The following is a 56,331-nucleotide window of genomic DNA, read 5'->3' as shown; positions in this document are numbered from 1 at the left end:
CACCTGGGAGGGAGTCCGATGACCACCACCACCGACCGCACCACGACCGCCGCACGGGCGCACCAGATCCCGCTGCCGGCCGAGGGCCACTGGCCCGGCCTGGCCGCGGTGCCCAGCAACCCGGTGCGCCGCAAGGTGGCCGAGAAGATCTTCCTGCGCGCCGTGGACGGCCTCGAGCTGCTGGTCCGGTTCCCCGACGGCAGCACCCGCGGCTCGGGCCGCACCGGGGCGCCCGTCATGGAGCTGCTGCGCCCCGACGCCTTCTTCGAGCGGGTCGGCGCGCACGGGCTCATCGGCTTCGGCGAGGCGTACATGACCGGCGACTGGGACTCCGAGTCGCTGCCGGAGGTGCTCTCCCCGCTGGCCGAGCACATGGCCGACCTGGTGCCCGTGCCGCTGCAGCGGCTACGCCGCCTCGTCGACCGCGGCACGCCCGAGCAGGAGCGCAACGACCTCGACGGGGCGCGGGAGAACATCCACCGCCACTACGACCTCAGCAACGACCTGTTCCGCACGTTCCTCGACGACACCATGAGCTACTCCTCGGCGTGGTTCGCCGACCCGGCCGCGCCCGACGCCGCGGGCGAGCCGCTCGTCGACGCCCAGCGCCGCAAGAACGAGGGCATCCTCGACCTGGCCCGGGTGCGGTCGGGCTCCCGGGTGCTCGAGATCGGCAGCGGCTGGGGCGGCCTCGCCATCCAGGCGGCCGAGCGGGGTGCCACCGTGCTCACCGTGACGCTGTCGGAGGAGCAGAAGGTGCTCGCCGACCAGCGCATCGCCGACGCCGGGTTCGCCGACCGCGTCGAGGTGCGGCTCAGCGACTACCGCGAGGTGCGCGGGCAGTTCGACGCCGTTGTCAGCGTCGAGATGATCGAGGCCGTCGGCAAGCAGTACTGGGGCGAGTACTTCCGCACCGTCGACGGGCTGCTGGCCCCGGGCGGCCGCTTCGGCCTGCAGGCCATCACCATGGCCCACCACCGCATGCTGGCCACCGCGGGCAGCTACAGCTGGATCCACAAGTACATCTTCCCAGGCGGGATCATCCCCAGCCTGCAGGCGATCGACGAGGTCAACGCGGCGGAGACGTCGCTGCGGGTGCTCGAGTCCCGCCGCCTCGGCCCGTCCTACGCCCGCACCCTGGCCCGGTGGCGCGCCGCCTTCGACGCCCGGCAGGACCGGGTGCGCGAGCTCGGCTTCGACGAGACGTTCCAGCGGATGTGGGACTTCTACCTCGGCTACTGCGAGGCGGGCTTCGCCACCCGGTACCTCGACGTGTGGCAGCTGGGCATGGGGCGCGACTGATGGCCCTCGACAGGCGCGCGTTCCTCGCCGCCGCCGGCGCCTCCGGGCTGGCGGCGGTGCTCGCCGCGTGCGGCGGGTCGTCGGGGTCCGGGGGGTCCGAGCCCACCGGCTCCAGCACCCCGAGCTCCCCGACGTCGGACGACCCCGCGCTGCGCCCCGGCCCGGCCGAGCCGGGCGCGGCCGGCGCCCCGTCCACCACCCCCGCGGGGCGCACGTTCCCCGTCGGGGACCAGCCCGAGGGCATCGTCGTCGGCACGTCGGGCACCGCCATGGTGGGGCTGCGCAACCCCGACCGGCTCGCGATCGTCGACCTCGCCTCCGGGCGCACCACGCAGACCGTGGAGACCAAGGGCTCGCCGCGGCACCTCGAGCTGGCGCAGCCCGACGGGCCGGTCATCGCCCCCCTCGAGCAGACCGACACGCTGCTGCTGGTCGGCTTCGACGGCACGGTCGAGACCACGGTCGTGGCCGTGGGGCGCAACCCGCACGACGCGGCCCGCTGCGCCGACGGGACGATCGTCGTCGCCGACGAGCTCGGCGGCGGGGTCATCTTCGTCCGCGACGGCCAGATCGTCGGCGAGCTGCCGCCCGGTCCCGTGCAGCCCGGGGGCGTGGCCGCGGTGGGGAACTACGCCGAGGTCTCCGACGTCCGCGGGCTCGGGGTGTTCGTCTACGACACGACGACGATGACCGAGGTGGCCTCGGCCAAGGTCGGCACCCAGCTCACCCACTCGATCGCCCTGGCCGCCCCCGGCACGCCCGCGGGCACCGGCGCGCAGGCCGGCTTCACCGCCGTGGCCGACACCGCGGGCGGCAAGGTCGAGATCCTGCGCATCACCCCGCAGGTCGAGCAGGCCGCGACCGTCGAGACCGGCGGCACCCCCTACGGCCTGGGTTACGACCCGGCGCGGATGCTGCTGCTGGTCACCGTCACCGGGGACAACCGGCTCGACGTGATCGACGTGGCCGACCCCACCGCGCCGCGGCTGCTGGGCAGCCTGCCCACGGTGCAGCAGCCGAACTCGGTGTGCGCCGACCCCACCACCGGCGACCTCGTCGTCGCCGGTGAGGCGGACGGCCTGCTGCAGGTGATCCCCTCGTCGATGGTGCCCAGCCGTGCGTGATGCCTGCAGCCAGGACGCGAGGTCCCGTCCACAGACGTAGGGCGCCTGGCACTCGGCACCACTTGTGTGCCAGCGCCCCGCAGGCCACTCTCGGCCCACGAGCACCGGCGCCCGGCACGCGGACCGCGTGCCGGGCGCCGGCCACCAGCAGGAGGTCACCGGTGAACGTCGAGGTCGCCCCCTTCCAGGCCCGCGGTGAGCTGCGCGGGTTCGTCGTCTCCGGCCGCTGGCCCGACACCACCCGCGAGTGGGCGCAGCTGCTGCTGCTCGCCGTCCGCGTGGCCACCGTGCCCGGCCTGCTCAGCACCACCACCGTCTTCCGGGTGCACGAGGAGCTGCCGCAGGACCCGCAGCCCGGCACCGTCGGCCTCGTCGTCGCCGAGGGGCCCGTCCTCGGGGAGCGCGCCGTGGCCCCCGGCTGCTTCGCCGCCCAGCAGCCGCCCGCGCTGCTCCTGCTGCACCCGCCCGCCGAGACCCGGCCCTCGCTGCCGGAGTGCGCGGGCGCCGCGTCGGGCTGCGTCCTGCTGCCCGGCCTGCCCCACCTGGGCCTCGACCACCGCGCGGCGTGGGTCGAGGCCGAGCCCGGCGGCACGGTCACGGGCATGACCAGCCGTCACGGCGTCGACCCCATCGCCGACCCGGACACCGCGGTTCTCGCCATGCTGCTCGCCGCCTGAGCCCGCTCCTGGCGGCGGTCGGGCAGCGCCCGTCGTCGTGGTGACCACCCGCGCTGCCCGACCGGCCCGAGCCGACCCTGGTGGCCGCCGTTCACCGCTGCTTATGATCTGCGCCGCAGGGGGAGTCGAGGAGGGTGCGTCCCGGTGGCCGGTCTGACGCGGCGCGCATTCCTCACCCGGGCCGGGGTGCTCGGCGCCGCGACCGGGCTCGGGCTCGACGTGCTGGGGCCCGCGCTCAGCGCGACCGCCGTGCCGTCGCAGGCCCCCAGCACCCTGGTCGGCACGGTCCTGCAGGGCCCGGTGGCCGACCGCAGCTACCGGACGCTGGTCAGCGGGCCCGGCGAGCCGCACCTGCCGCGGCTCGACGTGCTGCGCCGCGCCCCCGGCACCGGCCGGGCCACCGCCCGGCGCTCGCTGCTGCACCTGGGCCACCTGTCGGACCTGCACGTCATCGACGCGCAGTCCCCCGGCCGCATCGAGCCGATGATCGTCCAGGACCACGCCGCCTGGGGCTCGGCGTTCCACCCCCAGGACCCGCTCACCGTCCACGTCACCGCCGCGATGGTGGCGGCGGTGGCCGACCTGGCCACGAGCCCGGTCACCGGCGCCCCGCTCGGCGCGGTCGTCGTCACCGGGGACAGCGCGGACATGCACAGCCACCTCGAGCTGCGCTGGTACGTCGACGTGCTCGACGGCGTGCGGGTGCACCCCACCAGCGGCAGCGGGCCCGGCTTCCAGGGCGTGCAGGCGTGGCCCGAGGCGACCTGGGCGTACCGGCCCGCCGACCCCACCGGCGGCTCGTTCGGGGACCACGGCTTCCCCCGCCTGCCCGACCTGCTCGACCAGGCCATCGGCTCCCCCGTCGACTCGGTGGGCCTGCCCGCCCCCTGGTACGCCGTCTACGGCAACCACGACACCCTGCTGCTGGGCACGTTCGACCTCAGCCCGCAGCTGCGCGCGCTGGCCGTCGGGGGCCGCAAGTCGGTCACCCTGGGGGCCACCGCCACCGCGGCGCTCGACGGGTACGCCTCCGCCGCGAGCCCCCTGCAGCGCGCGGTGGGCGCCCTGGGCCAGGCGGTGGGGGTGCGGCCGGGCCTGCGCGACGTGCCCGCCGACCCGGCCCGGTACCTGTTCTCCCAGCGCGAGTTCATGGTCGAGCACTTCCGCACCACGTCCGCCCCCGGGCCGGTGGGCCACGGCTTCACCCAGCGCAACCTCGACACCGGGGAGACGTGGTGGGCCGCGGACCTCTCCCCGCGGGTGCGCGCGCTGGGCCTGGACACCTGCAACCAGGTCGCCGGGCCCGACGGCGCGGTGCCCGACGTGCAGCTGCGGTGGCTGCGCGCCCAGCTCGAGACGGCGCGGGCGGAGCAGCGCCTGGTGCTGCTGCTGAGCCACCACAACAGCCTCACCCTGGAGAACCGGGCCACCCGGCCGGGGTTCGACGACACCCTGCACGGGGCGGACGAGCTGGTCGACCTGCTGCTGGCGTACCCGGTGGTGGTCGGCTGGCTCAACGGCCACACCCACCTGAACCAGATCCTGGCCCACACCTCCGCCACGGGCGGCTTCTGGGAGGTCACCACCGCCTCCTGCATCGACTTCCCGCAGCAGCAGCAGCTCGTGGAGCTCGTCGACAACCGCGACGGCACCCTCTCGCTGTTCACCACCGTGGTCGACCACGCCTCCCCCCTCACCCCCGGCAGCAGCGGCAGCGTGGCCGACCTCGCCTCCCGCAGCAGGGAGCTGGCCGCCAACGACTGGGCGGAGACGCCGATGATGCGGCGGGGCTCGCCGCTGGACCGCAACACCGAGCTGCTGCTGCCCGCCCCGTTCGACCTCTCCGTCATCACCGACGCCGAGCTGGAGGCGCAGCACCTCGCCGAGCGCGCCCGGCTCGCGGCCCACGCCGCCCGGCGGCCGCGGTGACCCGGGTGGGCCCGGCGCTGGCCGTGCTGCCGGCGCTGCTCCTGGGTGCGCTCGCCGGCTGCAGCCAGGTGGCGGCGCTGGCCCCGGTCGGTGGGGACCGGCTCGCGGAGGTCCGCTTCGCGACGAACGACGTGCTGGTGGAGCGCGCCGTGGCCCTCCTCACCGCCCCGGTCTGCACCGCCGACGGCGAGGCCGTCACCTGCACGGGGTCCACGGTGGACCAGCAACCCGTCACCGCCACCTCGAGCGCGGCCGACCCGGGCACCCTGGTGGTGACGGTGGGCCCGACGACGGTGTTCTCGGGGTCGCTGCAGGACGTGCTCACCGCCGCCGCCCGGCCGTCGTCGTGAGTGCGCCCGCGGTGTCCCGGACGCGGCGCCCACGGGCGCGGCGGGTGAGCTGGTGGGCGGTGCCCGCGGTGGTGGTGGCGCACGCGGTGGTGCAGGCGCTGCTCGTGGTGGGGGACCCCGTGCCCGCCACCGCGCCGGCGTTCCTCGGTCGCCTCGCGGCGTCGGTGGTGGCGGTGGCGGTCGCGGGGTGGCTGCTGGCCCGGCGGGTGCGGCCCGGGGCACGGGCGGCGCGCCCGTCGCCGCACGCGCTCGTGGGGTGGCTGGTGGCGGTGGTGCTGGTCGCGGCCGCGGCGGTGGTGCACCCGCTGGTCGGGGCGCTGGCCGTCGTCGTCGCACTGCCGCTGCTCACCGGTGCGGGCCGGTCGCTGCGGCGCCACCCCGGGCGGACCGTCGTCGCGGTGGTGCTCACCGTGGCGGCGCTGGTGCTGACGTGGGTGGTCTCGCTGCTGCTGGGACTGTTCGTCACCGGGGTGCTCGGGGCGGGCGCGACGTGGCTGTGGACCGGGCTCGTGGCGGCCCTGCTGCTGCGGCGGTGGAGCGCGCTCGGGACGCGGTGACGCCGGCGCGGCGGGCGGCGGTCGGGCAGCGGCCGTCGTCGTGGTGACCACCCCCGCTGCCCGACCGGGGGCGCGGGGCCCCGGTCAGCAGGCCGTGCCCGGGGCGGTGCCGTCGGGCAGCACCGCCCCCGCCGCCCGGGTCAGCACCGACGCCATCTCCTGGCCGTACTGGTCCGCCGCCCCCTGGGTGAGCAGGACGACGACCCAGCGGTCGGAGTCGACGAACCCGGTGGAGTTGTAGGTCGCGCCGGGGCCGAGGCCGACCATCCAGCCCTGCTTGACCGACCAGCTGTGCGCGACCGCGGGCAGCCCGAAGTACTGGTCGGTGCCGTCGTCGGCGGTCCTGCTCGTCGCGGCCATGGCCGAGGACAGCCACGGCCACACCACCGGGTCGGCGTGCAGCGCCGCGTAGAGGTGCGCGAGGCCGTCCGCGGTCACCTGCGTCTCGCCCCACTGCCCCTCCTCGGCCGGGCCGGAGCCGAGGTCGGTGATGCCGTAGTGGGCCGCGACGTCGGGAAGCACGTCGTCGCCCCCCGCCAGGCCGTAGAGCGCGTCGGCGTCGTCGTCGTCCGAGGCGGTGATCATCTCGCGGGCCGTCGCCGCGGTGTCCCCGCTCATCTGTCCGGTGAGCAGAAGCTCGGTGGCGATGAGCACCTTGACGACGCTGGCCGTGCTGAACGTGGTGTTCGCCTCGCCCGCCGCGGTGTAGGTGCCGGTGGTGGTGTCGAGGACGGCGACCGCGGCCCGCTCCCCGTCCGCGGTGGCCACGCCCACGGCCGCCTGCGCGGCGCCGGCGACGTCGCAGCGGGCGTCGGCGTCGACCGGGGCCGCCGGCGTCGTCGTGGCGGTGGGAGCGGGGGCGGGCGGGGGTGACGACGGGGGCGTGGTGGGCGTCGGCTCGAGCAGCACCCGGGTGGCGGTGACGGACCCGTCCGCCAGGTCTCCCACGACGGCCACCGCGGAGCCGACCGTGACCGCCGCCCGGGTCACGGGTGCCCGGTGGGTGCCGTAGCGGGTGCCGGCGTCCAGCGCGACGGTGACGGTGGCACCCGACGTCGCGGCCACGGTCAGGCCGTCCTGCGCCTCGGCCGTCACCGTGCCGCGGACGCGGGGTGCGACGTGCGGTGCCGGGGTGCGGGTCCCGCCGGGCAGCGCAGTGGGGGGTGCGGCGGGGGACGCGGCGGCGGCCGTCCCCGCGGTCTGCTCGAGGCCCACCCGGGCGACCGCGAGCGCGGCGACGAGGACGACCGCGACACCCAGCCACCACCGCCGGCGGGCGTGGGTGTCGGGGCGGGGTGACGACGGGTGGTGGGGCACGGTCGGGACGCTAGGAATCGTTCGTGAGGCTCGGCACCGGCCTGGCTGGGAGCCCGCTGTGAACGTCTGCCCCTCACACCAGGCCCGTTGACGACGTGCGGAGAACGTCACCTCGCCGCCCCGGGGCGGTGACGTGCACCGGGTGAACTACCCCCCGACGGCCGACCCGGCCGCCCTCTGGACCGTCCGACCGGGAGGACCCGCCCGATGCCCGACCTCTTCAGCCCGTTCACGCTCAAGGACGTCACGCTGCGCAACCGCATCGCGATGTCGCCGATGACGATGTACCGCTCCACCGACGGGAAGATGGACGACTTCCACGTCATGTACCTCGGCGCCCGTGCCGCCGGCGGGTTCGGCCTCGTCTTCCCCGAGCAGGTGGCCATCAGCCCCGAGGGCCGCACCACCCCGCACTGCGCCGGCCTCTACGACGACGACCAGGTCGAGGGCCACGCCCGTGTCACCGCGATGATCAAGGACATGGGTGGGGTCGCGGGCATCCAGCTCGGCCACACCGGCCGCAACGGCAGCGAGCTCAAGCCGTGGGTGGGCGGCGACCTCGGCCAGCAGCTGTCCCCCGACCACCCCGAGGGCTGGCAGGTCGTCGGGCCGTCGGACGTCCCCTACGGCTTCGGCAAGCGGCCGTACCCGGTGCACGCGCTCACGGTGCCGGAGATCAGGACCATCCACCGCCAATACGCCGAGGCCGCCACCCGCGCGCTCGAGGCGGGGTACGAGTGGCTCGAGATGCACTTCGCCCACGGCTACCTCGCGGCCAGCTTCTACTCCCCGCTGGCCAACCACCGGACCGACTCCTACGGCGGCAGCAAGGCCAACCGGGCCCGGTTCCTGCTCGAGGCCATGGACTCCGTCCGCGAGGTGTGGCCGGAGCACCTGCCGCTGACCTTCCGGCTGGGGGCGGACGACTACCACCCCGACGGCGTGCAGTGGGAGGACTCCCTCGAGGTCGTCGGCTGGCTCAAGGAGCACGGCGCGGACATGGCCGACCTGTCCATGGGCGGCAACACCGACGACATGCGCGACCCGTTCTTCAACGACGTCGCCGCCTGGGTGCAGCGCGGCGGGCAGGTCCGGCGCGAGGTCGGGATCCCCGTCACCGTCAGCTGGAACCTCGGGGTGCCGCAGAACGCCGACCAGGCGATCCGCGACGAGCAGATCGACCTGGTGCTGCTCGGCCGGCCGGCGCTGGCCAACCCGCACTGGCCGGTGTGGGCCGCGCGCGAGCTGGGGCACGAGGACCCGTTCGAGCTGGTCCCCGAGGACTGGGGCTGGTGGCTGCAGAACTTCCGCGGCCACGCGCCGAGCATCGGCTGGCCCGAGGTGGAGCAGCCGGAGGAGGCCGTCGAGCTGCGCAGCGCCTGAGACGGGCGGCGCCCCGCACCGCTGGTCTCAGCCGGCGGTGCGGGCGCGCCCGGCCTTCTGCAGGTCGGCCAGGGCGCCCTCGAGGTAGCCGATGACGTTCCACAGGTCCGGCATCTGGTCGCGGTCGGCCAGGATGCCGAAGTCGAGGTGCCCGTCGTAGCTCTGCACCGTGATGTTGAGCCCCGTCCCGTCGAAGATGACCGACACGGGGTAGTTGGCCACGAGCTTCGCGCCCGCGCAGTACAGCGGGAACTGCGGGCCGGGCACGTTGGACACCACCAGGTTCCACGGGGGCGTCCCGGCGCGGGCCATGGAGAACGTGACCCGCGCGGCCCGGGTGAACAGCGCCGGCGGGATGAAGTTGTTCGCGTCCTGCAGCACGGTCGCCGGCACTGCCTTGTGCCGCTCCTTCATCACCTTCAGGCCCTCCGACGTCGCCGCGAGGCGCTCCGCCGGGTCGCTGATGTTGGTGTAGAGCTTCGACGAGCTGAGCAGGATGCGGTTGCCGTAGGTGCCTGCCTGGTCCTTGGTGCGCACCGAGACCGGGATCTGGGCCACCAGCGGCTCCGCGGGCAGCTCGTCGTGGTCGACCAGCCAGGTCCGCACCGCGCTCGCGCACAGCGTCACCACGACGTCGTTGAGGGTGCAGCCGAACGTCGCCTTGACCGCCTTGACCTCGTCGAGCGGCAGCTGGCCGAACACCCAGCGGCGGTGCGGGCTGATCTTGGCGTTGAACGACGTGCGCGGGGCGTTGCGGTCGGCGCGCTGCACCGCGTTGCCGTCCCCGCGCGCCACCTCCTCGACCTTGGCCGCGGCCCGCCCCAGCAGGCCCATCCCGGGCAGGGTGGCGAACGCGGTCTCGTCGAGGTTCGGCAGCACCGAGGGCAGGGCCCGGGCCGCCCGGAACGGGTAGCGCGGCAGGCCGAGCAGGCCGCGGCCGAGCATCTCCCACTGCCCCGGGGTGCGGCCGGCGCGGATCGGCTCCTCGCGCGGGGTCTCCCGCACCTCGGGGGTCAGGTCGAGCAGCAGACCCATGATCTCCGCGCCCGAGACACCGTCGATGATCGCGTGGTGGATCTTGGTGTAGAGCGCCGTGTGGCCCGAGGCGAGGCCGGACACGACGTACATCTCCCACAGCGGCCGACCGCGGTCGAGCGGGCGGGAGTGGATGCGCTGCACCTGCTCGGCGAGCATCGCGTCCGAGCCCGGGGCGGGCAGGGCGATCTCCCGGACGTGGAAGTCGAGGTCGAAGTCCGGGTCGTCCACCCAGTGCGGGTAGTCCAGGCCGAAGGGCGTCTCGACCAGGCGCCAGCGCAGCGGCGGCAGCAGGTGCAGCCGGGCGGCGAGCAGCTCGACCATGTCGGGACCGGTCAGCGTCCCGCCCGGGGCGGTAGAGGTGTCGAAGACGGTCACGCTGCCCACGTGCCCGGTCTGTCGGTTGTTCTCCAGCGCGAGGAACTGGGCGTCGAGGCTGGTGAGCTGTCGCATGGGTCACATCTTGCCCGCCTGCGGGCGGAACCTCGCGCCCCGGGTGCAGCGGAGGCGCACGAGGGGAATGTTGTCGGCCCGGTGGTGTTCACTAGTGGTGGCTGGCCCGTTCAAGCCCCCGGGCCCACACATCGCCGCCACGAGCGGCCACTCGCCGAGAGGCGGCTGACGGGCCAGCCACCCCCTTCCCCGCCCCGCGTGCTGCGGGCGCGGGTGCCGACGTAGCGTGCGACGCCGTGGACATCTCCGGAACCTCAGCCCTCGTCACCGGTGCCGCCTCGGGCCTGGGCGCGGCCACCGCCGCCGCCCTCGCCGACCGCGGCGCGACCGTCTTCGGCCTCGACCTGCAGCGCTCGATCGACGCCGCCGGCGGTGACGTCCCCGGCGGGGTCACCCTGCTGGCCGCCGACGTCACCAGCGAGGCCGACGTGCGCGGCGCGCTCGAGCAGGTCAGCGCCTCCGGCACCCCCCTGCGCACTGTGGTCAACTGCGCCGGCGTCGGCTGGGCGGGCCGCGTGCTGGGCAAGGACGGCCCGCACGACCTGGAGCTGTTCCGCACGGTCGTCACCGTCAACCTGCTGGGCACGTTCAACGTGATGCGCCTGGCCGCCGAGGTCATCGCGCAGACCTCCGCCGACGACGCCGGGCAGCGCGGGGTGGTCGTCAACACCGCCTCGATCGCCGCGTTCGAGGGCCAGATCGGCCAGATCGCCTACGCCGCGTCCAAGGGCGGGGTGGCGGCGATGACCCTGCCCGCGGCGCGCGACCTCGCCCGGCAGGGCATCCGCGTGTGCACCATCGCCCCCGGCCTCGTCGACACCCCCATGCTGGCCGGGGTCACCGACGAGTACCGCGCGTCGCTCGAGCAGGGCGTCCCGTTCCCGGCCCGGCTGGCGCAGCCCGCCGAGTACGCCCGGCTGGCCTGCATGATCGTGGAGCACGACTACCTCAACGGCGAGACCATCCGGATGGACGGCGCGCTGCGGATGGCGCCCCGCTAGGCCGGCGCCGGCGCGGGGGGAGGTACCGGCAGGTCGGCCGCCAGCGGCACCTCGGCCGCGGCCCGGGTGTCCATCCACACCCGCAGCACGCGGGTGGCCCAGACGTCGTCGGCGTTGTAGCGCAGCACCCGCTCGCGCTGGTCGAGCTCGACCTCGCCGTCCATGCCGACGGCCCGGCGGTACCAGCCCATCGACGCCTCGCCGCCCGCCTCGGCGTCGTCCCAGGCGAAGCCGGCCACCGGCGCCACCTTCTTCAGCCCCCGGCCCTGCGGGCAGACGAACGCCTCCCCGACCGCCTCGAACACGTCCACCCAGTCCGGCGAGGCGATGAACGCGGCCACCTCGTCCTCGTGGGGGACGCCCGGGAGCCCGGCGAAGCGGCGGGCCGAGCCGAGCAGCCAGCGGTTCTCCGCGGCCTCGGAGTAGCAGTAGGCGGCGAAGGTCAGGCCCGCGGCGGCCGCCCGCTCCCGCACCCCCGTCAACCAGGCCCACAGCTCGGCGAACGAGCGCGCCTCGTCGTCGGTGGGCAGCGGGTCCCACGTCGCGAACGGGCGGTACTGGGGCTCCTCGCCCGGCCAGGCCAGCAGCGTGCCCCACAGGTAGGCGCCGTGCTCGAGGTAGCTCTCCATGTCGACGTCGACCTCGACGTCCGCGCGGCGCACCTGCACCTCGGCCTGCCGGCGCACCAGCGGCGCACCGGCCAGCCACGCCCGGGCGGTGGTGACCGCGTCGGTGAAGGGGCCGCCGCGCCACGCCGCCGGGGGCGCCTCGGCGCGGGCCAGGTCGTCGACCGTGGTGATGCCCGCCTCCCGCAGCACGTCCGGGGCGGAGCCGCGCACCACGAGGCTGACGTCGTGAGCCGCCACCAGCTCCGCCTCGCACCGGGGCCACCACCGGCAGCTGCGGCACTCGCCCACGCGCGAGGCCGCGGTGACCACCTCGCCCCCGGCGGCCGCGGCGACCACGGCCGCGCGGTCGGCGGCGCGTGCGGCGTGCTCGGCCAGGGTGCTGCGCCCACCCGGCCAGTCCGGGGCGGCGAGGTCGTGCACCAGCAGGCAGTCCGCGTCGAGCCCGACCACGCCGGCCCGGGTGTCGGCGGACGCGAGACCGGCCGCCTCGAGCAGGCGGCGGGCGTGGGCCAGGCGCAGCCGGTCCTTGGTGTGCGAGCGCGCGGAGCGGGCCGGGTCGGGGGCGGGGTCGAAGTGCTCCAGCGGTGACGTCGTCGCGCCGGCCCCCGGGTCGGTGGTGCGGTGGTTGACGACGATGACGGGCAGGTAGCCGCCGTCGGACGCGCGCAGCAGCAGGTCGGGGGCCCCGCGCAGGCCGCCGGCGTCGGGCAGCGCGGGCGCCCAGATCCGCTCGGCGCCGGTGGCGGCCAGGTCCCGGGTCCGCTCCACCCGCAGCGACCGGGGCAGGGCCGCGGGCACGCTCGTCCAGCCGGGGGAGGACGCCGCCAGGGACGCGGCCACCGCCCGGCGGTGCTCGCGGGCCTCCTCGACCCGCTGCAGCGCACCCGGGTCGGTGACGGCCGGGGCGGCGTCGGGGCCCGCGGCCGCGGCGGCGTCGAGCGAGACCCGGTGCCGGCAGCCCGTCAGCACCCCCGACTCGAGCAGCACCGGCTCCACGGGAGGTCACTGTAGGGCCCTGCCCCGACACCTCGACCCGGGCCGGAAGGGCGCCGGAGCCCTGGGGCGAGGATCCGGCCGGGCTCCCCTAGGGTGGGCGGGACCGACGAGGGCGCCCACCTGGGCCGCAGCGGTCGGGACCAGCCGCCGCGGCGGGCACGTCGAGACGCACCGGAGGACCCCAGGATGGGGCTGTTCAGCAAGCGACAGAAGAAGCAGTCGCGCCGCGCCCTGCGCCGGGCCCACACCAAGCAGCTCAAGGCCCAGGCCCAGGCCGAGCTGAAGTTCGCGAACAAAGCGGCGCGCAAGGCCGAGAAGGCGGCCCGCAAGGCCAAGGGTGCGGGCCGCGCGGTGAAGGGTGCGTCGGTCGCCTCGACGTCCAGCGGCCTGGCCGCGGCGCGGGAGAGCACCTCGGCCGCAGCCGGTGCGGTCGCCGCGGCACCCGCGGTCGCGCTCGACAAGCGGGCGCAGAAGAAGGCGGCCAAGCAGCGCAAGAAGGAGGCGGCCGAGGCCCGCAAGGCCGCCGAGCGCAAGCAGTTCACCCCGGCCAAGGCACGCCGCTACCTGGCCATCAGCCGGGTCGTCCTCCCGGTGGCGTCGCCGCTGCTCTACCGCGGCGCCACCCAGCTCCGCGGCAAGCTCGACGAGCGCCGGGCGCGCTCCATCGGGGTCGACGTCGAGAACCTCGCCGACTTCACCGGGCACGGGGCGAGGCTCAGCGCCCGCATCAACGGCCTCGAGAAGTCGCTGCGCGAGCTCGACACCGCGAACCCCGGTGCGGCGGGCACCGAGGCGGCCGCCCGGGCCAGCCGGGACCGCGACTTCGAGCAGGCCACCACGGTGCGGCTGACCGAGCTGACCACGGCCGTCCACGCCGCCGAGCGGATGCCCACCGCCCGCCGCCGGGCCGCGCACAACGCCATCGGCACCGAGCTCGACAGCATCGACGCCGACCTGCTGCGCCGCCTCGGGGTGCGCTGACCGGAGCGCAGGCCCGCACCACCCAGACCGCACCACCCGACGGCCCGCCGACGAGCACCCGCTCGCGGCGGGCCGTCGTCGTCCCCGCCTGCCCCGCACACCGCGGGCAGTGTGCGGTCGCACCCGCCTGGCACCGGCCACAGTGCGGGCAGTGTGCGGTCGCACCCGCCTGGGGCCGGCCACACTGCGGGCAGTGTGCGGTCGAGGCGCGGGGGACCGGGCGGGGACGGCGCAGCGCCCGCGGTCACGAGGACCACGGGCGCTGCGGGCCGTGCGGGGTGGTGCGTCAGGGGATGGTGATGAAGCCCTTGTCCGCCATCCACTGCCGGGCGACGTCGGCGGGGTCGGACCCGTCCACGTCGACCTTGCGGTTGAGCTCGGTGATCTCCTCGTTGGTCAGCGCGTCGGAGACGGGCTTCATGACCTCGGCGATCGCCGGGTGCTCGTCGAGGGTCTTCTGCAGCAGGGTGATCGTGGCGTTGTAGTGCGGGAAGAACGCCTTGTCGTCCTGCAGCACGGTGAGGTCGAGGCCCTTGATGCGGCCGTCGGTGGTGAACACCTCGCCGAACTTGCAGTTGCCGTTGGCCGTCTCGTTGTAGATGACGCCGGTCTGCAGGATCTGCGTCGGCACCGCGGCCACGTCGAACCCGTAGGCGGCGGCGAGGCCGGGCAGGCCGTCGGGGCGGCTGTTGAACTCGGTCTCCACGCACAGCCCGGCGGCGTTGGGGTCGGACTTCACCAGCTCGGCGTACTCCGACAGCGTGGTGATGCCGGTCTGCTGCGCCACCTGCTGGCTCATGGCCAGCGCGTAGGTGTTGTCCATCGGGGCCGGGTCGACCCAGGCGACGCCGTTCTCCTTGAGGTCCAGCTCCTTGACGGCCTCGTACTGCGCCACCGGGTCGGCGATGGGCTTCTCCTGGCCGAGGTAGCTCAGCCAGCCGGTGCCGGTGTACTCGTAGGTCACGTCGACCTGGCCGCTGACCAGCGCCTGCCGCGTCGAGTTCGACCCGACGATCGACGTCAGGTCCGAGACGTTGGCGCCGGCCGCGGAGAGCGCGAACTCGATGATGTAGCCGAGGATGCGCTGCTCGGTGAACTCCTTGGAGCCCACGGTCAGGTCCACCCCCTTCAGGCTGTCCACGGGCTGGATGGAGCCCGGGTCGACCGCCAGGGGGACTGCGCTGCCGGACTGCAGGCCGCAGCCCGCGGCGAGCGAGGCCGACGCGGCCAGGGCCACGGCGGCGAGCGCGCGGCGGGTGCGGCGGGGCCGTGCGGTGGTCGGTGCTGTCACGGTCGTCTCCTTCGTGCGGGTCACCGTCATCAGCGCAGCCCCTTCGGGCCCAGGTACTGCTCGGCGAGCGCGCCGAGCCAGTCCACGAGCAGGGCGAGGGCGACGGCCATGACCGCGCCCACGATCAGGATGGCCGGACGGTTGAGCTTGTAGCCGGTCTCGATGAGCACGCCGAGCCCGCCGGCGCCGACGAGGAAGCTCAGCGTCGCGGTGCCGACGGCCAGCACCAGCGTGGTGCGCAGCCCGGCGAGGATGTACGGCACGGCGAGCGGGAACTCGACCCGCCGCAGGATGGTCCCGCCGGACATGCCCTGCCCCTTGCCCGCGTCGACGAGCGTGGGGTCGACCTCCTCGAACCCGAGGATGGTGTTCCGCAGCACCGGCAGCAGCGAGTAGAAGGCGATGGGGAGCACGCCGGTCCAGAACCCGGTCTGCTGGGTGATGAGGTACCAGAGCACCAGCAGGCCGATCGCGGGCGCGGACGCCCCGATGTTGGCGATGGCGATGAAGATCGGCGCCAGCTTCTTCGTCGCGGGCCGGGTGAGCAGGATGCCCAGCGGGATCGCGATGGCCAGCACGATGACGGTCACGACCAGCGTGATCTTGATGTGCTGCAGCGTCTCGCTGATGATCGTCGGCCCGTTGAGGGTGGCGCTCTCCGTCGCGGTGACGGTGTGGATCCCGAACGCCCAGATCAGCACGCCCGCGGCGACGAGGACGACCACGACCGGCTGCACCAGCAGCCGGATGCGCTCGGTGCGCCGGGTCTCCTTGGCGAGCGCGTCCTCCGCCTCGGTGTCGACCTCGCCCTCGACGAAGGACTTGGACTGGTCCTCGTCCTCGACGTCCTTGCGGGTCTCGACGGCGGCGGTCACGCCCGGGCCCCGGTCGAGTGGGCGCCGGCGGACTCGTCGTCGTGGTCGTCCTCGTGCTGGGCGCGCAGCGAGCGGATGGTGCCGATCAGCGTGTCGATGTTGACCATGCCGACGTACTCCCCGCGGCCGCCGGTGACGACGGTGGAGCCGCTGGACTCGGCCAGCAGCGCCTCCAGCGCGTCCTGCAGCGTCGACTGGGTGGAGACGGTCTCCCCGACCCGGTCACCCAGGCCGCGGAAGCTCGACGCCGTGCCCAGGTGGTGCGGGCCGACCCAGGCGTAGGGGCGGTCGCGCTCGTCGAGCACCAGGCCCCAGGAGCCCTTGCGGGTGCCGACCTTCTCGCGCAGCACGGTCGGGTCGTCGTCGATGCGGGCCGTGGAGACCTGCTCGAGCTCGACGTCGCGCACCCGCATCAGGGTCAGCTGCTTGAGCGAGGCCCCGGCGCCGACGAAGCCGGCCACGGTGTCGTCGGCCGGGTTGGCCAGGATCGCCTCGGGGGTGTCGTACTGCAGGATCGTCGACTGGTTGCCCAGCACCGCGATCCGGTCGCCGAGCTTCACGGCCTCGCCGAAGTCGTGGGTGACGAAGACGATCGTCTTCTTCAGCTCGGTCTGCAGCCGCAGCAGCTCGTCCTGCAGCAGGCCGCGGGTGATGGGGTCGACGGCGCCGAAGGGCTCGTCCATGAGCAGCACCGGCGGGTCCGCGGCCAGCGCCCGGGCCACCCCGACGCGCTGCTGCTGCCCGCCGGAGAGCTGGCGGGGGAAGCGCGACATGTACTGCTTGGGGTCGAGGCCGACGACGTCGAGCATCTCCTCGACGCGGTCGCGGGTCCGCTTCTTGTCCCAGCCGATGAGGCTGGGGACCATGCCGACGTTCTGCTCGATCGTCATGTGCGGGAAGAGCCCGGCCTGCTGGATCGAGTAGCCGATGCCGCGGCGCAGCTCGTCGGCGTTGAGCTTGAGCGCGTCGGTGCCGCCGATGGTGATCGTGCCCGAGGTGGGCTCGATGAGGCGGTTGATCATGCGCATGGTGGTCGTCTTGCCGCAGCCCGACGGGCCGACCAGCACCACGATCTCCCCGGCGGGGATCGTCATGGAGACGTTCTTGACCGCCGGCTCCTTCTGGCCCGGGTAGCTCTTGACGACGTTGTCGAGCACGATCTCCGCGCCCGCGACGCCCTTCGACGTCGAGGCGAGGTCCTGCACGGTGGTGTCAGTCACGGATTCCCCTTGAGGTGGTGAGTCGGCCGATCCCGACGAAGATGCCGTCGAGGACCAGGGCGAGGATGACGATGAGCAGGGTGGCGGTCAGCGCCTGGGGCACCGCGGTGGGCGTCCCGAGGCTGGCCAGACCGGTGAAGATGAGGTTCCCCAGGCCGGGGCCCTTGACGTAGGCGGCGATGGCGAGGATGCCCATCACCAGCTGGGTGCTGACGCGCATGCCGGCGAGGATGGCCGGCCAGGCGAGCCGGATCTCCACCTTGGTGAGCACGGCGAACCGGCTCATGCCGATGCCCTTGGCGGCGTCGGTGATGGCCGGGTCGACCGACGCGAGCCCGACGATGGTGTTCCGCATGATGGGCAGCAGCGCGTAGAGCACCAGCGCGATGATGGTGGGCACCACGCCGAGGCCGAAGCCGATGACGAGGAGGCCCAGCAGCGCGAACGACGGGATGGTCAGGATCGTGCTGGCCAGGGCGGTCGCGACGGCGGACCCGACCGGGCTGCGGTAGACCGCGATCCCGATCAGCACGGCGACGACGGTCGCGATGATCACCGACTGGACCGCGGCGCTCACGTGCAGGTAGGAGTCGATGGACAGCTGCTTGTACCGAGTGCTGATGAAGTCGATGAGGTTGTTCAACGGACCACCTGTCGTTCCTCTCGTGCGTCCAGGCCCTCCGTCACGGGCGTCCCAGGAGGGCGCGCGTGTCCCCCGGAGGGCCTGCGGCGTGGGTGAACTAGAGCACAACAGTGAGGAGCGGAGGCCGGTCCAGGCAACTGCAACGGAGGGTTGTGATCCCACCGTTACGTTGCGAGGCGGTCCCGGGAAGGGTCGGCGGAGATCACCCGTAACCTGGATCCGTGCAGGTCCGACCCCCTTCCCCCCGCCGCCCCACCCCGTCCGCGGCCCGGCTGGCCGCCGTGTTCTCCGTCACGGTGACGCTGCTGCTCCTGCTGGCGCCCTCGGCGTCCGCGCACGCCGCGCTGACCGGGTCCGACCCGGCCGACGGCGCCACGGTCGCGATCGCCCCGCAGCGGGTGACGCTGACCTTCGACGATGGGGTCTCGCCCAGCTTCGCGGCGATGACCGTCTCGGGGCCCGACGGCAGCCGGTGGGCGCGCTCCGAGCCCGTGGTCCGCGGGCGCGAGCTCGGCGTCGACGTCGGTGAGCTCGGCCCCGCCGGGACGTACACCGTCGCCTACCGGGTGACCTCGGCCGACGGGCACCCGGTCTCGGGCACGGTGTCGTTCACGACGACGCAGGACGGTGGCGGGCAGCCCGCCGCGGCGGCCGCCGCCGGGTCGGACGCGCCGTCGGGGGGGAGCAGCCTGCCGGTGTGGCCCTTCGTCGCCGTCGCCGTGGTCGTCCTGGCCGGCGGCGCGGTGCTGGTGCTGCGCGGCACCGCGCGCTCCGGGGCCTGACGGGTCCGGGGGCTCCGGGGCTCAGCAGGTCCGGGCTCAGGAGACGGACGCCGCCCGGCGCTCCACGGTGCGGGCGAGCGCGGCGAGGCTGCGGCGCATCCCCTCGCGCATGCTGTCCTCCCGGTTGCGGCCGAGCGCGCCGCTGGCCGAGATCAGCCGGGTGTACCAGGGGCTGGGCACCAGCTTGAGGCGGTACTCCGTGACGTCGGTCCCGCCGTCGGCCCCGGGGGCGAGCCGGTAGCCCCAGCGCATCGACGACTCGGTGACCCGGAAGGAGAAGTGCTCGCCGGGCTCGGCCGCGACGACCGTGCAATGGGTGCTCCACCGCACCGGGCCGTGCCGGTTGGTGCCCAGGAACGTCGCGCCCACCGCGGGTCCGCTCGCGCCGCGCGTCCAGCGGCCCCCGGTGCACTCCGGGCTGAGCTCGCCGTACCCGGTGACGTCGGAGACCACCTCCCAGACCTGCTGAGGGGTGGCCTCGACGTGCACGGTGACCTCGTCCATGCCCGGACGCTAGCCCACGGGCGGCCCGGGCCGGGGCCGGTCAGCCCAGCGCGGCGACGGCGTCGACCACGGGGGTGGCGCCCTCGGTCAGCATGACGACCGTCCCGGCGGTGCCGGGGGTGTCCAGCAGCGCCACGACGACGGCGGCGACGTCCTCGCGGGGCACGGTGCCGCGCTCCAGCGGCGGGGTCGACAGCGCGACCATGCCGGTGCCGTCGTCGTCGGTCAGCCCGCCGGGCCGCAGGATCGTCCAGTCGAGGCCGTCGCGGGCCTTGAGGTCGTCCTCGGCGGCCGTCTTGGCCTGCAGGTAGACGACGAAGGACTCGCTGGTGCCCTCGGGGATCTCCTCGCCCGCACCGAACGAGCTGATCTGCACGAAGCGGCGCACCCCGGCCTGCTCGGCGGCGTCGGCCAGCAGGACCGAGCCGGCGCGGTCGACGGAGTCCTTGCGCTCGGGGCCGCTGTCGGGCCCCGCCCCGGCCGCGAACACCACGGCGTCGGCACCTTCGAGGTGGGCGGCGAGGTCGTCGGTGCTCGCGCTCTCCAGGTCGATGACGACGGCCTGGCCGCCGAGGGCCTCGAGCTCGTGCACGTGGTCGGCGTTGCGCACCAGACCGACACCGACGTCCCCGCGCGGCACCAGCGCCTTGATGACCTGCTGGGCGATCTTGCCGTGTCCACCTGCGATGACGACGCGCACGTCGGGCCTCCTGTCGTTGCCGTCCTGCCCGGTCCCGGGCCGTTGCCGGGTGCAGCGTCGCGACGGGGGGCTGGTGTTCCCGCACCGGGCGGGCCCGGCTCAGCGGCCGGGCAGCGCCCGCATGGCCTTGATCGAGGCGAACATGACCTTCGCGAACGTGGCCTGGCCGACGCCGCGGGGCGGCGCGATGGGCATCAGGCGCTGGGTGGCCACGGTCTGCGCCTCGGTGTACTTCAGCAGGCCCTCGCTGCCGTGGCGGCGGCCCACCCCGGAGGTGCCCATGCCGCCCATGGGGGCGTCGGTCGAGCCCCAGGAGGCGATGTAGCCCTCGTTGACGTTGACCGTGCCGGCGCGCAGCCGGGCCGCGATGGCCTCGCCCGCGCCGGTGGTGGCCGCCCACACGCTGGCGTTGAGGCCGTACTCGGTGTCGTTGGCCTTGCGGATCGCCTCGTCGACGTCGTCGACCTCGTAGACGGCGACGACGGGGCCGAAGGTCTCGCCGCGGCCGCACGCCATGTCGTCGGTGACGCCGGTGAGCACGGTGGGCTCGTAGAAGAAGGGGCCCAGGTCGGGACGGTGCTTGCCGCCGGTCAGCACGGTCGCCCCCTGGGCCACCGCGCCGTCGACCTGGGCGGTGATGCTCTCGAGCTGGCCGGCGGAGGCCAGCGAGCCCATCTCGGCACCGAAGGAGTACCCGCCGGCGAGCGTGATCTTCTCGACCCGGTCCACGAGCAGCCGGGTGAACTTCTCGGCGACCGTGCGCTCGACGTAGATCCGCTCGATGGAGACGCAGAGCTGCCCGGCGTTGGCGAAGCACGCGCTGACCGCGCCCTCGGCCACCTTCTTGAGGTCCGCGCCGGCGGTGACGATCATCGCGTTCTTGCCGCCCAGCTCGGCGGAGAACCCGATGAGCCGCTCGCCGGTCTGCTTGGCCAGCACCTTCCCGGTCGCGGTCGAGCCGGTGAACATCAGGTAGTCGCAGGCGTCGACGATGGCCGTGCCGACGACCGACCCCGCGCCGGTGACGACCTGGAACAGGTCCTTCGGCAGACCTGCCTGCACGAGCAGCTCGATGGCGAGCAGCGCGGTGTGCGGGGTCTGGCGGTCGGGCTTGATGACGACGGCGTTCCCGGCGAGCAGCGCGGGCAGCGCGTCGGTCACGGCCAGCGTCAGCGGGTAGTTCCAGGGGGCGATGACGCCGACGACGCCCTTGGCCTGGCGGCGCTCCGTGGTGCGGGTGAGCCCGGGCACGATGCCCGCCCGGCGGCGGGGCTCGAGCAGCTTGGGCCCGTTCTTGGCGTAGTAGCGGGCGACGATGGCGACGTCGAGCGTCTCCTCCATGGCCGCGAGGCGGGACTTGCCCGTCTCGGCCTGGGCCATGTCGATGAGCGCATCCTTGTTCGCCAGGACCAGGTCCTGGTAGCGCTGCAGCACCGCGGCCCGCTGCGCCACCGGCACCCGCGTCCACTCGGCCTGGGCGGCGCGGGCGCTCTCCACCGCGCGCTTGACGTCCTCCTCGGTGCCCAGCGGCACCTCGGCCAGGACGTCACCGGTGAACGGCTCGACGACCTGCGACTGCTCCCGCACCTCGTCCCGCGGGATCGAGATCAGGGCGCCGAGGCGCTCGAACGTGGCCGGGCTGGGTACGGGCATGGGGGCTCCTGGGGCAGGCGTCGCCGAACGTGGCGCACCTTACTCGCGGGTAACAACCGGGGCCGCCCGGCGCGGGGCTGCGACCCCCGTCACCCCGGCGCGCGGCGGCGGGCGCGGCGGGAACAACCGTGGCACCCTCCATGTTGCGTGCTGGAAGCAACTAGTTGGGGAGGTCGACGTGGTCACACCGGAGTCCTGCGGGGCCGTGGTCGAGGAGCTGCGCCGCACCACGCGCCAGCACCGCCACTACCAGCAGCGGATGGGCCGGGAGCACGTCGCCGACGTCGCCCTGCTCGCCGCCGTCGACGCCGCCGGTGCGCTGCGCCTGTCCGACCTCGCCGGCACCCTGCTCGTCGACGCGTCCGTGGTCAGCAGGCAGGTCAGCGCCCTGGTCGACGAGGGGCTGCTGCGCCGCGAGGTCGACCCCGCCGACGGCCGCTCCCGGCTGCTCCACGTCACCGGGCCGGGCGCGGAGGCCCTGGCGCGGCTGCGCACCGCCGGCTGCGCGCTGCTCACCGAGCGGCTGGCGGACTGGGAGGACGAGGACGTCCGCACCCTGGCCCGCCTGCTGCGCCGCTTCAACGACTCGCTGTCCGAGTCCTTCTCCGAGGGCCTCGACCAGCTCGCCCGCTCCACCACCAGCTCCGGAGGACGTCCCTGATGACCAGCACCACCGCCCCCGCGGCCCGGCTCAGCCGCGCCGACCGGGCCGCCGAGTCCGCCGCCGCCCAGCGCGGCGGGGGCGCCATGACCCACCGGCAGATCCTCGAGGCGCTCTCCGGGATGCTGCTCGGCCTCTTCGTCGCGATCCTCAGCTCGACCGTCGTCTCCAACGCCCTGCCGACGATCCTGCGCGACCTCGACGGCGGCGAGACCGCCTACACCTGGGTCGTCACGGCGACGCTGCTGACGACCACCGTCACCACCCCGATCTGGGGCAAGCTCTCCGACCTGTTCAGCAAGAAGCTGCTGGTCCAGCTCGCGCTGGTGATCTTCGTGATCAGCTCCGCCGTGGCCGGGCTGTCCACCTCGACGGCCATGCTCATCACCTGCCGCGCCTTCCAGGGCGTCGGCGTCGGCGGGCTCACCGCGCTGACCCAGGTGATCCTCGCCGCGATGATCTCGCCGCGGGAGCGCGGCCGCTACGCCGGCTACCTCGGCGCGGTGTTCGCCCTGGCCACGGTCTCCGGACCGCTCATCGGCGGGGTGCTCGTCGACACCAGCTGGCTGGGCTGGCGCTGGTGCTTCTACGTCGGCGTCCCCTTCGCCGTCATCGGCCTGGTCGTGCTGCAGCGCACCCTGCACCTGCCGACGGTCAAGCGCGAGGTCCACATCGACTACGCCGGGGCCACCCTGCTCACCGGCTCGGTGTCGCTGCTGCTCATCTGGGTGTCGCTGGCGGGCAAGAACTTCGCCTGGGCCTCGACCACCACCGCGGTCATGGTCGGCGCGGCCGTCGTCCTGCTCGTCGCCACCCTCGTGGCCGAGTCCCGGGCCGCGGAGCCGATCATCCCGCTGCGGCTGTTCCGCAACCGGACCGTCTCCGCGTCGTCGGTCGCCTCGCTGCTCACCGGCATCGCGCTGTTCGGCGCCACCGTGTTCCTGGCCCAGTACTTCCAGATCAGCCGCGGGGTCTCGGCCACCATGTCCGGGATCATGACGCTGCCGCTCATCGGCGGGCTGTTCGTCTCCTCCACCGTCTCCGGCCGCGTCATCACCGCCACCGGGAGGTGGAAGCGCTACATGGTCGCCGGCGGGGTCTCGCTCACCGCCGGGGTCGCGCTGATGAGCCTGGCCCGCCAGGACACCGCCTACGTGCTGCTCGCCGTCTACATGGCCCTCATCGGGATCGGCGTCGGCATGCTGCTGCAGAACCTCGTGCTCGCGGTGCAGAACACCGTCGACGTCACCGACCTCGGCGCGGCCAGCTCGGTGGTCGTCTTCTTCCGGACCCTGGGTGGGGCGATCGGCGTCTCCGCGCTGGGGGCCGCGCTGAGCGACCGCGTCACCACCTACACCGAGCAGGGCCTGGCCCGGATCGGCGTCGCGGGTGGCGAGTCCGCGGGGGCCACCGGCATCCCCGACTTCTCCGCCATCCCCGCTCCTGTCGCCGACATCATCCGCGACGCCTACGGCCGCGGCACCGGGTTCGTGTTCCTGCTCGCCGCCCCCGTCGCCCTGCTGGTGCTGCTGGCCGTGCTGACCATCAAGGAGGTGCCGCTGCGCACCTCGAACTCGCTGCAGCAGGCGGACGAGGACACCGCTGCGGAGCGCAGCGCCGACGAGGGCAGCGCGCCCGCGGCGGTCCCCGCCGACGCCGACGACCCGGCGCACGACGCCGGCCCCGACACGGCCGACGGGGTGACCGCCGGGCCGGGGGTCGTCGCCGGTCGGGTCACCGGGCCGGACGGTGCCCCCGTCGCCGGGGCGGTGCTGACGCTGACCGACCTGGCCAGCCACCAGCTCGACCTCGCGCGCAGCGACGACGACGGCACCTTCCGGCTCGCGACGGCCGAGGGCGGCACCGTCCTGCTGGTGTGCGCCGCACCGGACCTGCCGCCGACGGCGTCGCTCGTCGTCGTCGAGGGCCCGGTGACCACCCGGGACGTGGTGCTCGTCGGCACCGGGGAGGTGTCGGGCACCGTGCGCTCGGCGGGCGACGGGCGCGCGCTGCCGGAGGCCACCGTGACCGTGCTCGACGCGGCCGGCGTGGTCGTGGCCAGCGTCGTCACCGGGGCCGACGGGCGCTACCGCGTCCCGGACCTGCGGCCCGCCGACTACACCGTGGTCACCACCGGTCTGGCGCCCAGCGCGGCGACCGTCACCGTGGGCAGCGGCGCGGACGCCGAGCTCGACGTGGCGCTGCACCCCGCGGCCGTCGGCCACGAGGACGTCCGCGCCGCCGCCGGGCACCACGCCCGCCACGCCGCGCGCTGACCGTCCCGGCCCGAGCCCGGTCCCCCGTCGGGGGCCGGGCTCGTGCGCTGCGCGGGCCCCGGCGGCGGGGTGCGTGTCATGCAGTTGACCGATGGTGACGGCCCGTCACACCAGACAGGCTGGACGGGTCGGGTGCTCGCGGTCCCGGGCCAGCACGAGGGGTGGCCCGGGACCCGTGCGCCCCGGCCCCCTCCCGCCCCACCCCCTACCGGGCCTGCGCCACCTAGGCCAGGGGCGGGACGACCGCCTCCACCAGGTGGGGCCCGGGCTCCGCGATCGCGCGGCGCAGCTCGGCCAGCAGCTCCGGGCCGGTCGTCACCCGCACCGCGGGCACCCCAAGGCCGCGGGCCACGTCGACGAAGGACACGTCCGGCCGGCGCAGGTCGAGCATCTCCAGCGCCCGCGGGCCCGGCTCGCCCCCGCCCACCCGGCCCAGCTCGAGCCGGAGGATGGCGTAGGCGGAGTTGTTGAGGATCAGGGTGGTCACGTCGAGCTGCTCGCGGGCCTGCGTCCACAGCGACTGCACGGTGTACAGCGCGCTGCCGTCGGCCTGCACGTTCACCACGGGCCGGTCGGGCGCCGCCACCGCGGCCCCGGTCGCCACCGGCATGCCCTGCCCGATGGCCCCGCCGGTGAGGGTGAGCACGTCGTGGCGCGGCGCGCCGGCCAGCGCGTGGGGCAGCAGCGCGGACATGGTGATGGCCTCGTCGACCAGGATCGCGCCCTCGGGCAGCGCCCCCGCCAGCGCGCACACCGTGGACCACGCCGTCAGCTCGCCCTCGGCCACCTCGGGCAGGGCCGCCGCGGCGAGCACGGGCTCGGTGCCCGGGGCGACGAGGTCGGCCAGCGCGACGACGGCGGCCTCCGCGTCCTGGCTGACGTCGACCAGCCGGTGCACCGCGCAGCCCTCGGGCACGAGGTCCGACGGGCGGCCGGGGTAGGCGAAGAAGGTGACGGGCCAGCGTGCCCCGGCCAGCACCATCGTCGTGCTGCCCTCGAGCTGCGGCACGGCCTGCTCGGCCAGGTAGCCCAGCCGGGGAAGGCTCGCGACGCCGGCGCCCTGGGCGACCCGCGTCGGGAACGTCTCCGCCACCAGCCGGGTGCCGGTGGCGGCCGCCACCCGCGACGCCGCGGCCAGCCCCGCCTCGGTCAGGGCCCCGCCGCCGAGCAGCAGCGTGGTCGTCGGGCCCAGGCGCTCGGCGACGGCGGCCACCACGTCCGGGGTGACGACGTCGCGCGGGTACGGGGTGCGCGGCGGGGCGGGCTCGGCCCCGTCGAGCCAGGACACGTCGGCGGGCAGCACCAGGGTGGCGACCTGGCCCGCCCCGGTGCTCGCGGCCTGCACCGCCTCGACGGTGTCCCGGCCGACGTCGCGGGGGTGCCCGGTGGTGCGCACCCAGCCCGAGACGGTGCGGGCCACGGCCTCGATGTCGGACTGCAGCGGCGCGTCGAGCAGCGTGTGGTCCCGGGCGTGCGCGCCGACGACGAGCACCAGCGGGGAGTGCGCGCGCCGGGCGTTGTGCAGGTTGGCCAGCCCGTTGCCCTGCCCGGGACCGAGGTGCAGCAGCACCGCGGCGGGCCGCCCGGCGACCCGGGCGTACCCGTCGGCGGCGCCGGTGGCCACGCCCTCGAACACGGTGAGCACGCTGCGCAGCTCGGGGACGTCGTCGAGCGCGGCCACCACGTGCATCTCGGAGGTGCCGGGGTTCATGAAGCAGACGTCCACCCCCGCGTCGACGAGGCTGGTGACGAGGGCGCGGGCTCCGAGCACGGAGGACCTCCTGCGGGGTGGCGGGGCGGGGCAGCGCTCACCCTGCCCCGTCAGGCGTCGACGTGGGGCTTCTCCCCGGTGCGCGCCTCGATGCGCCGGTTGCGGACCACGGAGTTGAGGAACGCCGCGCCGATGAAGCCGACCCCGATGAGGCCGGTGACGACCTCGGGCACCTCGTACTCGATGGTGACGAGCAGCAGGACGGCCAGCGCCCCGATGGCCCAGTGGGCGCCCGCCTCGAGGTAGACGTAGTCGTCGAGGGTGCCCTGGCGGACCAGGTAGACCGTCAGCGAGCGGATCCAGAAGGCGCCCACGCCGAGGCCGACGGCGATGATGAAGATGTCCTGGCTGATGGCGAACGCGCCCACGACGCCGTCGAAGGAGAACGACGCGTCGAGCACCTCGAGGTAGAGGAACAGGAAGAACGCGGCCTTGCCGGCGGCGGCGCCGACGCTCCCGCCCGAGCCCCCCGCGGCGGCCGGGGCCGCGTCGTCGTCCGCGTCACCCTCGCCGGCCGAGCTCTCCTCGAACAGCGAGCCCAGGCCGTTGACCAGCAGGTAGGTCACCATGCCGAGGATCCCGGAGACCATGACGGTGGAGACCTTGCCGTCCGGGGCGAGGGTGAGGGCGGCGACCACGAGGGCGACCCCGGCGACGACGACGGAGAGCTGGTCGAGCGAGCCGATGCGCTGCAGCGGCTTCTCCAGCCAGCTCAGCCAGGTGATCTCCTTCTCCTCGAACAGCCAGTCGAGGAACAGCATCCCCAGGAACAGCCCGCCGAAGCCGGCGATGGCGGGGTGGGCGTCGGTGAGCAGGTTGGCGTAGGTGCCGGGCTCCTCGACGGGGCCACCGTCGATGGCCAGGCGCACCACCTCGACGGGGTTGATCTTGGCGGTGATGGACACCAGCACGAGCGGGAACAGCAGCCGCATCCCGAACACGGCGATGAGCACGCCGACGGTGAGGAAGATCCGCTGCCAGAACTCGTTCATCCGCTTGAGGATCGTGGCGTTGACGACGGCGTTGTCGAAGCTCAGCGAGATCTCGAGCACGATGAGGATCGCGACGATCGCGAGCGCGGCGGGCCCGCCGAGCAGCAGCGCGCCGAGCAGCGCCACCACCGTCACGACGAGCGAGACGCCGAAGATCTTGAAGTGCACCACGGGACGGTCCTCCGAGCGGTCAGCGGCCGGGGGTCGCGCGGCGCCTCGGGGCGCCACCGGCGGGGCCCATCCTCTCCCACGCCCGCCCCGACCCGGCAGGAAGCACGCTTTTCGCCCCCCGAGGCCGCCTGCGGGGGCGGGAAGCCCGCTAGGTGCCCCCGGTCAGCGGGGGTCGAGGTCGAGGAAGTCCGCGAGCCAGGTGCGCACCGCCGCCAGGGTGGCGTCGTCGACCACCCCCGCCCGTCCCACCACCCGCCGCCGTGACAGCGTCCGCACCTGCTCGGTCATCGCCCAGCTCGGCCGGTCGAGCCCGGTCGGGCCGTCGAGCCGCACGTGGTTCGGCCACCCGCGGTCGACGGTGGTGACGGGGACGCACACCACGAGGGTGGTGACGACGTCGAGGTAGCCCGCCGCCGACACCACGACCGCCGGTCGCCGGCCGGACTGCTCCCGGCCCTGGACCGGGTCGAGGTCCACCCACACCACCGAGCCGGGCACCACGGTGGGCTCCCCGGCCACGGCTCAGCGGCCGCCGTCAGCCAGCTCGGCGGACTCCCACGCCTGCGCCTCGTCCGCCCAGCTCTCCCGGGCCGTCGCCGGGGTGGCCGCGACCGCGGCGCGCAGGGCCTCGAGCCGGTCGGCGCGGTCCGCGGCGTCGGCCAGCCGGGCGAGGTGCTGGCCGAGCGTCAGGTGCGCCGCGGCGGCCTGGACCTTGAGCCGGTCCCGGGTCGCGACGTCGACCTTGATGGTCGTGCTGGTCATACCTCGAGTATACCGAGGTGGGGACCGGTCAGCGGGGGTCGAGGTGGGCGCGGAACCAGCGGACGACGTCCACGCCGGCGGCCACCCCCGCCGAGGTGGTGACCGCGACGTGCGGGGCGGCGAAGCCGGCGTCGTGGAGCTCGCCGTGGGCCGGGCGGACGGCCGCGTCGGCGGCGAGCAGCAGGTCGGCGTCGAGCAGGGAGTCCCCCGCCGCCAGCAGCCGGGTGGTGCCGGCGCGGCGGGCGACCTCGGCGGCGGCGGCGGACTTGGTCAGCCCGTCGGGCACGGCGTAGACCTTGCGGCCCTGCACGCTGACCCCCCAGCCCCGATCCCGGCACCACCCGGTGAGCTCCTCGACCCAGGCGGGCGGCACCTCGTCGCGGTCGACGACGGCGTAGGCGAACAGGTCCGACGCGGTGCGGACGGTGCGCAGGAACGGCTGGGGGCGGGCGAGGTGCTCGTGGACCTCGGCCACGGCCGCCGTCCCGACGAGGGTCGCGGCCACGGCTCTCGACCAGTCCTCGTCGACCCGGCCGTCGACGAGCAGCCGGCCCCCGTTGGCCGCGATCGCGTACCGGGCCGGCGGGCCGGGCAGGTGCACGCGGGCGAGCTGCTCCGGGGTGCGCGTGGTGGTGGGGACGAGCGTTGCCTCGCCGGCCAGCGCGACGATGCCCACCGCCGCGGCCTCGGTGACGAAGCTCAGCGGGGCGCCCCGGTACACCTCGACGCACAGCAGCCGGGGCGCGTCGGCGTCCGGCACGGTCAGCCCGAGCGCGGCCGCGGAGTAGATCAGCGTGCGGTCGAGGTCGGAGCAGACGAGCGTGCTCACGCCGGCCCGGCCAGCCGGGTGCCGTCGGGTCCGGTCGCGCCGCGGGTGAACCGGGGGTGGATGAGCCCGACGCAGGAGTAGGCCAGCCCGGGGACCTCCTCGACGGGGACGCCGCGCTGCTCGGCCAGCAGCAGCACGTGGTCCAGCTCGGCCCGGCGCGCCGGGTCCACCAGCACCCGCCAGGGCACCCGGCGCAGCAGCACCCGGGTCGTCTCCCCCACCCCGGGCTTGACCAGGTTCTCCGCGCCGATGCCGTAGGACTCGCTGATGGCGCTCACCGCGTCCCACCCGGACCACGTCGGTGCCCGGTCGCCGTCGCGCAGCGCGGGCAGCTCGGCGAGCACCTGCTCGTGCACGGCCGCGAACCGGGCGCTGACGGCGTCGAGGAAGACGGCGGACACGTCCGACGCGGCGAGCTCGGCGTAGAACTTCGCGCCGTGGAACTGCTCGGGCCCGGTGAGCGCGCGGTTGAGCACGGTCCGCGAGACCAGGCCGGAGACGGTGGAGTTCAGGCACGCCGAGGCGATGAGGTAGTCCTCGCGGGTGCCGAAGGTGCGCACGCAGTGCCCCGGGTCGGCCAGGACGGCGACCTCGTCGCTGAAGTGCTGCTCGTGCGCGGTGAGCGCGGCGGTGAGCTCGCGGGTGATGGCGCCCTTGCCGGTCCACCCGTCGACGAAGACGACGCGCGCCGGGTCGTGGTGGGCGGCGAGCCAGGCCAGCGCGACGGGGTCGATGCCGCGGCCGCGGACGATGGAGACGGCCAGGTGCGGCCAGTCGAGGCCGTGCACCTGCTGCGCCCAGCGGCGGACGAGGATGCCGACGGGGGTGCCGGCGCGGGCGAGGCTGGCGAGCACCACGTCCGGGCCGCGCTCGGCGAGCAGCAGCTCGGCGACGAGGCCGACGGCCCGCGCCAGCCGGCCGGCCGAGGCGTCGAGGGCCTCGTGGAAGAGCGCCAGGTAGGCCGGGTCGGGCTGGTACTCGACCGGGAGCGACTCCGCGTAGTGCGCGCCGCCGGACTGGACGGCCTCCTCCCGCTCCTCGGTGGGGGCCTCGAGGGCGACGTGGGAGAGGTCGGTGAGCAGCCAGCCCACCTCGTCGGGGGCGTAGGAGCCGAACGCGGGCCCGCGCAGGGGGTCCGGCAGCGGGGTCACCGGCCCCATCCTGCCGTGATGGGCGCGTCCACCCGCGATCCGCCCACATCGCGCGGTCCCGGGGCCGGCCAACCCGCGATTCGCCCACTTCGCGCGGTCCTGGGGCCCGCCAGCCCCGCGATTCGCCCACTTCGCGCGCCGGACCGGTGCGGGACCACCGCTGCGGAGCCAGTACAGAATGTACATTTCGTACTGACGTGCCGGACACAGCGGACCCCGCCAAGGGTCGGTCGGCCTCACACCGGGAGCAGCACCGGCAGGACGGCGAGCAGCACGGTCGACCCGGTCGCGGCCAGCTCGGCCAGCAGGCCGCCGTCGCCGTGCAGCGCCGGGGTGTCGGCCGGGGTGTCGACGACGACCAGCACCACGTCGAACGCCGCACCCCCGGGGCCCTGCCGCGTGTTGTAGGCGAAGCGCGGTCCGGGCCCGTCGGCCGGGTCGTCGTGGGCGGGGAACACGAGGCGGTCCCGGATGGCGTAGCCCGGGTCGTCGACGGCCAGCACCGGGGAGCGGGTGGTCGAGGAGAACCGCACCACCAGGTCGGGCCGGGCGTCGGCGACCGCCTCCGCCAGCCGCAGCGGGGCGTGCAACAGCTCCTCGGTCCCGAGCACCAGCAGCGACACGGCCGTCGCGGGCAGCGCGCGCACCACGGCGGCCGCGAGCCCGGGCACCGCCGCGTCCAGCTCTGCGTGCGTCGGCGCACCGACCCCGTGCCGGCCGCCCTCGGCCAGCCCCGCGGGCCACCCCACCTGCACCCGCACCACGTCCGCCGCGGGCGCGGGTGGCGGCGCCGGGCGCTCGAGCTCGGCCACCAGTGCCTGCCCCGCGACGAGCACCCCGTCGGGCACCGCCACCGTGCCCGTGGCGAGCGCGACCACGTCCACCCGCACCCCGAGCTCCGCGGCCAGCGCGTCGAGCACGGCGCCGTCGTCGGCCGAGCGCAGGTCGACCAGGGACGCGACCACGTAGTGCGCCCGCGCGTGCAGAGCGTGCAGCGCGCGCACCGTGTTCGCGACGGTGCGCCCGGTGGAGAGCTCGTCGTCGACCAGCACCAGCGGCCCGTCCCCGGTGAGCAGCCCGGGGTCGGCGGGCAGCAGCAGGTGGCCGACGGCGTGGGAGTGCTCCTCGTCGAACCCGCCCGCGGGCGTCACCCCGGCCACGGGGCGGCGGGTCGAGTGCAGGTACGGCGCGCGCAGCGTCTCGGCGACGAGGTGGCCCAGCGCGGTCGCCGTCTCGCAGTAGCCGAGCACCACGGCCCCGGGCACGGGCAGCACCGGGGCCACCGCGGCGTCGCGCACGGCGGCCGCGCCGGCACCCGCGTCGTCGCCGTCCAAGGCCGCCACCAGCGGGCCGAGGTCCACCGCGGGTCCCGGCCCGCGCAGCACCCCGGCCACCCGCACCCCCAGGAGCCGGCCCGCGGCCCGGACCAGCCTCGGGTCGGTGGGCACGTGCTTGGCCAGCACGCGGGAGACCAGCAGGTGCGCCCGCCGCGGGTTGCGCCGCACGGCCAGGCCCACCAGCGCGGCCACGTCGTCCCCGACGACCGAGACCCCCAGCCGCCGGGCCACCCACGCCCCGGTCCACCCCGGTGCGCTCACCGGCCGGCGGCCAGGAAGTCCACGAAGGACACCTCGGGGGCCGCGACGCCGAACGCCCGGGCCCGCAGCAGCGTGCGCCGCGCCCAGCCGCGGTGCGGGTTCACCTCGTTCATCTTGTTGCGGTACCCCGACGCCATCACCCCGCTCGGGGTGGTCCGGGCCAGCACGTCGCAGGCGTCGCTGTGCTCCTCGTGGGAGACGACCGAGAGCGCGTGGACGATCGCGACGTGGCTGGGGTGGATGACGGACTTGCCCGTCAGCCCGTTCGCCTTGTCCAGCTCGACCTCCCGGATGAGGCCGTCCTCGGAGTGGTCGAGCAGCTCCGCGCGCAGCTCGGCCGCCCCGTGCTCGGCGAACACCGACGTCCGCAGCCGGGGCCGGAAGATGCGCTCGCCGCCGCCGAAGTACTCCCACACCGGGCCGGTGACGACGAAGCCGGTGCCGTCGTCGCGGGCGAGCACGTTGACCACGTCGGCGATGACGGCCGCCACCACCCGCACGTCGTAGATCGTCATGCCGGTGGAACGGCGCAGCGCGTAGGTGCCGGAGAAGTCGGTGGCCCCCAGCCGCACGGCCAGCACGCGGTCGCGGTGCGCGGCGAGCAGCGCGGCCACGTCCTGGAGCGCGGCGGCCCGGGTCTCGAGGTGGATGACCTCGGGGGACTCGACGACGGGCATGGCCAGCAGCTCGTGGCCCGCGCCGTCCGAGGCCGCGGCCAGGGCAGCCAGGTAGTCCGGGCCCGTGGCGCCGGTGAACTTCGGCAGCACGAACCCGCTGAGCAGCTCGACGGCCGAGCCGAGCCGGGCGACGAGGTCGTCGACCTGGTCGGGCCGGCGCACCCGGACGAACAGCCGCGGGGTGGCCGAGCCGTCGGCCCGCAGCGCGCGCAGCTGGGCGACGAGGTTGGCCTCGGCGTGGGCCAGCTCGTCGTCCGGCACGGAGTCCTCCAGGCACAGCACCGAGGAGGCGACGCCCCGGGTGCGGGCGCGCACCAGGTCCTGCGCAAGCTGCGGCCGGGTGCCGGGGCTGTAGAGGCTAGCGCCGAGGGCGACCGCCTGCAGCTCGCGCGGGCTGGTGGCGTCGACGGGCTCCGGCGGGGCGTGGAAGAGCCGGTCCTGCTCGGCCGTCGCGAGGTGGTCGAAGTGCGTCACGCCCCGCTCCTCGCTCCTGCGCCCACGCCCGCGGTGGCCGACCGGCGCACAGTCTGCCCCGGCCGGCCCCGAGAGCCCCGACAACCACGCGAAACGGGCACGATGGGAGCCATGACGTCGATGGCCAAGGGTTCCAACGCACCGCTGACCGCTGCCGCCGTGCGGCTGGAGGTGGGCTGGACGCCGGGCCCGGGGGTGCCCGACGTCGACGCCTCGGCGCTGCTGCTCACCGACGCGGGCAAGGTCCGCTCGGACGCCGACTTCGTGTTCTACAACCAGCCCGCGCACGCCTCGGGGGCCGTCGCGCACGCCGGGAAGCAGTCCGGGGTCGACGCGCTGACCGTGGACACCGCGCGGCTCGAGGCCGGCGTCGAGCGGGTCGTCGTCGCCGCGTCGGCCGACGGCGGCACCTTCGGCCAGGTCCGGGGCCTGCACCTGCGGGTGCTCGACCCCGGCGGCGCCGAGCTGCTGCGCTACGACGTGGACGACGCGTCGAGCGAGACGGCGTTCGTCCTCGGCGAGGTCTACCGCCGGGCGGGGGCGTGGAAGCTGCGCGCCGTCGGGCAGGGCTACGACGTCGGGCTGGCCGGGCTGGCCACCGACTTCGGCATCTCGGTCGACGACGAGCCGTCCGCGGCCCCGACCCCGGCCGCCGCTACCCCCGCTGCCCCCGCTGCCCCCGCGGTGAGCCTGAAGAAGCAGAAGCTCATCGACATGGAGAAGAAGGTCGGGCAGCAGGCGCCGAAGCTGCTGAGCCTGACCAAGCAGGCCGCGGTGTCGCTGGAGAAGCGGGGCCTCGGCGAGCACACCGCGAAGGTCGCGCTGTGCCTGGACATCTCCGGGTCGATGCACCGGCTCTACCGCAACGGCTCCATCGCCGAGCTGGCCAACCGGGTGCTCGCCCTCGGCCTGCGGTTCGACGACGACGGCGAGGTCGACGTGTTCCTCTTCGGCCGCGACGGGCACACCGCGGGCAGCCTGAACGCCGGCAACTACGGCGACTACGTGGGCGCCACCGTCGGGCGCACCGGCCTCGAGCCCGCCACCTACTACGGCAAGGCCATGGCCCTGGTGCGGGAGCACTACTTCGGCACCTCGGCCCCCCGCAGCCAGCCGCTGTCCCAGGACCTGCCGGTGTACTGCATGTTCGTCACCGACGGGCAGACGTTCGACGAGGACGGCGCCCGCGCCCAGGTGGTGTCGTCGAGCTTCGAGCCGATGTTCTGGCAGTTCATGGCCATCGGGCAGAGCGCGGCGACGGTGGCACCCCCCGCCAAGCCGGCCGGGGGCGGCTTCCTGTCCCGCCTCGCCGGAGGCGCGGCACGGCCGGCGGGGGCGAAGAGCGAGTTCGCGTTCCTCGAGGAGCTCGACGACATGCCCGGCCGCTACCTCGACAACGCGGACTTCTTCGCCGTGGCCGACCCGGCCGCCATCCCCGACGACCAGCTCTTCGAGCTGCTGATGACGGAGTACCCCGGCTGGCTCACCCAGGCGCGCGCGAAGGGCCTGCTCCGCTAGCGCCCGGGGCCGCGATTCGCCCACGTCCCGCGCCCCGGCGGCGTCCACGTGCGCGATTCGCCCACATCCCGCGCCCTAGGGCGCCCGGGGCCGCGATTCGCCCACGTCCCGCGCCCCAGGGCCGCCCGGGGTCAGCCGCGGACGAGCTCGACCAGCGCGATGACGGCGAAGACCGCGAACACCACGCCCGCGACCCGCTGGATGAGGTGCACCGGGATCCGCCCCGCGATCTTCTTCCCCACCAGCACGGCGATCGTCGCCACCGCGGCCAGCGCCAGCCACGCCCCGAGGCCCACCGAGAGCGGGTCGCCGTAGCGGGCGGCCAGCGCGGCCACGGCCAGCTGCGAGGCGTCGCCCCACTCGGCGGCGAAGAGCACCCCGAAGCTCGTGGCGGCCACCCGCCAGAACGGCAGCTGCTCGCGCTCGGCGGCGGCCTCCGCGGCCTCCTCCTCGTCGTCGGTGCCGAAGCCCTCGCGCAGCAGCAGCACCGCACCGACGGCGAACAGCAGGGCGACGACCGCGGCCACGAGGCGTCCGGGCAGCAGGGTCAGCGCGCTGCCGAAGGCCACGGCGATGACGACCTGCACGGCGAAGGCGGCGACCACCCCCAGCAGCACCGGCCGGCCCCGGTAGCGGGTGGTGAGCACGAGCGTGGCCACGAGCGTCTTGTCGGGCAGCTCGACGGGGAAGATGATCACGAAGACCGTGAGCAGGACGGCGAGGGACATGGGTGCGGCGCTCCTGGGGTGCGTGGTGGCGCCCGCCCGAGGTCCGGTGCGACCCCGACCGGGCGTGGATCAGCCCGGCCGGAGGTCTCGTCCGCCCGCGTCGCGGGTGAGGCGCCGGGTCCACCACGTGCCCGCGGACCGGTGTGTCGACCACCTCGCCGGCCGGGAACGCTCCCGGCCGGGGACTACTCCCCTCTAGCTCGACGGGGACGCTACCGCAGTCCCGGCACCGGGGGGCACCCGCGCAGGGGTCACGAGGCGGTGACGGTGCGGCGCTGCGCCGGGCGGGGCCGCACGCGGGCGGGTACACACCCTGCAGCGGCCGACGCGGGTCGCGCGACGGGAAGGACCTGAGAAGTGATCATCGTCGGAGTGCTGCTGCTCATCGTCGGGTACTCGTTCCCCGCCTCGCCGCCGCCCGTGGTCATCGGCGGCTGGCTGCTGCTCGTCATCGGCCTCGTCCTGGCCTTCATGGGCCGCTCCGGCCGCGGCGTCGGCGGGCGCTCGCACTACTACTGATCGCGTCACACCCGGGCGCCTCGCGCTGCACGAGCCGCCCGGGTCGCGTGGACTCACACCGGACCGGGCGCCCGCCCGGCACGACGGAGGAGAGGGTGCCGGTGCGACTGCGACGGCGAACGGCCGCCACGACGCCCCCGGACCGCCCCGCGGTGGTCCTGGTGACGGGCGCGTCCAGCGGCATCGGGCGGGCCAGCGCGCTGCGCTTCGCCCGCGACGGTGCGGCCCTGGTGCTGTGCTCGCGCTCCACCGAGGTGCTCGAGGAGGTCGCGGCGCAGTGCCTGCGGGCCGGCGCGGCCGCCGCGCTCGTCGCGCCCACCGACGTCACCGACCGCGCGCAGGTGCACGCGGCGGTCGACCGGGCGGTCACCGAGCTCGGCGGGCTCGACGTCGTCGTCAGCTCCGCGGCGGTGATGAGCTACGGCTCGTTCGTCGACACCCCGCCCGAGGTCTACGAGCGGGTGGTGGCCGTCGACCTCCTCGGCTCGGCCAACGTGGCCCGCGCCGCGCTGCAGGTGTTCCGCCGCCAGGAGCGCGGCACCCTCGTCGTCGTCGGGTCGGCCCTGGCCCGCGTGACCACCCCGTGGATCGCCTCCTACGTCAGCGCCAAGTGGGGGCTGCGCGGCCTCACGCGGGTGCTGCAGCAGGAGGTGCGCGACCTGCCCGCGGTGCACGTGGCCTCGGTGGCCCCGGGCGCCGTCGACACCCCCATCTACCGGCAGGCGGCCACCGTGCTCGGCCGTCACGGCACCCCGCCGCCGCCCACCGCGAGCCCGGACCGCATCGCCCGCGCCGTGCACGCCTCGGTGGCCGACCCGCGCCGCGAGCGGGACTCCGACGTGGCCGGCGGGCTGGGCAACAAGGTGATGGCGCTGGGGTTCACCCTGACGCCCGCTCTGTTCGACGCCCTGGTCGGGCCGCTGTACGGCCGTCTCGCCTTCGCCCGCGGGCACGTCGCCGACACCGAGGGCAACGTGTTCACCCCCCGCCCGGAGCTGGAGCGATGAGCCGCGTCGTCGTCGTCACCGGGGCCAGCGGGGGCGTGGGCCGCGCCGTGGCCACCGCCTGCGGCGCGCGCGGGGACAGCGTCGCCCTGCTCGCCCGCGGGGCGGCCGGCCTGGCCGGGGCGGCCCGGGACGTGGAGCGCGGCGGCGGCCGGGCCCTCGTGGTGCCCGTCGACGTGGCCGACGCCGCCGCCGTCGACGCCGCCGCGGACCGCGTCGAGGCCGAGCTGGGGCCCGTCGACGTGTGGGTCAACACGGCGTTCACCTCGGTGTTCGCCCCGTTCCAGGAGATCACCGCCGCGGAGTACCGCCGCGTCACCGAGGTGAGCTACCTGGGCTACGTGCACGGCACGATGGCCGCGCTGCGGCACATGACCCCGCGCGACCGGGGCGTGGTGGTGCAGGTCGGCTCCGCGCTGGCCTACCGCGGCATCCCGCTGCAGTCCGCCTACAGCGGGGCCAAGCACGCGATCCAGGGCTTCCACGAGGCGCTGCGCGCGGAGCTGCTGCACGACCGCAGCGGCGTGCACGTGACCATGCTGCAGCTGCCCGCCGTGGACACCCCCCAGTTCTCCTGGGTGCTCTCCCGGCTGCCGAACTACCCGCAGCCCGTGCCCCCGATCTACGACCCGGCGCTGATCGCGCGGGCCGTGCTGCACGCGATCGAGCACCCCCGCCGCCGGGAGTACTGGGTGGGCAGCTCGACGGTGAAGACCCTGCTGGGCAACCTCGTCGCCCCCGGTCTGCTCGACCGCTACCTGGCGCGCACCGGGTACGACGCGCAGCAGACCGACGCCCCCGCGCAGGCCGGTGCGCCCGCCAACCTGTGGGGCCCGGCGGACGAGGAGCGCGACTTCGGGCCCAGCGGTGCGTTCGGCGACCAGCAGCGCCACCGCGACCCCCAGCTGTGGGCGTCGCAGCACCACGGCGCGGTCGCCCTGCTCGCCGCCGGGGCCCTGACCTCGGTCGGGGGGTGGCTCGCCCGCCGGCGCTGAGCACGGGCGGTGTTCACCCGATCGCGCACCGGGACGTCCGCAACCTATCGCTCGCGCACAACCGACCTGCCGTACGATCCCGTTCGTGACCCAGTTCGAGCCGTCGACGTCGCCGGCCCCCACGGAGGCGCCGCGCGACGGGGTGCGCGCCCTCATCCGCAAGGCCGTGGCGGGGCACCCCGAGGAGATGGCCGACGTCATGGCCAGCCTGGCCTGGTCGGTGCACGACGAGGACGAGCTGCTGGAGTACCTGCACCGCTGCGCCGAGCTCTCGGTCCGCGTCATCGACGGCGCCCACAGCGCCGGGGTCACCGCCCACGTCGGCGACGAGCCGTTCACCGCCGCGCACACCGACGACCTCACCCTGGAGATCGACGCCCGCCAGTACCGCACCGGCGAGGGCCCGTGCCTGCAGGCCATCGCCACCGGCCACGTGGTGCGCGCCGACGTGGCCGCGACCGGCGAGCAGTGGCCCCGCTTCACCGAGGAGGCCGTCGCGATCGGGGTGCGCTCGTTCCTCGCCGCCCCGCTGAGCACCGCGCCGAGCAGCGTGGGCGCGCTGAACCTCTACAGCACCAGCGAGGAGGGCTTCTCCGACGACGACGTCGCGCTGCTGCTGATCATCGCCGACCACGCCACCCGCGCCCTCGACGACTACGCCCGGCTGCACGCCGCGGAGAACCTGGCCGCCCAGCTGCAGCAGGCGCTGGCCCACCGCGCCCCGATCGAGCAGGCCAAGGGCATCCTCATGGCCGCCCGCGGGGTCGACGAGGACGCCGCCTTCGACCTGCTGCGCACCGAGTCGCAGAACACCAACACCAAGCTGCACGCTGTGGCCGTCGCGTTCGTCGCGCGCCACACCGCCGGCTGAGCCCCTACAGCTCGTCGGGGTCGATCAGGCCGTCCTGGATGGCCCGGGCCAGCAGGGCCGACTTGGTCGACGCCGGGCGACCCACCGCGGCGTACTTGGCCCGCGCGCGGCCCAGGTGGGTGTTGATGGTGCCCGGGGCGATGTGCAGCGCCTGGCCGACGAGGATCTTCGACTCGGTGCGGAACCACGCCAGCAGCACCTCCACCTCGCGGGGGGACAAGCCCGGGTCGTTGCGCTCCGGCGGGGCCGCCATCGCCCCGGCCATCGTCGGCGCGATGTAGGGCCGGTCGGCGGCGACCTCGGTGACGGCGGCGACGAGGTGCTCGCGTCCCTCGTTCTTGACCAGGTAGGTGGCCGCGCCCCGCTCCAGGCAGTCCAGGATCACCGCCCGCGACGTCAGGCTGGAGTGCACGACGACCCGCAGCCCGGCCGCGACGAGCGCGCTGAGCAGCTCGACGTCCGGGGTGGCCTCGTCGAGCAGCAGGTCCAGCACCACCACGTCGACGTCCCCGCTCGCGGTGAGCGCCAGGGCCTGCGCGTGGTCGCGGGCACGGGCCACGACGTCGACCCCGGCCTCGCCGAGCCACGCCTCCAGCCCGGCGTGGACCACGTCGTGGTCGTCGACCACGGCCACCCGGGGGGCCGCGACCACCCGGCCGCTCACGCGCGGCTCCCGGCCGTGGTGCGGGCCCCGGCCGGCGCGGCGGGCCCGACCGGGTCGGCCGCCGGGGGCAGCGCCCAGCTCGACTGCGCCCAGGTGCGGCCGTCGACGGCGGCGCGCAGCGTCGTCACGCCCCGGTGGTCCCCGGCCGGGGGCGTCGGCGGCGGGGGGCCGTCCGTCGTCACGCTGACCACGACCTCGCCCGCCACCAGCTGCACCACCACCCGGGCCCGGGTGCGGGCCAGCGCGAGGGTCGCCATCGGCTCGTCCAGCAGGGCCCGGCGCACGTCGGTGTCCAGCGGCGGCGTCGCCTCCACCTCGAGGGAGGTGCTGACCCCGCCGCGCTCCACCTGCTCGACCACCGAGCGGACCTCCGCGGACAGCGACGCGTCAAGCGCGTCGGCCTCGGCGAAGAGGCGCCGCAGCCGGGCGCCCTCGATGCGGGCGCGGTGCCGGGTGGTCTCGTCGGTGGGGCTCGCGGTGCCGTCGGCCAGCTCGCGCAGCAGCGGCACGGTCGTCGCGCGCAGCGCACGGCTGCGGGTGCGGAAGTCCTCGAGCAGCCCGTCGGCCACGCTGCGGGCGGCCTCGACCGCGAGGCGCGCGTCGCGCAGCCGCTCCGCGCGGGCGGCCTGCGCCTCCAGCGCGCCGAGGAACAGCCCGCCCCCCATCTGCAGCACCACCAGGCCCAGCCCGAACACCCCGACCAGCCGCAGCGCGCCGAGGTCGCCGTCGAGGAGCAGGACCCCGGCCCGCAGGAGGAACGGCGCGCACAGCAGCGCCAGGACCGGCCCGCGCCGCCGCACGCCGAGGGTGAAGAACCAGAGCCAGCCGACGCTCTGCGACGTCCAGTCCGCCACCCCGCCGATCCCCGACGGGCCGAGCCGGACCGCCACCACCGCGTCGAGGACGGCGGCGACGGCCGCGAGGGCGGTGGCCGCCGGCGCGACCGGGCGGCGGCGCAGCGCGGCCCACGCCACGAGGACGACGACGCCGGCCGCGACCGCGAGGTAGGCGGTCTCGAGCGCGTCGTAGCCCGGGTCGGCCGCGTGGGCGGTGAGCACCCGGAACGCCGCCGAGACGACGACGACACCCAGCAGGACGAGACGGAACCCGCGGACGAGCTCGCCCACCACCGAGTGCGACGACGTCGGCGGGGGCGCCGCCCGACCACCGGCCACCGGGGGCGCCCAGCGCAGCCGGACGGTGGTGCCCCCACCCGGGGTGGTGCGCAGCGCGACGGTCCCGCCCACCCGGCTCACCCGGCCGCGCACGGACTCCCGCAGCCCGCGGCCCTCGACGGCACCGGCGTCGAACCCCGTGCCCCGGTCGCGGACCTCCACCCACACCCCGTCGGTGCCGGCGTCCCGGCCGACCCGGACCCGGGCGTGCGCGGTCCCGGCGTGGCGCTCGACGTTGGTCAGCAGCTCGCGGGTCGCGTCGCGCAGGGCCGCGACCACGCCCGCCGGGGCCGCCACGTCGTCCGGGCCGTCGAGCTCCGCGCGCAGCGGGCCCTCGCCGAGCAGCGGCCGCAGCGCCGCGGTGAGCGCGAGGGTCGTGCCGTCGGGCTGCGTCGGGGCGCGGGTCGGGTCGTCCCGGCCCGGCGCGGCGGCCTCGAGCGCCCGCAGGTCGCGGCCCGCCTGCGCCCGCACCCGGGCCGACGCGGTGCCCGGCACCCCGGTGCCGACGACGAGCAGGGTCGCGGCCGCGGTGTCGTGCAGCACGGCCCAGTGCTCGCGCTCGGCCACCCGGCGCTGCGCGGCCAGCACCGCGGCGGTGCGCGTCTCGACCAGGCCGACGGCCTCGCGGTCGGCGCGGGCGGCGCCCCGGCGCAGCACCACCATCATCAGCCAGACCACGAACGACTGGATGGGCAGGTACCAGACCACGAGCAGGTCCTGCGGCGCGGCGCCGGCGAGGGCGCCCCCGAGGGCGAGGGCCGCGACCGCCGCCACCACCCAGGCCAGGACGCGCCAGCCGCGCAGCTGCCAGACGAAGGTGACGCCCGCGGCGGCCACGACCGCAGCGGGCATCGAGGCCAGGCTGCGGGCCTCCACGGCGGATTCGACGAGCACCGGCGTCGCCAGCGCCACGCCGAGGGTGACGACGAGGTCGACGGGCAGCAGGCGGCGGTCGTTGGGCTCGGTGCGGCCGAGCAGGCGGAACAGCGACCAGCCCAGCAGCACCGCCAGCACGGGCACGCCGGCGACGGGCCCCGGGGTCAGCAGCCCGACGAGGCCGGACCCGGCCCCGGCGGTGGTGCGCAGCAGCAGCGCCCACCGGTCGGTGACGGCCCACACGCCGTCCCGGGTCAGCGTCGGCTCGTCGGCGGTCGGGGCCGTCAGCGTGACCACACCGTCCTCCCCCCTCAGGGGTCTCCTGAGCAGGTCGGACACTAGTGAGTGCGCGGGGCCGACGTGCACGGTGGACCCCACGGGCCCCGGGCGCGTCGGGCCGGACGGGCCTACCGTCGCGGACGTGGAATCCGTCTGGGACTACCCCCGCCCCCCGCGCGCCGAGGCCGTCGACCGCCGCGTCGTCGTCCGCCACGGCGGCGTCACCGTCGTCGACACCACCGACGTGGTCCGGGTGCTGGAGACCTCGCACCCGCCGACGTACTACCTGCCGCGCGCCGCGTTCGCCGACGGGGTGCTCGAGCCCGTGTCGCGCCGGACGATGTGCGAGTGGAAGGGCACCGCCCGCTACGTCGACCTGGTGGTGCCCGGCGCCGCCCCCGTCCGCGAGGCCGGCTGGTGGTACCCGACGCCGGACCGCCGGTACCCGGTGCTGACCGACCGGGTGGCGCTCTACCCGGCGCCGCTCGACGAGGTCACGGTCGACGGCGAGGTCGTCGTGCCGCAGCCCGGCGGCTTCTACGGCGGCTGGATCACCGCGGACCTCGTCGGCCCGTTCAAGGGCTCCCCGGGCACCCTCGGCTGGTAGCCCGTGTGTGATTCCTGCAGCCAGGACGCGAGGTTCCGTTCACACCGCGGCTACTGCTGCCGGCTCAGCCGCGCCCCGATGGAGCGGTGCAGCTGCTGCAGCTGGGCCTGACCCAGGGCGACCGTCTCCGACTCGATGTGCGCCACGACCTGCGGGTCGGCCATCACGGCCTCGCTGGACTGGATGAGCACCGTTCCCTCGCCGGTGAAGTCGAACTGGCGCTCCTCCCCGGACTGCGCGCCCAGCAGCATGCCGCGGGCCATCCCCAGGTAGCCCTGCATCCAGCCCGCGTCGTAGTGGTGGCTGGGCGCCGGGCAGTCCGCCCACCCCACCAGCGCCTGGGGGTCGACGCGGACGGGCGGGGCCACGAACTGCACCGCCCCCGACGACGAGGCGAGGAACTTCCCCGTGCCGAGCAGGGTGAGGAAGCCGGGGACGATCGACTGCTTGAGCTGCAGGCTGGCCTCGAAGCCGAGCAGGTTCGCGGCCCGCACGGTCAGGTTCCCGTCGTCGAGGTCGAACGAGTTGATCGAGTACCCGCGGTCCCCGATGACGCACTTGCCCCGTCCCTGCGCGAGCACCCAGGCCTGGGCGTAGAGCGGGGAGGAGAACGTCGAGGCCACCATCGCGGCCATCGAGGTCCGGCCCAGCGGCTCGAACTGCACCTGGCCGTAGTAGGCGATCATCGCGCCCTTGCTGAGGAACCAGGGTGCGGCGCCGCCGACCTCGACGCAGAAGGCGTGGTCGTTGCCCGGGAGGTTGTCGTTCACCGGCAGGGTGTGCGGGTTCAGCGGTGCGGTCATCGTCGGGCTCCCTAGAACTTCTGCTCGCTGGCCTGCACGAAGATCACGCCCTGCCCGCTGACGGTCAGCTGGACCGCCTCCCCGGAGCCGCGCCCGACCGCGTCGCGCCAGCTGACGTTGGCGGAGACGTCCAGCCGGAGGTTGCCGGTGTGCCCGACGTAGGCCTGCGGGTCGACGACGACCTGGCGGCCCGGGTCCACGGGCAGGTCGAACGCGCCGCCGTGCGAGAGGATCGCGACGCTGCCCGCCCCGTGCAGCTGGGTCGTGAACAGGCCCTGCCCCGTCACCGCCCCGCGGACCGCGCCGCGCAGGCCGCCCTGCTGGACGAGGGGGACGACCGAGGTCTGCAGCGACGAGTCGTGGGCCAGCAGCCGGCTCGACTCCACGGTGAGCGAGTCGGTGCCGTCGAGCTGGACGACGGTGACCTCGAGGCCGAGGTGGCCGTAGTGCACCTCACCCTGGCCGTGCGCGGCCATCATCGGGGCGTGCTCCCCGGCCATCATCCGCCCGGCCACACCCATCAGGCCGCCCATGCTCGGCATGCCCTGGGCGCCGCCCGGCGTGTGGGGGCTGAAGGCGACGTCACCTGTGTAGAACAACATCGCCCCGGTGCGGGCGAGGATGGCCTGCCCGGGCGGGATGGTGCCCTTGGCGCACCTGCTGTTGACCTTCTCGAGCGGCACGGCCGTCCCCCTATCGCTCGGCTGGCTGGATGTAGACCACGCCCTGGCCCTCGAAGCGCAGCGAGAACGCCTCCCCGCTGTCCTCGCCGAGCACGACCTTCCACGACACGTCGGTGACGAACGTCTGGCTCAGCCGACCCCGGCTCGCGACGTAGGCGTCCGGGTCGACCACCAACGGGTACTGCGGGTCCACCTCGAGGGCGATGGGCGGCCCGCCCGCGGAGAGCAGCGCGACCAGGCCGTGCCCGGTGACCGTGGTGGTGAACAGGCCCTGCCCCGAGCTGACACCCCACAGCCCGGTGAACGTGACGTCGGTGCGCAGGTCCCCGACCAGGGCCAGCAGCTGCTGGGACTCGACCTGCAGCTGGTCGCCGGTGAGCTCGACGATGGTGACGTCCTGGGCATCGACCGCGAAGTACACGACGCCGTGGCCGGTGCAGTCCATGAGCTGCAGCGACTCCCCGGTCACCTTCCGCTTGACCGCGGCCTTGAGCCCGCTGCCCCCGCCCATCCCCGAGTGCTTGAAGGCGACCTGGCCCTCGTAGGCGACCATCGAGCCGCTGACCGCGCGCACGGTGTCGCCGGCGAGCCGGGCGACGAGGACGCGGCGGCCGTCGAGACTGAGCTGGGGCACCCGTGCAGCATGGCAAGCCGTGTGTGATTACTGCACCCGTGACGCGAGGTTTCACTCACAGGGGTTGACCCTCACGCGACGGGAGGCAGCACCGTGGGCGCCGTGGACGAGGGGATGACCGTCGGGGCCTGCGCCGACCTGCTCGGGGTGAGCGTGCGGACGCTGCACCACTGGGACGAGGTCGGCCTGGCCCGTCCGTCGTCGCGGACCGCGGCCGGCTACCGGTGCTACCACGACGCGGACGTGGCGCGGCTGCACCGGGTGCTGGTGTACCGCGAGCTCGGCCTCCCCCTCGAGGAGATCGCGACCCTCCTCGACGACCCGACCGTGGACGCGGTGGCGCACCTGCGGCGCCAGCGCGAGCTCCTCCTCGGCCGGGCCGACCGTCTGCACCGGATGGTCGCCGCGGTGGATCGGATGATGGAGGCGGAGATGAGCGGTGAGCAGCTGAGCGCGGCCGAGCGGGCCGAGGTGTTCGGGGACGACTGGCTGGGTGAGGAGTACGCGGCCGAGGCGGAGCAGCGCTGGGGCGAGACCGACGCCTGGCGGCAGAGCCAGGAGCGGACGGCGTCGTTCGGCGTCGACGACTGGCGGGCCGTGAAGGCCGAGACGGACGCGCTGGAGGCCGACTTCGCCGCGGCCCTGGCCGACGGGGTGGCGCCCGGCTCTGCGAGCGCCGACGCACTGGCCGCGCGGCACCGCGCGTCGATCGAGCGGTTCTACGACTGCAGCCCGCAGATGCACGCCGCCGTGGCGGAGACCTACGTCAGCGACGAGCGGTTCCGGGCCCACTACGAGGCAGTGGCGCCCGGGCTGGCGCAGTACGTCCGCGACGTCGTCGTCGCCGCCACCGGGTGATCCCACCCCGTGGGTGCGGCGTAGCCGGGCTCACGCGTGGCGGGCGGGCGCGACGGGGTGCGGGGCCGGATGATGGTCGGCGTGAGCGAGACCAGCACCGAGACCGTCCACGGCGCGCCCGTCGTCGCCCCGCCGCTGACGGGCCCGGCGCTGTCGTCGCAGCGCTGGACCGACCTGACCTTCCTGCACTGGCCGGTCGAGCCCGAGCTGGTGGCGCCGTTCTTCCCCGAGGGGGCACGGCCCGACGTCGTCGACGGCGTCACCTACGTGGCCCTGGTGCCCTTCGTCATGCGCGGCGCGGGCCCGACGGGACACCTCTCGGTGCCGTACTTCGGCGACTTCTGCGAGACCAACGTGCGGCTGTACTCCGTCGACGACGAGGGGCGCCACGGGGTGGTGTTCCGCTCGCTGGAGGGGGCGCGGCTGGCGACGACCCTGCTCGCCCGGCTGGGCCTCGGCCTGCCCTACACCTGGGCGCGGATGCGCCACCGCGCCGGGCACACCGTCGACGCCCGCCAGGAGCACACCTACGCCACCCGGCGCCGCTGGCCCGACCGGGGTCCCGGGGGCACGGTGTCGCTGCAGGTCGGTGACGTGGTGGAGCCGACCGAGCTGGAGACGTGGCTGACGGCGCGGTGGGGCCTGCACACCAGCCTGCTCGGCCGCACCGTGTGGATCCCGAACTCGCACCCGGCGTGGGAGCTGCACTCGGCCACGCTGACCCGGCTCGACGACTCGCTGGTGGCGGCGGCGGGAATCGACGTCGGCGGCGCGGACATGCTGCGGCCGCTGTTCAGCCCCGGGGTGCGCACCACGTTCGGGCTGCCGACGCGCATCGCGACCCCGGCCGGCTGAGCGGGGGCCGTCTCCCGCGGTGCCACGCTGCTGCGGTGAGCGCCCCCACCCGGTCCGAGCGGCCGACGACCAACCCCGCCGGCGCGGTCTACGGCACGGTGATCGTTGGCTCGTTGATCGTCGCCGAGGGGAGCCAGGACGACGTCGACCTCGGTCGGCTGGTCCTGCTCGTCCTGGCCACCCAGGTCGTCTACTGGCTGGCCCACGTCTACTCGGAGGTCGTGGCGCTGCGCATCGAGGCCCGCCGCGCGCCGACGTGGGCCGAGGTCGGGGGCGTGCTGCGCTCGGAGTGGGCGCTGGTCGCGGCGTCGTTCGGCCCGCTGCTCGTCATCGGCGTCGGGGCCGCGCTGGGCCTGGACGCCGAGCACTGCGTGCTGGCCGCGCTGTGGGCGATCCCGGTGGTCCTCGCGGGCTGGGCGCTCGTGGCCGCGCGGCGCTCGGCCATGCGGACCGGGGAGCTGCTGCTCTACGTCGTGCTCAGTGCCGGGTTCGGGGTGGCGCTCGTCGTGCTCAAGGCGCTGTTCCACTGACGCGCGCCCCGGTGTGAACGGGACCTCGCGTCCTGGGTGCAGACATCACACACGGATCAGCGCAGCGGGCGGAAGAACGTGCGGACGTCCTCGACGAGCAGGTCGGGCTGCTCCATGGCCGCGAAGTGCCCGCCGCGGGGCATCTCGGTCCAGTGCACGACGTGGTCCACCTCGGACGCGCGCTCCCGCAGCGGCCGCATGATGTCCGCGGGGAACACGGCCACGCCCGTGGGCACCTCGGACCGCTCCACCGCCCACGAAGAACGCCACGACTCGGCGTAGAGCCGCGCCGAGGACCCCGCCGTCCCGGTGAGCCAGTACAGCATCACGTTGGTCAGCAGCCGGTCGCGATCGATGCCGCCCCACCGGCCCTGCGAGGAGTCGGTCCACTCGTCGAACTTCTCGACGACCCACGCCAGCTGCCCGACGGGCGAGTCGACGAGAGCGTGCGCGAGCGTCTGCGGTCGGGTCGACTGCAGGCGCGCGTAGCCGGAGCCGTCGCGCTCGTAGGCCCGCGCCTTGGCGGCGCTGTCGCGCTCCGCGTCGGTCTGCGGGTCCTCCGGCGGCGGGGTCCTCAGCATGTTCAGGTGGATCCCGACGACGTGCCCGGGGTCCACGCGCGCGAGCTGCCGGGTGATGGCCGAGCCCCAGTCCCCGCCCTGGGCGCCGTAGCGGTCGTGGCCCAGCCGGGCCATGAGGGTCGCGAACGCGGAGGCGATGCGGCGCACGTCCCACCCGGGGCCGTCCGTCGGGCCCGACAGGCCGTAGCCGGGCAGCGACGGGGCGACGACGTGGAACGCGTCGGCCGGGTCGCCGCCGTGCGCACGGGGGTCGGTGGGCGGAGGACGTCGCCGAACTCGACGACCGAGCCGGGCCAGCCGTGGCTGAGCACCAGCGGCAACGCGTCGGGCTCGGGGGACCGGACGTGCAGCGCGTGCACCCGCTGGCCGTCGATGGTGGTGGTGAGCTGGTCGAAGCCGTTGAGCCACGCCTCCTGCACGCGCCAGTCGTAGCCGTGGGCCCAGTACCCGGCCAGCTCGCGCAGCGCGTCGGGCCGCACCCCGAGGTCCTGCTCCCCGGGCAGCAGCCCGGCCCAGCGGGTGCGCGCGAGCCGCTCGGCCAGGTCGTCGAGGTCGGCCTGCGGGACGTCCAGCGTGAAGGGGGTGACGGCGTCGGCGCTCACCGTCGTGAGGCTAGGCCGCGACCGGGGACGGGTGGCGACGACCGGGCCGTGACGACCGATAGGATCGGTTGTGCGCCACCGAGACGGTGTCGTCGGGTGGCGCGCCCCGCTCGGCACGACGTGGGGCGCGAGCCAGCCTGGAGGTGTGTGGTGACGTCGGACCGCTCCCGGGTGCTCGACGCCCTGCCCGACGCGATCGTGGTCCTCGACCGCGACCTGCTCGTCGTCGACGCCAACGCCACGTACACCGGGCTGCTCGGCCTCGAGCTCCCCGACCTCGTCGGCCGTCCGGTGGCCAGCCTGCTCGAGCCGCGCGACGAGGACCCCGACGCGGGGGACCGCATGCTCGCCGGCTACGCCGAGGTGCTGCGGACCGGGAGCACCACCGTCCTCGGCGTCGCCCGCTACGACTTCCCCGACCCGGACGACCCGTCCCGGCTCGCGGTGCGCTACTGGTCGGTTGAGGTCAGCCCGCTGACCGGGCCCGACGGCGCGCTCGAGGCGCTGGTCCACCGCGCCCGGGACGTCACCTCCGTGCACCTGCAGCTGGTGCGGGCCATCGAGCTGCACCACGAGCTCGGCGGCGACGAGCCGCCCGCCGAGCTGGTCGAGCTGGTGCGCGGGCCCGTCCACACCTCGCAGCTGGCGGCGGCCCTGCAGCAGGAGGTGGCGCAGCTGCGGCAGGCCATGGCGTCCCGGGCCGGCATCGAGCAGGCCAAGGGCATCCTCATGGGCCAGCGCGGCCTGGACCCGGACGGGGCGTTCGCCCTGCTGGTGCAGCTGTCCCAGGACACCAACCGCAAGCTGCGCGACGTCGCGGCCGCCGTCGTCGGGTCCGTCACCGGCGAGGCGTCCCCCGCCTGCAGCCCGGCCCCCGCCGCGACCCAGGACGCGTGAGCCGGGACCGGCGCGGCGACCCGCCGGGCGACCTGCGGGGCGAGCTCGCCGGGCACCTCGCGGGCTTCCGGTGGCGCGCCGCCGACCTCGACGGCCGCCGCCCGGCCTCGGTCGCGCTGTGCGTGGTGCTCGCCGCGGCCGGCCCGAGCCTGCTCATCACCCGCCGCGCGCCGCGGCTGCGCGCGCACGCCGGGCAGTGGGCGCTGCCGGGCGGGCGGCGCGAGCCCGGGGAGGACGTCACCGGTGCGGCGCTGCGCGAGCTCGCGGAGGAGACCGGGGTGGTCCTGGGCCGCGAGGCCGTGCTGGGCCGGCTCGACGACTACCCCACCCGCTCCGGCTACGTCATGAGCCCGGTGGTGGTGTGGGCGGGCGAGCACGACGGCAGCTTCACGGCCCAGGAGTCCGAGGTCGCCCGGGTGCACGTCGTCCCGCTGGCCGACCTCGACGTGGCCCCCGAGCTGCTCACCATCCCGGAGTCCGACCGGCCGGTGATCCGGCTGCCGCTGCTGGGTGGCTGGGTCCACGCCCCGACCGCCGCGGTGGTGCACCAGTTCACCGAGGTCGGCCTGCACGGCCGGGCCACCCGCGTGGCGCACTACGAGCAGCCGGTGTTCGCCTGGCGCTGACGCGGGCGCGTCAGCCACGGGTCGGCGCCGGCCGGGGTGGGCAGGTACTGCTCGACCACGGGGGTCAGCTCGAGCACCTGGACCTGCTGCGCGAGCAGGGTCCGGCGCACCGCGTCGGTCACCACGGCGGGCCCGGCGCCCACGGCGTCACCCAGCACGCCCAGCGGCAGGACCTGGCGCAGCGCGACGCCGGGCCGCTGCTCCAGCGCCTGCCAGCTGCTGCGGATACCCGACGCGGCCCGGTGGCGGCCCTGCGCGTTGAGGCCCCGCACGAGCGGCCCGGAGTACACCGGCGGCACCGCCCACGGCACGACGGTGCGCACGACCAGGGCGGGGCCGTAGTCGGGGTCGAGCTCCTGCCAGGCGGACTGGGCCAGGGCGTCGCGGTCCGCCCAGCGGGCGTCCGCCCCGGCGCGCAGCAGCCACGGCACCAGCACGGTGTCCCGGCCCGGCCCCGCCCACCGGGGTGAGGCACCGGACGTCGCGGCGAGGGCGTCGCCCACCCACGCCGGGTCGACGACGTCCAGGCGCGCCCAGGACCGGTCGGTGACGGTGCGCGCCAGCCCCAGCGCCGCCCCCACCAGGTCGCGTGGACCGCAGGGGTGGTGCGAGGTGGCGGGCTCGCCGTCGAGCACCTCCGCCAGCTCGGCCCAGGCCACGGCGTCGGTCACCTGGCAGGCCAGCAGCCACCGCACCCACCCCAGGACCGGGTCGTCGGGCACCAGCCGCGCGGTGAGGGCCAGCCGCACGATGCCGTCGTGGCCCACCGTGAGGATCGACAGCGGGCAGTCGTGGTTGAACCACCGCAGCACCTCCGCCACCCGCTGGGTGCGGCCGGGGACGGCGCGGGCCACCTCGGTCTCCGCGCGGACGAGCACCCGGCCGGACGACGACACCGTCACCCGCACCACCTGCGCCAGGTCGTCGGCCCACCACCGCACGGCGTCGGGCGTCCGCACCGCCCACGCGTCGTCGACGATGCCGTCGGTCAGGGCTGCGAGCAGCCGGTCCCCCGTGTCCACGCCCGCAGGTCTACGCCGGCCCCCCGACAGCCCGGGGGGTGTGAACGGGACCTCGCGTCCTGGGTGCAGGAATCACACACGAGCGCGGGCGCAGCCACGTCACGCGCGGGCGCTACCACGTCACGCGCGGGCGCGGTGGGCCCAGTCGGCGTCGGTGCGGGCCAGGCGCAGCGGGTCGGGCAGGGCCAGCACGCCGGGCAGCCGGTCGCGGCGCAGCTGCGAGCCCACCCGGGCCCGGCGCAGCGCGTCGTCGATCGTGGTGCGCTCCCCGGGCACCAGCTCGGCCACCCGGTCGTCGTCGCAGACCATGGTGTTCGACAGCGACGCCACCAGGTCGGCCACCATCTCCCCGGCCACCGGGGTCAGCCGCGACGCCACCCAGGACGCGAGCGGCAGCGGCACGGGCACCGGGACGGGGACCCGCAGCCGCCGCTGGCCCGCCACCCGCAGGTACCGCGAGACCAGGTCGACGTAGGGCAGGGCCTCCGCGCCGCCGAGGTCGTACCCGCCGGGGGGCAGCACATCGGCGCCCGCCACGAGGTAGCGCAGCGCGTCGTCCACCGCGATCGGCTGCACCCGCGAGCGCAGCCACCCGGGCACGGGGATGACCGGCAGCCAGTCCCCCATGTACCGGACCACCTCGTAGGACGCGGAGCCCGCCCCCAGGACCACCCCGGCTCGGGCCCACACCAGCTCCGGCCCGTGCTCGGCCAGCACCTCGCCGACCTCCCAGCGGCTGGCCAGGTGCTCGCTGAGCTCCTCGTCGGCCGGGGTCAGCCCGCCCAGGTAGACCACGCGGGACACCCCCGCGCGGCGGGCGGCGGTGGCGAACGCGCGGGCACCGTCGCGGTCCTTGGCGCGGAAGTCGCCCTGACCGATGGCGTGGACCAGGTAGTAGGCGACGTCCACCCCGGCCAGCGCCGGGGCCAGGGAGTCCTCGTCGGCCACGTCGAGGCGGACGCGGTCCACCCGGTCGGCGTAGTCGAAGCGGCGCAGCCCGCCGGGGTCGCGGCCGGCGGCGACGACGTCGTGCCCGGCCCGCAGCAGCGCTGCGACCAGGCGGGACCCGACGTAGCCGGAGGCACCGGTGACGAGGCAGCGGGCCATCAGGGGGCGGTCGCGATCTGGGGGCGGGTCACAGGGCACGGTATCCAGGACCCGGGCGCACCGCCCGGGGGAACCGCGCGCGCCCGGCGCACGTCACAACCCCGGACGCCGACCGTCACGAGGAGGACCCATGGGCTCACCGCTCGACGTCACCCCCGACGCGCTCGACGAGGCCGCGCGGGCGCTGGTCGCCGCCGCCGCCGCGGTGGAGCAGGTCGGGACGTCGCTGGAGGGCCGCTGCCTGACCCAGCCGAGGGTCGGGGACGTGCAGGCCGCGGCCGCGTTCGGGCAGGCCCACTACGACTGGGCGCAGACCCGGTTCGAGGACCTCGTCGCCTCCGCCGAGCAGCTCGACCACCAGGCCGACCTGCTGCGGGCGACCGCCACGCGGTACCGCGGTGCCGACACCGACGGCGCCTCGGGCATCGACGAGGCGCCGGGGCAGGGACGGGCCGGGGGTCCGCGGTGACCAACGTCTTCCACTACTTCGGCCTGCAGGACGTCGCCGAGCTCGTCGCCCGCGTCGACGCCGGTGACCCGGGCGACCTCCACACCCGGGCGGAGGCCTGCACGAGCGGCGGGGCCGAGCTCGCGACGCAGGCCGGGAACGTCGAGGCCGCGGCCACGGCCCTCGCCGGCGCGTGGCAGGGCGAGGCCGCGACGGCCGCCCTGCAGACCCTGCGCACCACCGTCGCCCAGCGCCGCGAGCAGGGCCAGCAGCTGCAGGCCTCGGCGTCGTCGCTCACCACGGTGGCCACCGCGCTGGAGCAGGCCCAGGCCGAGGGGCACCGCATCCTCGGCGTCTCCGAGGGGCTGAGCCGGGCACTGGACAGCGCCCTCGACCGGGTGCGCGACGTGCTGAACGCGACCGTCCCGGGCGCGGGCGTCCTGAACTGGGCCGTCGACAAGGTCACCGGGGTCGACCTCGAGTCGGAGGCGCAGGACCTCCTGCTCTCGCTGACCAACCCGCTGCGCGAGCAGGCGCTGGGCCTCATCGACGCCATGGAGCAGGTGATCCGCGGCTACGAGCAGGTCCTCGGCGCGCAGGGCGAGGTGCTGCGGGCCCTGCCCGGGATCGTCCGTGCGGACGCGGGCCCGGTGGACCAGCCCGGGGACCGCGAGCTCCGCGAGGGCGCGTTCTTCCGGTCGGTCTACGGCCACGACCCCGTCACCCCGGCCGACCGCCGCATGGCGCAGGCGCTCGACGTGCAGGGCTCCGACGCCACCAACACCGACCCCAACGCCCGCGTCGTCGTCATGCGCATCACCCCGGTGCCCGGCGCCGGCGTGGTCCACGGCGACGCGTTCATCTCCGCCGACGACGAGCTCAACCCGTTCTCCGCGGGCGGTCACGACGAGGGGGACGACCGCGGGTTCTCCCCGGGCGCGTCCGCCGAGGACGGCCGGGTCAGCTTCGACGTCGACTACGAGAACGGCGTGGTGGTGGTGCGGCAGAACGCGTCCCACTCGACGGGCGGCGACGCCGACATCGGCGACCCGAGCGTCGGGATCGAGCAGGACCCGCAGGGCCGGGTCCGGCTGCGGGTCGACGCCACCAACCCCCTGGCACCGGAGATCGCGGCGGACAACCACGTCTCCGTCCGCGGGGACCTGCTCATCGACCCGCACGGCGGTACCGGGCCCGCCGAGGTCAACGGAGCGGTGACCCGCTTCCCGTCGTGGGAGGTCTACCAGGACCGCGACGGGCAGACCGGAGCACCGCTGCTGCAGCGCCCGGAGAACGAGCTCCCGCTGGGCGCCGGGCCGATGGTCGGCCTGCCGCAGCCCACGGTGCCCGTCGGTCCCCACCCCGGCGACCTCGACGACTTCCGCACCCAGCACCACCCCGACCAGGGCCACGACCCGTTCCTGGACGACCTGCTGCAGTACCCGTCCACGCGCGGCGACTCGTTCTACGAGTACCCGCTGCCCAACCAGCCCTACCCGACGGTCGACAGCCGCGGCGGACTTGTCGTCCCGCGAGCCCCCGTGGTCCGCTGAGCCGTGCTGCCCGCCGAGCCGCCCCACCACCCCGGCCGCCCGTACCCCGGCCGTCCCTACCCCGGCCCACCGCCCGGGCCCCCGCCGCCGGGGGTGGCCGGCACCCGACCGCGCTGGTGGGTCGGGGCCGCCGTGGCGCTGGGCCTCGGCCTCCTGGGGGTGCCCGTGGCGGCGTTGTCGGTGTTCCTGTGGTTCGTGCTCGTCCCGCTGGTGCTGGTCCTCCTCGCGGTGGGGGTCACCGTGAGCCTGGCGCTGGGCCGCACCCGCCCCACCGCGGACGCCGTCGCCCTCGGCCTGCTGGCCGCGCCGGCGGTGTCCGCCCTCGGGCTGGGGCTGCTGCTGGCCGCGGGGGTCAGCCTGTGACGCCGTGGCCGGGACCGGTCCCCGCCGGCCCACCCCCCGTCCGGTGGGCCCTCGGTGCCGTAGCCTTCGTCGTGGTCGTCGTCATCACGGTCGCCGTCAGCCTCGTCCCCGACGACCCCGTCCGGGTGGGCGCGCTCGTGGCCGCCCCGGTGCTCGCCCTGCTCGGTGCCGCGGTGGGCGTGCTGCTGGCGCGGCGCTCCCCGGACGCCCGGGCCGTCGCCGTCGGCCTGGTCTGGGCGGCGCCGGTCTGCGTCGTCGCGACCACGGTCGCCCTGCTCGCCGGCTGAGGGGTCATCGGAGGTAGGGGTCGGGCCCGTCGTCCTCGGCGCCTCCCTCGGGCCGACCGCCGTCGGGGCTCATCGCCTCCACCACCCTCACCAGGTCCGTCGCCTGGTCGGACTGGGCCCGCGCGACGAAGGCGACCGCCCCGGCCAGGGCCTCGCGGGTCTGCGCCTCGACCAGCCCCAGCGGCAGCACGGTCCGCACCGCGAGGCCGGGCGCGTCCGGCCGGGCCAGCCACGTGCCCAGCGTCGTCATCGCCGACGAGCCCCGCGGCACCTCGTTGGCCCCGGCCGCGATCGTCACCGCCAGCTCCGGCGGCACCGCCCACGGCGGCTCGGTGCGGACCACCACCGCGGGCCCGTAGTCCTGGTCGTCCTCCAGCCAGGCCGACGTGGTGAGCCGGCCCCGGTCCGCCCACCGGGTGGGGTGCGCGGAGGCCACCACCCACCGCTGGGTGGTCACGGCCGCCCCGTCCTCGCCCGCCACCGGGTCGCCCCCGTCGAGCCGCGCCAGCCCGGCGACGACGGTGGCGTGGCCCACGCCGGGGCCGATGAGCTCACCGCGCTCGACGAGCGAGCGCCGCAGCGCCAGCGCGGGTGCGGTGTCGGGGCGCGTCCCGCTGGTGGGGTGGGCACCGACGGCCCGCTCGGCCTCCACCCCGAGCACCGTGGTGGCGTCGGACCACACCAGAGCGTCGGCGGCCTGGCACGCGGCGAGCCAGGCCAGCCACCGCCGCAGCGAGCGCACCGAGTGCTGGGTGACCCGCAGCGCGCAGTGCAGCCGCAGCACCCCGTCAGGGCCCACCGACAGGGTGGAGAGCGCGTTGGACCAGCCGCTGGCGTTGAGCGCCCGGGCCACGTCCTCGTCCAACGACGGGACGCCGCGCAGCACGTCGGTCTCCACGTCGACGACGACCTCGGCCGCCCCCGGTGGTCGGGTGCGCCGGACGTGGATGCGCTGCGGCAGGTCCGACGGCCACCACAGCACCTCGTCGTCGAGGCGCAGCGACCAGGCGGGCTCGACGGTCAGCGCCTCGTCGCAGAGGTAGCCGACGATCTCGGCGCGCAGGTCCACGCCCCCATCCTGCGCACCGAGCCGCGGGGGCGCACGCCTCAGCGCGGCGCGAGCCGGTACTCGGCCAGCACGTTGCCCCGGCTCGTGCGCTCGAGGCCGACCAGCTCGAGCGGGGTGACCGGGTCCCCCGGCTCGAAGAGGTGCCGCCCGGCCCCGGCCACCACGGGGTGGGTCATGAGGGTGAGCCGGTCGAGGATGCCGGCGAACAGGCACTGCCGGACCAGCGAGACCCCACCGACGAGCGCGACGTCGGGCCCGTCGCCCTGCTTGAGCGCGGTCAGGGCCTCGATCGCGTCGCCCTCGATCAGCCGGGCGTTCTGCCACTGCAGCGGGCCGCTCAGGGTGCGGCTGGCGACGAGCTTCTCGACCGGGTTAATGAACCCGGCGAACGGGTCGTCGGAGGTTGGGAAGTGCTGCGACCACTGCTCGTAGCCGACCCGGCCCAGCACGGCGGTGCCGGTGGCGGAGATGAAGGCGCCCATGGCGGCGCCGAGCTCGTCGTCGAACGCGTCGAGCTGCCACAGGTGCGGCGACTCGACGACGCCGTCGACGGAGTGGAACAGGCCGGCAGTGAGCAGGCGCACGAGGGTCTCCTGGGGTCCGGGGGTGCGGTCTGGGGTGCAGTCGACCAGACCACCCCGACGACCCCGGCTCATCGGCAGTTCTGTCGGGGGCCCCGCGCATCCTCCGAGCTGTGTCGCCACGGGGGTGACCGGGAGGGGGTTCGCGGTGTCGAGGTGGGAGCAGCGGGCCGGGACGGTCGCGTGGCTGGACCAGGAGGACGCCAGGACGGCGGAGGTGGTCGCCCGCCACGGCTGGCTCGTCACCCACGTGGGCACCTGCGGTTGCGACCGGTGCGACGCCGAGGGGGCGCGGCGGGCGCGGACGGGACCGGCGACGACGGAGCCCGGCGCGTTCACGTACACGACGGGGCTCACCGGGCTGGGCCACCCCGAGCTGCTGGTGCGGGGGCTCTCGGCACGGGTGGCCCACGGCGTGCTCCAGACCGTCGGTGCCCGGGTCGCCCGGGGGCTCGTCCTGCGCTCCGGGGACGCGGTGGACCTGCCGGGGTGGCCGCACCGGGTGGTCGCCGACCGGATGACCGACCCGGGCCGGTACGTGCTGGCGGCCAACCGCTTCTACGGCCGACCCGCCCGCAGGTCGGTCCCCGCCGTCGAGCTGGTCGGGGCCCACGGGGACCGCTGGGGGTGACGGGGCTAGGTGCGCTCCTCCTCGACGCGGTGCGGCACCCGCAGCAGCCGGACCCCGGTCACCAGGACCACCCCGCCGAGGACGTTGCCCAGCGCGGAGAGCCACAGCGCGTCGAGCCAGCTCAGCCAGCCGTACGGCGACTCGCCGGTGAGCAGTCCGGTGAACAGGAAGATCGAGTCGAGCACCGAGTGGAACAGCTGC

Annotated in this window: 58 protein-coding genes and 1 pseudogene (2 of these 59 only partly in view); 29 read left to right on the top strand and 30 right to left on the bottom strand. The window is 75.4% G+C overall.

All coding sequences use genetic code 11. From position 1 onward, the window contains the following. From ACYVOF_RS03310 to ACYVOF_RS03280, 7 genes are all read left to right on the top strand, one after another. A protein-coding gene (locus ACYVOF_RS03310) for a DUF1365 domain-containing protein (RefSeq protein ID WP_460864072.1) crosses the window boundary here: on the top strand, positions 1–22 show its 3' portion. It extends 833 nt beyond the left edge of the window; only the last 22 of its 855 coding nucleotides appear in the window; its start codon lies beyond the left edge, outside the window; the stop codon is at positions 20–22. Further along, positions 19–1,302 (top strand): class I SAM-dependent methyltransferase, encoded by a 1,284-nt coding sequence (locus ACYVOF_RS03305; protein WP_460864071.1) that lies wholly within the window; start codon positions 19–21, stop codon positions 1,300–1,302. Before ACYVOF_RS03310 ends, ACYVOF_RS03305 begins: the two co-directional genes overlap by 4 nt. Beyond that, positions 1,302–2,426, top strand: coding sequence for a YncE family protein (locus tag ACYVOF_RS03300; RefSeq protein ID WP_460864070.1), 1,125 nt, complete (start codon positions 1,302–1,304; stop codon positions 2,424–2,426). Before ACYVOF_RS03305 ends, ACYVOF_RS03300 begins: the two co-directional genes overlap by 1 nt. Before the next feature lie 161 nt (positions 2,427–2,587). Next, complete coding sequence (locus ACYVOF_RS03295) at positions 2,588–3,103, top strand: peptidase (protein ID WP_460864069.1); 516 nt, start codon at positions 2,588–2,590, stop codon at positions 3,101–3,103. A gap of 144 nt (positions 3,104–3,247) precedes the next feature. Further along, on the top strand, positions 3,248–5,032 hold the full coding sequence (locus ACYVOF_RS03290; RefSeq protein WP_460864068.1) for a TIGR03767 family metallophosphoesterase: 1,785 nt from the start codon (positions 3,248–3,250) through the stop codon (positions 5,030–5,032). After that, a complete protein-coding gene (locus ACYVOF_RS03285; RefSeq protein WP_460864067.1) occupies positions 5,029–5,382 on the top strand; it encodes a hypothetical protein in 354 nt (117 codons plus the stop codon). The genes ACYVOF_RS03290 and ACYVOF_RS03285 overlap by 4 nt, the downstream gene beginning before the upstream one ends. A gap of 44 nt (positions 5,383–5,426) precedes the next feature. Next, positions 5,427–5,939 (top strand): hypothetical protein, encoded by a 513-nt coding sequence (locus ACYVOF_RS03280; RefSeq protein WP_460864066.1) that lies wholly within the window; start codon positions 5,427–5,429, stop codon positions 5,937–5,939. A gap of 84 nt (positions 5,940–6,023) precedes the next feature. Here the strand turns inward: ACYVOF_RS03280 and ACYVOF_RS03275 are convergent, their stop codons facing one another. Next, on the bottom strand, positions 6,024–7,256 hold the full coding sequence (locus ACYVOF_RS03275) for a hypothetical protein (RefSeq protein WP_460864065.1): 1,233 nt from the start codon (positions 7,254–7,256) through the stop codon (positions 6,024–6,026). A 207-nt stretch (positions 7,257–7,463) separates the two neighbouring features. On the opposite strand from ACYVOF_RS03275, the gene ACYVOF_RS03270 reads away from it, so the two are divergent. Continuing rightward, positions 7,464–8,639 (top strand): NADH:flavin oxidoreductase/NADH oxidase, encoded by a 1,176-nt coding sequence (locus ACYVOF_RS03270; RefSeq protein WP_460864064.1) that lies wholly within the window; start codon positions 7,464–7,466, stop codon positions 8,637–8,639. A gap of 27 nt (positions 8,640–8,666) precedes the next feature. Here the strand turns inward: ACYVOF_RS03270 and ACYVOF_RS03265 are convergent, their stop codons facing one another. Next, positions 8,667–10,127, bottom strand: coding sequence for a WS/DGAT/MGAT family O-acyltransferase (locus tag ACYVOF_RS03265; RefSeq protein WP_460864063.1), 1,461 nt, complete (start codon positions 10,125–10,127; stop codon positions 8,667–8,669). Positions 10,128–10,363: 236 nt separating this feature from the next. Here ACYVOF_RS03265 and ACYVOF_RS03260 point away from each other — a divergent pair, with 236 nt between their 5' ends. Beyond that, positions 10,364–11,128 carry an SDR family NAD(P)-dependent oxidoreductase gene (locus ACYVOF_RS03260; protein WP_460864062.1) on the top strand — a complete coding sequence of 255 codons (765 nt, stop codon included), beginning with the start codon at positions 10,364–10,366 and terminating at the stop codon, positions 11,126–11,128. Here ACYVOF_RS03260 and ACYVOF_RS03255 read toward each other — a convergent pair. Then, positions 11,125–12,753, bottom strand: coding sequence for a TM0106 family RecB-like putative nuclease (locus ACYVOF_RS03255; RefSeq protein ID WP_460864061.1), 1,629 nt, complete (start codon positions 12,751–12,753; stop codon positions 11,125–11,127). The two genes, ACYVOF_RS03260 and ACYVOF_RS03255, sit on opposite strands and share 4 nt — an antisense overlap. 186 nt (positions 12,754–12,939) lie before the next feature. Here ACYVOF_RS03255 and ACYVOF_RS03250 point away from each other — a divergent pair, with 186 nt between their 5' ends. Then, the gene (locus tag ACYVOF_RS03250; RefSeq protein WP_460864060.1) at positions 12,940–13,734 is read left to right on the top strand and encodes a DUF6474 family protein; all 795 of its coding nucleotides are present in this window, start codon (positions 12,940–12,942) and stop codon (positions 13,732–13,734) included. 286 nt (positions 13,735–14,020) lie between these two features. Here the strand turns inward: ACYVOF_RS03250 and ACYVOF_RS03245 are convergent, their stop codons facing one another. The 4 genes from ACYVOF_RS03245 to ACYVOF_RS03230 all read right to left on the bottom strand — a co-directional run bounded on the left by ACYVOF_RS03245 (position 14,021) and on the right by ACYVOF_RS03230 (position 17,763). Next, positions 14,021–15,025 carry a glycine betaine ABC transporter substrate-binding protein gene (locus ACYVOF_RS03245; RefSeq protein ID WP_460864059.1) on the bottom strand — a complete coding sequence of 335 codons (1,005 nt, stop codon included), beginning with the start codon at positions 15,023–15,025 and terminating at the stop codon, positions 14,021–14,023. A 29-nt stretch (positions 15,026–15,054) separates the two neighbouring features. After that, on the bottom strand, positions 15,055–15,774 hold the full coding sequence (locus ACYVOF_RS03240; protein WP_460864107.1) for an ABC transporter permease: 720 nt from the start codon (positions 15,772–15,774) through the stop codon (positions 15,055–15,057). 122 nt (positions 15,775–15,896) lie between these two features. Beyond that, positions 15,897–17,120: an ABC transporter ATP-binding protein gene (locus ACYVOF_RS03235; protein ID WP_460864058.1), complete on the bottom strand. Its 1,224-nt coding sequence runs from the start codon at positions 17,118–17,120 to the stop codon at positions 15,897–15,899. After that, a complete protein-coding gene (locus ACYVOF_RS03230) occupies positions 17,113–17,763 on the bottom strand; it encodes an ABC transporter permease (protein ID WP_460864057.1) in 651 nt (216 codons plus the stop codon). The genes ACYVOF_RS03235 and ACYVOF_RS03230 overlap by 8 nt, the downstream gene beginning before the upstream one ends. 221 nt (positions 17,764–17,984) lie before the next feature. Here ACYVOF_RS03230 and ACYVOF_RS03225 point away from each other — a divergent pair, with 221 nt between their 5' ends. After that, positions 17,985–18,545: a copper resistance CopC family protein gene (locus ACYVOF_RS03225; RefSeq protein WP_460864056.1), complete on the top strand. Its 561-nt coding sequence runs from the start codon at positions 17,985–17,987 to the stop codon at positions 18,543–18,545. 36 nt (positions 18,546–18,581) lie between these two features. Here the strand turns inward: ACYVOF_RS03225 and ACYVOF_RS03220 are convergent, their stop codons facing one another. The 3 genes from ACYVOF_RS03220 to ACYVOF_RS03210 form a co-directional block, all read right to left on the bottom strand. After that, entirely contained in the window at positions 18,582–19,049 is a 468-nt protein-coding gene (locus ACYVOF_RS03220) for an SRPBCC family protein (RefSeq protein WP_460864055.1), read from the bottom strand. 40 nt (positions 19,050–19,089) lie between these two features. Continuing rightward, on the bottom strand, positions 19,090–19,749 hold the full coding sequence (locus tag ACYVOF_RS03215; RefSeq protein WP_460864054.1) for an SDR family oxidoreductase: 660 nt from the start codon (positions 19,747–19,749) through the stop codon (positions 19,090–19,092). 99 nt (positions 19,750–19,848) lie between these two features. Beyond that, the gene (locus ACYVOF_RS03210) at positions 19,849–21,402 is read right to left on the bottom strand and encodes a succinic semialdehyde dehydrogenase (RefSeq protein ID WP_460864053.1); all 1,554 of its coding nucleotides are present in this window, start codon (positions 21,400–21,402) and stop codon (positions 19,849–19,851) included. Between the two features lie 178 nt (positions 21,403–21,580). On the opposite strand from ACYVOF_RS03210, the gene ACYVOF_RS03205 reads away from it, so the two are divergent. Beyond that, entirely contained in the window at positions 21,581–22,063 is a 483-nt protein-coding gene (locus ACYVOF_RS03205) for a MarR family winged helix-turn-helix transcriptional regulator (RefSeq protein WP_460864052.1), read from the top strand. Beyond that, positions 22,063–24,339: an MFS transporter gene (locus tag ACYVOF_RS03200; protein ID WP_460864051.1), complete on the top strand. Its 2,277-nt coding sequence runs from the start codon at positions 22,063–22,065 to the stop codon at positions 24,337–24,339. Before ACYVOF_RS03205 ends, ACYVOF_RS03200 begins: the two co-directional genes overlap by 1 nt. 223 nt (positions 24,340–24,562) lie before the next feature. Here ACYVOF_RS03200 and ACYVOF_RS03195 read toward each other — a convergent pair whose 3' ends face one another. The 8 genes from ACYVOF_RS03195 to ACYVOF_RS03160 form a co-directional block, all read right to left on the bottom strand. After that, positions 24,563–26,110, bottom strand: coding sequence for an acetolactate synthase large subunit (locus ACYVOF_RS03195; RefSeq protein WP_460864050.1), 1,548 nt, complete (start codon positions 26,108–26,110; stop codon positions 24,563–24,565). 50 nt (positions 26,111–26,160) lie between these two features. Next, the gene (locus ACYVOF_RS03190; protein WP_460864106.1) at positions 26,161–27,270 is read right to left on the bottom strand and encodes a DUF475 domain-containing protein; all 1,110 of its coding nucleotides are present in this window, start codon (positions 27,268–27,270) and stop codon (positions 26,161–26,163) included. 165 nt (positions 27,271–27,435) lie between these two features. Beyond that, entirely contained in the window at positions 27,436–27,792 is a 357-nt protein-coding gene (locus ACYVOF_RS03185; RefSeq protein ID WP_460864049.1) for a type II toxin-antitoxin system PemK/MazF family toxin, read from the bottom strand. 3 nt (positions 27,793–27,795) lie between these two features. After that, on the bottom strand, positions 27,796–28,035 hold the full coding sequence (locus ACYVOF_RS03180; RefSeq protein WP_460864048.1) for a hypothetical protein: 240 nt from the start codon (positions 28,033–28,035) through the stop codon (positions 27,796–27,798). A gap of 28 nt (positions 28,036–28,063) precedes the next feature. Beyond that, a complete protein-coding gene (locus ACYVOF_RS03175) occupies positions 28,064–28,864 on the bottom strand; it encodes an HAD family hydrolase (RefSeq protein ID WP_460864047.1) in 801 nt (266 codons plus the stop codon). Next, positions 28,861–30,006, bottom strand: coding sequence for a cysteine protease StiP family protein (locus ACYVOF_RS03170; protein WP_460864105.1), 1,146 nt, complete (start codon positions 30,004–30,006; stop codon positions 28,861–28,863). The genes ACYVOF_RS03175 and ACYVOF_RS03170 overlap by 4 nt, the downstream gene beginning before the upstream one ends. 245 nt (positions 30,007–30,251) lie before the next feature. Next, positions 30,252–31,613: a phosphoribosyltransferase family protein gene (locus ACYVOF_RS03165; RefSeq protein ID WP_460864046.1), complete on the bottom strand. Its 1,362-nt coding sequence runs from the start codon at positions 31,611–31,613 to the stop codon at positions 30,252–30,254. After that, complete coding sequence (locus ACYVOF_RS03160; RefSeq protein ID WP_460864045.1) at positions 31,610–32,764, bottom strand: HpcH/HpaI aldolase/citrate lyase family protein; 1,155 nt, start codon at positions 32,762–32,764, stop codon at positions 31,610–31,612. The genes ACYVOF_RS03165 and ACYVOF_RS03160 overlap by 4 nt, the downstream gene beginning before the upstream one ends. A gap of 111 nt (positions 32,765–32,875) precedes the next feature. Between ACYVOF_RS03160 and ACYVOF_RS03155 the strand changes: the two genes are divergently transcribed. Then, entirely contained in the window at positions 32,876–34,282 is a 1,407-nt protein-coding gene (locus tag ACYVOF_RS03155) for a VWA domain-containing protein (RefSeq protein WP_460864044.1), read from the top strand. Positions 34,283–34,413: 131 nt separating this feature from the next. On the opposite strand, the gene ACYVOF_RS03150 is transcribed toward ACYVOF_RS03155, so the two are convergent. After that, positions 34,414–35,010, bottom strand: coding sequence for a TMEM165/GDT1 family protein (locus ACYVOF_RS03150; protein WP_460864043.1), 597 nt, complete (start codon positions 35,008–35,010; stop codon positions 34,414–34,416). Between the two features lie 357 nt (positions 35,011–35,367). Here ACYVOF_RS03150 and ACYVOF_RS03145 point away from each other — a divergent pair, with 357 nt between their 5' ends. The 4 genes from ACYVOF_RS03145 (at position 35,368) to ACYVOF_RS03130 (ending at position 38,399) form a co-directional block, all read left to right on the top strand. Further along, positions 35,368–35,529: a DUF6131 family protein gene (locus tag ACYVOF_RS03145; protein ID WP_460864042.1), complete on the top strand. Its 162-nt coding sequence runs from the start codon at positions 35,368–35,370 to the stop codon at positions 35,527–35,529. Between the two features lie 101 nt (positions 35,530–35,630). Continuing rightward, the gene (locus ACYVOF_RS03140; protein WP_460864041.1) at positions 35,631–36,536 is read left to right on the top strand and encodes an SDR family NAD(P)-dependent oxidoreductase; all 906 of its coding nucleotides are present in this window, start codon (positions 35,631–35,633) and stop codon (positions 36,534–36,536) included. Then, complete coding sequence (locus ACYVOF_RS03135; protein ID WP_460864040.1) at positions 36,533–37,528, top strand: SDR family oxidoreductase; 996 nt, start codon at positions 36,533–36,535, stop codon at positions 37,526–37,528. Before ACYVOF_RS03140 ends, ACYVOF_RS03135 begins: the two co-directional genes overlap by 4 nt. Positions 37,529–37,613: 85 nt before the next feature. Next, complete coding sequence (locus ACYVOF_RS03130) at positions 37,614–38,399, top strand: ANTAR domain-containing protein (RefSeq protein WP_460864039.1); 786 nt, start codon at positions 37,614–37,616, stop codon at positions 38,397–38,399. A 4-nt stretch (positions 38,400–38,403) separates the two neighbouring features. On the opposite strand, the gene ACYVOF_RS03125 is transcribed toward ACYVOF_RS03130, so the two are convergent. Continuing rightward, a complete protein-coding gene (locus tag ACYVOF_RS03125; RefSeq protein ID WP_460864038.1) occupies positions 38,404–39,063 on the bottom strand; it encodes a response regulator in 660 nt (219 codons plus the stop codon). After that, positions 39,060–41,411 (bottom strand): sensor histidine kinase, encoded by a 2,352-nt coding sequence (locus ACYVOF_RS03120; protein ID WP_460864037.1) that lies wholly within the window; start codon positions 41,409–41,411, stop codon positions 39,060–39,062. Before ACYVOF_RS03120 ends, ACYVOF_RS03125 begins: the two co-directional genes overlap by 4 nt. A gap of 124 nt (positions 41,412–41,535) precedes the next feature. Here ACYVOF_RS03120 and ACYVOF_RS03115 point away from each other — a divergent pair, with 124 nt between their 5' ends. Further along, positions 41,536–42,000, top strand: coding sequence for a DUF427 domain-containing protein (locus tag ACYVOF_RS03115; RefSeq protein ID WP_460864036.1), 465 nt, complete (start codon positions 41,536–41,538; stop codon positions 41,998–42,000). Between the two features lie 50 nt (positions 42,001–42,050). On the opposite strand, the gene ACYVOF_RS03110 is transcribed toward ACYVOF_RS03115, so the two are convergent. From ACYVOF_RS03110 to ACYVOF_RS03100, 3 genes are read right to left on the bottom strand one after another with little or no spacing between them, the layout of a single operon-like run. Then, complete coding sequence (locus ACYVOF_RS03110; RefSeq protein ID WP_460864035.1) at positions 42,051–42,803, bottom strand: AIM24 family protein; 753 nt, start codon at positions 42,801–42,803, stop codon at positions 42,051–42,053. A gap of 11 nt (positions 42,804–42,814) precedes the next feature. Continuing rightward, positions 42,815–43,486: an AIM24 family protein gene (locus ACYVOF_RS03105; RefSeq protein WP_460864034.1), complete on the bottom strand. Its 672-nt coding sequence runs from the start codon at positions 43,484–43,486 to the stop codon at positions 42,815–42,817. A gap of 10 nt (positions 43,487–43,496) precedes the next feature. Next, positions 43,497–44,120 (bottom strand): AIM24 family protein, encoded by a 624-nt coding sequence (locus tag ACYVOF_RS03100; RefSeq protein WP_460864033.1) that lies wholly within the window; start codon positions 44,118–44,120, stop codon positions 43,497–43,499. Positions 44,121–44,222: 102 nt separating this feature from the next. Here ACYVOF_RS03100 and ACYVOF_RS03095 point away from each other — a divergent pair, with 102 nt between their 5' ends. The 3 genes from ACYVOF_RS03095 to ACYVOF_RS03085 all read left to right on the top strand — a co-directional run bounded on the left by ACYVOF_RS03095 (position 44,223) and on the right by ACYVOF_RS03085 (position 46,363). Further along, positions 44,223–44,978 (top strand): MerR family transcriptional regulator, encoded by a 756-nt coding sequence (locus tag ACYVOF_RS03095; RefSeq protein WP_460864032.1) that lies wholly within the window; start codon positions 44,223–44,225, stop codon positions 44,976–44,978. Positions 44,979–45,050: 72 nt separating this feature from the next. Continuing rightward, complete coding sequence (locus tag ACYVOF_RS03090) at positions 45,051–45,833, top strand: YqjF family protein (protein WP_460864104.1); 783 nt, start codon at positions 45,051–45,053, stop codon at positions 45,831–45,833. A 35-nt stretch (positions 45,834–45,868) separates the two neighbouring features. Then, on the top strand, positions 45,869–46,363 hold the full coding sequence (locus tag ACYVOF_RS03085) for a hypothetical protein (protein ID WP_460864031.1): 495 nt from the start codon (positions 45,869–45,871) through the stop codon (positions 46,361–46,363). A gap of 56 nt (positions 46,364–46,419) precedes the next feature. On the opposite strand, the pseudogene ACYVOF_RS03080 reads toward ACYVOF_RS03085, so the two are convergent. Further along, a pseudogene (locus ACYVOF_RS03080) lies at positions 46,420–47,546 on the bottom strand (epoxide hydrolase family protein). Positions 47,547–47,693: 147 nt separating this feature from the next. Here ACYVOF_RS03080 and ACYVOF_RS03075 point away from each other — a divergent pair. Both ACYVOF_RS03075 and ACYVOF_RS03070 read left to right on the top strand, forming a co-directional pair. Continuing rightward, complete coding sequence (locus ACYVOF_RS03075; RefSeq protein WP_460864030.1) at positions 47,694–48,443, top strand: ANTAR domain-containing protein; 750 nt, start codon at positions 47,694–47,696, stop codon at positions 48,441–48,443. Beyond that, positions 48,440–49,069, top strand: a complete 630-nt coding sequence (locus tag ACYVOF_RS03070; RefSeq protein ID WP_460864029.1) for an NUDIX hydrolase — start codon at positions 48,440–48,442, stop codon at positions 49,067–49,069. The genes ACYVOF_RS03075 and ACYVOF_RS03070 overlap by 4 nt, the downstream gene beginning before the upstream one ends. Here the strand turns inward: ACYVOF_RS03070 and ACYVOF_RS03065 are convergent. After that, the gene (locus ACYVOF_RS03065; protein WP_460864028.1) at positions 49,039–50,091 is read right to left on the bottom strand and encodes a hypothetical protein; all 1,053 of its coding nucleotides are present in this window, start codon (positions 50,089–50,091) and stop codon (positions 49,039–49,041) included. The genes ACYVOF_RS03070 and ACYVOF_RS03065 overlap by 31 nt on opposite strands. Before the next feature lie 120 nt (positions 50,092–50,211). Then, the gene (locus ACYVOF_RS03060) at positions 50,212–51,198 is read right to left on the bottom strand and encodes an NAD(P)H-binding protein (RefSeq protein ID WP_460864027.1); all 987 of its coding nucleotides are present in this window, start codon (positions 51,196–51,198) and stop codon (positions 50,212–50,214) included. Positions 51,199–51,328: 130 nt separating this feature from the next. On the opposite strand from ACYVOF_RS03060, the gene ACYVOF_RS03055 reads away from it, so the two are divergent. From ACYVOF_RS03055 to ACYVOF_RS03040, 4 genes are all read left to right on the top strand, one after another. After that, a complete protein-coding gene (locus ACYVOF_RS03055) occupies positions 51,329–51,667 on the top strand; it encodes a hypothetical protein (protein WP_460864026.1) in 339 nt (112 codons plus the stop codon). Continuing rightward, positions 51,664–53,199 carry a WXG100 family type VII secretion target gene (locus ACYVOF_RS03050; RefSeq protein ID WP_460864025.1) on the top strand — a complete coding sequence of 512 codons (1,536 nt, stop codon included), beginning with the start codon at positions 51,664–51,666 and terminating at the stop codon, positions 53,197–53,199. Before ACYVOF_RS03055 ends, ACYVOF_RS03050 begins: the two co-directional genes overlap by 4 nt. Positions 53,200–53,292: 93 nt before the next feature. Beyond that, entirely contained in the window at positions 53,293–53,562 is a 270-nt protein-coding gene (locus ACYVOF_RS03045; protein WP_460864024.1) for a hypothetical protein, read from the top strand. A 71-nt stretch (positions 53,563–53,633) separates the two neighbouring features. Next, positions 53,634–53,849, top strand: a complete 216-nt coding sequence (locus tag ACYVOF_RS03040) for a hypothetical protein (RefSeq protein ID WP_460864023.1) — start codon at positions 53,634–53,636, stop codon at positions 53,847–53,849. 4 nt (positions 53,850–53,853) lie between these two features. On the opposite strand, the gene ACYVOF_RS03035 is transcribed toward ACYVOF_RS03040, so the two are convergent. Both ACYVOF_RS03035 and ACYVOF_RS03030 read right to left on the bottom strand, forming a co-directional pair. Then, complete coding sequence (locus tag ACYVOF_RS03035; RefSeq protein ID WP_460864022.1) at positions 53,854–54,918, bottom strand: hypothetical protein; 1,065 nt, start codon at positions 54,916–54,918, stop codon at positions 53,854–53,856. A gap of 38 nt (positions 54,919–54,956) precedes the next feature. Further along, positions 54,957–55,502 (bottom strand): dihydrofolate reductase family protein, encoded by a 546-nt coding sequence (locus ACYVOF_RS03030; RefSeq protein WP_460864021.1) that lies wholly within the window; start codon positions 55,500–55,502, stop codon positions 54,957–54,959. A 145-nt stretch (positions 55,503–55,647) separates the two neighbouring features. On the opposite strand from ACYVOF_RS03030, the gene ACYVOF_RS03025 reads away from it, so the two are divergent. Next, positions 55,648–56,130, top strand: a complete 483-nt coding sequence (locus ACYVOF_RS03025; protein ID WP_460864020.1) for a DUF4262 domain-containing protein — start codon at positions 55,648–55,650, stop codon at positions 56,128–56,130. A 5-nt stretch (positions 56,131–56,135) separates the two neighbouring features. Here the strand turns inward: ACYVOF_RS03025 and ACYVOF_RS03020 are convergent, their stop codons facing one another. Next, positions 56,136–56,331: the end of a formate/nitrite transporter family protein gene (locus ACYVOF_RS03020; protein ID WP_460864019.1), read on the bottom strand. The gene runs 659 nt beyond the window's last position; only the last 196 of its 855 coding nucleotides appear in the window; the start codon falls outside the window, past its right edge; its stop codon occupies positions 56,136–56,138.

The sequence above is a fragment of the Rhodococcus aerolatus genome, assembly GCF_054783215.1.
This window is presented reverse-complemented; position numbering and strand designations above follow the sequence as displayed.

Bases quoted from the DNA above. Each gene is read 5' to 3' on its own strand.
- ACYVOF_RS03305 (WP_460864071.1), top strand. From the start codon at position 19: ATGACCACCACCACCGACCGCACCACGACCGCCGCACGGGCGCACCAG.
- ACYVOF_RS03300 (WP_460864070.1), top strand. From the start codon at position 1,302: ATGGCCCTCGACAGGCGCGCGTTCCTCGCCGCCGCCGGCGCCTCCGGG.
- ACYVOF_RS03270 (WP_460864064.1), top strand. From the start codon at position 7,464: ATGCCCGACCTCTTCAGCCCGTTCACGCTCAAGGACGTCACGCTGCGC.
- ACYVOF_RS03265 (WP_460864063.1), bottom strand. From the start codon at position 10,127: ATGCGACAGCTCACCAGCCTCGACGCCCAGTTCCTCGCGCTGGAGAAC.
- ACYVOF_RS03250 (WP_460864060.1), top strand. From the start codon at position 12,940: ATGGGGCTGTTCAGCAAGCGACAGAAGAAGCAGTCGCGCCGCGCCCTG.
- ACYVOF_RS03220 (WP_460864055.1), bottom strand. From the start codon at position 19,049: ATGGACGAGGTCACCGTGCACGTCGAGGCCACCCCTCAGCAGGTCTGG.
- ACYVOF_RS03210 (WP_460864053.1), bottom strand. From the start codon at position 21,402: ATGCCCGTACCCAGCCCGGCCACGTTCGAGCGCCTCGGCGCCCTGATC.
- ACYVOF_RS03200 (WP_460864051.1), top strand. From the start codon at position 22,063: ATGACCAGCACCACCGCCCCCGCGGCCCGGCTCAGCCGCGCCGACCGG.
- ACYVOF_RS03180 (WP_460864048.1), bottom strand. From the start codon at position 28,035: ATGACCAGCACGACCATCAAGGTCGACGTCGCGACCCGGGACCGGCTC.
- ACYVOF_RS03155 (WP_460864044.1), top strand. From the start codon at position 32,876: ATGACGTCGATGGCCAAGGGTTCCAACGCACCGCTGACCGCTGCCGCC.
- ACYVOF_RS03150 (WP_460864043.1), bottom strand. From the start codon at position 35,010: ATGTCCCTCGCCGTCCTGCTCACGGTCTTCGTGATCATCTTCCCCGTC.
- ACYVOF_RS03135 (WP_460864040.1), top strand. From the start codon at position 36,533: ATGAGCCGCGTCGTCGTCGTCACCGGGGCCAGCGGGGGCGTGGGCCGC.
- ACYVOF_RS03110 (WP_460864035.1), bottom strand. From the start codon at position 42,803: ATGACCGCACCGCTGAACCCGCACACCCTGCCGGTGAACGACAACCTC.
- ACYVOF_RS03090 (WP_460864104.1), top strand. From the start codon at position 45,051: ATGGTCGGCGTGAGCGAGACCAGCACCGAGACCGTCCACGGCGCGCCC.
- ACYVOF_RS03060 (WP_460864027.1), bottom strand. From the start codon at position 51,198: ATGGCCCGCTGCCTCGTCACCGGTGCCTCCGGCTACGTCGGGTCCCGC.
- ACYVOF_RS03055 (WP_460864026.1), top strand. From the start codon at position 51,329: ATGGGCTCACCGCTCGACGTCACCCCCGACGCGCTCGACGAGGCCGCG.